The sequence below is a fragment of the Candidatus Abawacabacteria bacterium genome (genome assembly GCA_016207805.1).
In the GTDB taxonomy this organism is placed as follows: domain Bacteria; phylum Patescibacteriota; class Gracilibacteria; order RBG-16-42-10; family RBG-16-42-10; genus JACQZO01.
The window spans coordinates 1-56,626 of sequence record JACQZO010000013.1; the positions used below are offsets into that span (position 1 = coordinate 1).

64 protein-coding genes, 1 tRNA gene and 1 pseudogene (1 of these 66 cut by a window edge) are annotated in these 56,626 nt (G+C 39.5%); 36 read left to right on the forward strand and 30 right to left on the reverse strand.

The genetic code is table 11. The features are described 5' to 3' along the window. Positions 1-381 precede the first annotated feature (381 nt). Complete coding sequence (locus HY817_03430) at positions 382-1,794, forward strand: hypothetical protein (protein ID MBI4836288.1); 1,413 nt, start codon at positions 382-384, stop codon at positions 1,792-1,794. Here HY817_03430 and HY817_03435 read toward each other — a convergent pair. Next, positions 1,758-2,093 carry a hypothetical protein gene (locus tag HY817_03435; GenBank protein ID MBI4836289.1) on the reverse strand — a complete coding sequence of 112 codons (336 nt, stop codon included), beginning with the start codon at positions 2,091-2,093 and terminating at the stop codon, positions 1,758-1,760. The two genes, HY817_03430 and HY817_03435, sit on opposite strands and share 37 nt — an antisense overlap. 55 nt (positions 2,094-2,148) lie before the next feature. Here HY817_03435 and HY817_03440 point away from each other — a divergent pair, with 55 nt between their 5' ends. From HY817_03440 to HY817_03480, 9 genes are all read left to right on the forward strand, one after another. Further along, a complete protein-coding gene (locus HY817_03440; GenBank protein MBI4836290.1) occupies positions 2,149-3,087 on the forward strand; it encodes a PLP-dependent lyase/thiolase in 939 nt (312 codons plus the stop codon). A gap of 1 nt (position 3,088) precedes the next feature. Next, positions 3,089-4,384 (forward strand): ATP-grasp domain-containing protein, encoded by a 1,296-nt coding sequence (locus tag HY817_03445; protein MBI4836291.1) that lies wholly within the window; start codon positions 3,089-3,091, stop codon positions 4,382-4,384. Between the two features lie 79 nt (positions 4,385-4,463). Further along, entirely contained in the window at positions 4,464-5,108 is a 645-nt protein-coding gene (locus HY817_03450; GenBank protein MBI4836292.1) for a hypothetical protein, read from the forward strand. 80 nt (positions 5,109-5,188) lie between these two features. Beyond that, the gene (locus tag HY817_03455) at positions 5,189-5,716 is read left to right on the forward strand and encodes an adenylyltransferase/cytidyltransferase family protein (protein MBI4836293.1); all 528 of its coding nucleotides are present in this window, start codon (positions 5,189-5,191) and stop codon (positions 5,714-5,716) included. Between the two features lie 20 nt (positions 5,717-5,736). Continuing rightward, positions 5,737-6,558 carry a hypothetical protein gene (locus HY817_03460; GenBank protein ID MBI4836294.1) on the forward strand — a complete coding sequence of 274 codons (822 nt, stop codon included), beginning with the start codon at positions 5,737-5,739 and terminating at the stop codon, positions 6,556-6,558. 11 nt (positions 6,559-6,569) lie between these two features. Then, positions 6,570-7,019 (forward strand): hypothetical protein, encoded by a 450-nt coding sequence (locus HY817_03465; protein ID MBI4836295.1) that lies wholly within the window; start codon positions 6,570-6,572, stop codon positions 7,017-7,019. Between the two features lie 51 nt (positions 7,020-7,070). Beyond that, positions 7,071-7,997 (forward strand): pyridoxal phosphate-dependent aminotransferase, encoded by a 927-nt coding sequence (locus HY817_03470; protein ID MBI4836296.1) that lies wholly within the window; start codon positions 7,071-7,073, stop codon positions 7,995-7,997. Between the two features lie 53 nt (positions 7,998-8,050). Beyond that, positions 8,051-8,512, forward strand: a complete 462-nt coding sequence (locus HY817_03475) for an HIT domain-containing protein (GenBank protein ID MBI4836297.1) — start codon at positions 8,051-8,053, stop codon at positions 8,510-8,512. A 55-nt stretch (positions 8,513-8,567) separates the two neighbouring features. Beyond that, the gene (locus HY817_03480) at positions 8,568-10,016 is read left to right on the forward strand and encodes a DUF4346 domain-containing protein (protein ID MBI4836298.1); all 1,449 of its coding nucleotides are present in this window, start codon (positions 8,568-8,570) and stop codon (positions 10,014-10,016) included. 69 nt (positions 10,017-10,085) lie between these two features. On the opposite strand, the gene HY817_03485 is transcribed toward HY817_03480, so the two are convergent. Genes HY817_03485 through HY817_03500 form a run of 4 tightly spaced genes read right to left on the reverse strand, consistent with a single transcriptional unit; the run spans position 10,086 to position 12,812 of the window. Beyond that, on the reverse strand, positions 10,086-10,673 hold the full coding sequence (locus HY817_03485; GenBank protein ID MBI4836299.1) for a GerMN domain-containing protein: 588 nt from the start codon (positions 10,671-10,673) through the stop codon (positions 10,086-10,088). A 59-nt stretch (positions 10,674-10,732) separates the two neighbouring features. Then, positions 10,733-11,356: a hypothetical protein gene (locus HY817_03490; protein ID MBI4836300.1), complete on the reverse strand. Its 624-nt coding sequence runs from the start codon at positions 11,354-11,356 to the stop codon at positions 10,733-10,735. 16 nt (positions 11,357-11,372) lie between these two features. Then, entirely contained in the window at positions 11,373-12,056 is a 684-nt protein-coding gene (locus HY817_03495; protein ID MBI4836301.1) for a hypothetical protein, read from the reverse strand. A 57-nt stretch (positions 12,057-12,113) separates the two neighbouring features. After that, positions 12,114-12,812 carry an HAD family hydrolase gene (locus tag HY817_03500; protein ID MBI4836302.1) on the reverse strand — a complete coding sequence of 233 codons (699 nt, stop codon included), beginning with the start codon at positions 12,810-12,812 and terminating at the stop codon, positions 12,114-12,116. Between the two features lie 118 nt (positions 12,813-12,930). Here HY817_03500 and HY817_03505 point away from each other — a divergent pair, with 118 nt between their 5' ends. Genes HY817_03505 through HY817_03515 form a run of 3 tightly spaced genes read left to right on the forward strand, consistent with a single transcriptional unit; the run spans position 12,931 to position 14,988 of the window. After that, the gene (locus HY817_03505) at positions 12,931-13,362 is read left to right on the forward strand and encodes a DUF3592 domain-containing protein (protein MBI4836303.1); all 432 of its coding nucleotides are present in this window, start codon (positions 12,931-12,933) and stop codon (positions 13,360-13,362) included. A gap of 60 nt (positions 13,363-13,422) precedes the next feature. Then, positions 13,423-14,319 (forward strand): transglutaminase domain-containing protein, encoded by an 897-nt coding sequence (locus HY817_03510; protein ID MBI4836304.1) that lies wholly within the window; start codon positions 13,423-13,425, stop codon positions 14,317-14,319. Positions 14,320-14,373: 54 nt separating this feature from the next. Further along, positions 14,374-14,988: a hypothetical protein gene (locus HY817_03515; GenBank protein ID MBI4836305.1), complete on the forward strand. Its 615-nt coding sequence runs from the start codon at positions 14,374-14,376 to the stop codon at positions 14,986-14,988. Between the two features lie 34 nt (positions 14,989-15,022). Here HY817_03515 and HY817_03520 read toward each other — a convergent pair whose 3' ends face one another. Beyond that, entirely contained in the window at positions 15,023-16,825 is a 1,803-nt protein-coding gene (locus HY817_03520; GenBank protein ID MBI4836306.1) for an ABC transporter ATP-binding protein, read from the reverse strand. Positions 16,826-16,868: 43 nt separating this feature from the next. Beyond that, on the reverse strand, positions 16,869-17,207 hold the full coding sequence (locus tag HY817_03525; GenBank protein ID MBI4836307.1) for an SET domain-containing protein-lysine N-methyltransferase: 339 nt from the start codon (positions 17,205-17,207) through the stop codon (positions 16,869-16,871). A gap of 479 nt (positions 17,208-17,686) precedes the next feature. Between HY817_03525 and HY817_03530 the strand changes: the two genes are divergently transcribed. From HY817_03530 to HY817_03540, 3 genes are all read left to right on the forward strand, one after another. After that, entirely contained in the window at positions 17,687-17,830 is a 144-nt protein-coding gene (locus HY817_03530) for a hypothetical protein (protein ID MBI4836308.1), read from the forward strand. A gap of 290 nt (positions 17,831-18,120) precedes the next feature. Next, on the forward strand, positions 18,121-19,194 hold the full coding sequence (locus HY817_03535) for an S-layer homology domain-containing protein (protein ID MBI4836309.1): 1,074 nt from the start codon (positions 18,121-18,123) through the stop codon (positions 19,192-19,194). Between the two features lie 119 nt (positions 19,195-19,313). Continuing rightward, positions 19,314-20,612: a hypothetical protein gene (locus HY817_03540; protein MBI4836310.1), complete on the forward strand. Its 1,299-nt coding sequence runs from the start codon at positions 19,314-19,316 to the stop codon at positions 20,610-20,612. A 248-nt stretch (positions 20,613-20,860) separates the two neighbouring features. Here HY817_03540 and HY817_03545 read toward each other — a convergent pair whose 3' ends face one another. From HY817_03545 to HY817_03580, 8 genes are all read right to left on the reverse strand, one after another. Next, a complete protein-coding gene (locus HY817_03545) occupies positions 20,861-21,454 on the reverse strand; it encodes an alpha/beta hydrolase (protein ID MBI4836311.1) in 594 nt (197 codons plus the stop codon). 9 nt (positions 21,455-21,463) lie between these two features. Then, positions 21,464-21,961 (reverse strand): hypothetical protein, encoded by a 498-nt coding sequence (locus HY817_03550; GenBank protein MBI4836312.1) that lies wholly within the window; start codon positions 21,959-21,961, stop codon positions 21,464-21,466. After that, positions 21,948-22,415 (reverse strand): hypothetical protein, encoded by a 468-nt coding sequence (locus tag HY817_03555; protein ID MBI4836313.1) that lies wholly within the window; start codon positions 22,413-22,415, stop codon positions 21,948-21,950. The genes HY817_03550 and HY817_03555 overlap by 14 nt, the downstream gene beginning before the upstream one ends. Positions 22,416-22,707: 292 nt before the next feature. Further along, positions 22,708-24,225 carry a hypothetical protein gene (locus HY817_03560; GenBank protein MBI4836314.1) on the reverse strand — a complete coding sequence of 506 codons (1,518 nt, stop codon included), beginning with the start codon at positions 24,223-24,225 and terminating at the stop codon, positions 22,708-22,710. A 236-nt stretch (positions 24,226-24,461) separates the two neighbouring features. After that, on the reverse strand, positions 24,462-24,926 hold the full coding sequence (locus HY817_03565; GenBank protein ID MBI4836315.1) for an HIT family protein: 465 nt from the start codon (positions 24,924-24,926) through the stop codon (positions 24,462-24,464). A 10-nt stretch (positions 24,927-24,936) separates the two neighbouring features. After that, positions 24,937-25,467: an NUDIX hydrolase gene (locus HY817_03570; GenBank protein ID MBI4836316.1), complete on the reverse strand. Its 531-nt coding sequence runs from the start codon at positions 25,465-25,467 to the stop codon at positions 24,937-24,939. Positions 25,468-25,640: 173 nt separating this feature from the next. Then, the gene (locus tag HY817_03575) at positions 25,641-27,122 is read right to left on the reverse strand and encodes a restriction endonuclease (protein ID MBI4836317.1); all 1,482 of its coding nucleotides are present in this window, start codon (positions 27,120-27,122) and stop codon (positions 25,641-25,643) included. Positions 27,123-27,236: 114 nt separating this feature from the next. Next, on the reverse strand, positions 27,237-28,349 hold the full coding sequence (locus HY817_03580; GenBank protein ID MBI4836318.1) for a pyridoxal-phosphate dependent enzyme: 1,113 nt from the start codon (positions 28,347-28,349) through the stop codon (positions 27,237-27,239). A 124-nt stretch (positions 28,350-28,473) separates the two neighbouring features. Between HY817_03580 and HY817_03585 the strand changes: the two genes are divergently transcribed. The 6 genes and pseudogenes from HY817_03585 (at position 28,474) to HY817_03610 (ending at position 31,605) form a co-directional block, all read left to right on the forward strand. After that, entirely contained in the window at positions 28,474-29,325 is an 852-nt protein-coding gene (locus HY817_03585; protein ID MBI4836319.1) for a hypothetical protein, read from the forward strand. 74 nt (positions 29,326-29,399) lie between these two features. After that, on the forward strand, positions 29,400-29,615 hold the full coding sequence (locus HY817_03590) for a helix-turn-helix transcriptional regulator (GenBank protein MBI4836320.1): 216 nt from the start codon (positions 29,400-29,402) through the stop codon (positions 29,613-29,615). A gap of 114 nt (positions 29,616-29,729) precedes the next feature. Next, on the forward strand, positions 29,730-30,014 hold the full coding sequence (locus HY817_03595) for a hypothetical protein (protein MBI4836321.1): 285 nt from the start codon (positions 29,730-29,732) through the stop codon (positions 30,012-30,014). Between the two features lie 49 nt (positions 30,015-30,063). Continuing rightward, positions 30,064-30,252, forward strand: a complete 189-nt coding sequence (locus HY817_03600; protein MBI4836322.1) for a hypothetical protein — start codon at positions 30,064-30,066, stop codon at positions 30,250-30,252. A gap of 131 nt (positions 30,253-30,383) precedes the next feature. Continuing rightward, positions 30,384-30,596, forward strand: coding sequence for a hypothetical protein (locus HY817_03605; GenBank protein ID MBI4836323.1), 213 nt, complete (start codon positions 30,384-30,386; stop codon positions 30,594-30,596). Positions 30,597-31,098: 502 nt separating this feature from the next. Continuing rightward, positions 31,099-31,605: pseudogene (locus tag HY817_03610) on the forward strand (recombinase family protein). Positions 31,606-32,363: 758 nt separating this feature from the next. Here HY817_03610 and HY817_03615 read toward each other — a convergent pair. The 3 genes from HY817_03615 to HY817_03625 all read right to left on the reverse strand — a co-directional run bounded on the left by HY817_03615 (position 32,364) and on the right by HY817_03625 (position 34,606). Then, a tRNA-Leu gene (locus HY817_03615) sits at positions 32,364-32,447 on the reverse strand. A 65-nt stretch (positions 32,448-32,512) separates the two neighbouring features. Continuing rightward, positions 32,513-33,766: a S41 family peptidase gene (locus HY817_03620; protein ID MBI4836324.1), complete on the reverse strand. Its 1,254-nt coding sequence runs from the start codon at positions 33,764-33,766 to the stop codon at positions 32,513-32,515. 36 nt (positions 33,767-33,802) lie between these two features. Then, entirely contained in the window at positions 33,803-34,606 is an 804-nt protein-coding gene (locus HY817_03625) for a YmdB family metallophosphoesterase (GenBank protein MBI4836325.1), read from the reverse strand. Between the two features lie 31 nt (positions 34,607-34,637). On the opposite strand from HY817_03625, the gene HY817_03630 reads away from it, so the two are divergent. After that, positions 34,638-35,450 (forward strand): prolipoprotein diacylglyceryl transferase, encoded by an 813-nt coding sequence (locus tag HY817_03630; GenBank protein ID MBI4836326.1) that lies wholly within the window; start codon positions 34,638-34,640, stop codon positions 35,448-35,450. Here the strand turns inward: HY817_03630 and HY817_03635 are convergent. Next, positions 35,447-36,316: a hypothetical protein gene (locus tag HY817_03635; protein MBI4836327.1), complete on the reverse strand. Its 870-nt coding sequence runs from the start codon at positions 36,314-36,316 to the stop codon at positions 35,447-35,449. The two genes, HY817_03630 and HY817_03635, sit on opposite strands and share 4 nt — an antisense overlap. 218 nt (positions 36,317-36,534) lie before the next feature. On the opposite strand from HY817_03635, the gene rpsF reads away from it, so the two are divergent. From rpsF to HY817_03665, 6 genes are all read left to right on the forward strand, one after another. Then, the gene (gene rpsF, locus HY817_03640) at positions 36,535-37,122 is read left to right on the forward strand and encodes a 30S ribosomal protein S6 (protein MBI4836328.1); all 588 of its coding nucleotides are present in this window, start codon (positions 36,535-36,537) and stop codon (positions 37,120-37,122) included. A 17-nt stretch (positions 37,123-37,139) separates the two neighbouring features. After that, positions 37,140-37,592 carry a single-stranded DNA-binding protein gene (ssb, locus tag HY817_03645; GenBank protein MBI4836329.1) on the forward strand — a complete coding sequence of 151 codons (453 nt, stop codon included), beginning with the start codon at positions 37,140-37,142 and terminating at the stop codon, positions 37,590-37,592. Positions 37,593-37,601: 9 nt separating this feature from the next. Continuing rightward, positions 37,602-37,892 (forward strand): 30S ribosomal protein S18, encoded by a 291-nt coding sequence (locus tag HY817_03650; protein ID MBI4836330.1) that lies wholly within the window; start codon positions 37,602-37,604, stop codon positions 37,890-37,892. A gap of 145 nt (positions 37,893-38,037) precedes the next feature. Then, positions 38,038-38,721, forward strand: coding sequence for a tRNA (guanosine(37)-N1)-methyltransferase TrmD (gene trmD / locus HY817_03655; GenBank protein ID MBI4836331.1), 684 nt, complete (start codon positions 38,038-38,040; stop codon positions 38,719-38,721). Positions 38,722-38,970: 249 nt separating this feature from the next. After that, entirely contained in the window at positions 38,971-40,251 is a 1,281-nt protein-coding gene (locus HY817_03660) for a glycosyltransferase family 4 protein (GenBank protein MBI4836332.1), read from the forward strand. Between the two features lie 2 nt (positions 40,252-40,253). Next, positions 40,254-40,580: a DUF721 domain-containing protein gene (locus HY817_03665; protein ID MBI4836333.1), complete on the forward strand. Its 327-nt coding sequence runs from the start codon at positions 40,254-40,256 to the stop codon at positions 40,578-40,580. Here the strand turns inward: HY817_03665 and ruvB are convergent. Together ruvB and ruvA are read right to left on the reverse strand one after the other, a co-directional pair. Then, positions 40,516-41,544, reverse strand: coding sequence for a Holliday junction branch migration DNA helicase RuvB (gene ruvB / locus HY817_03670; GenBank protein ID MBI4836334.1), 1,029 nt, complete (start codon positions 41,542-41,544; stop codon positions 40,516-40,518). The two genes, HY817_03665 and ruvB, sit on opposite strands and share 65 nt — an antisense overlap. Next, complete coding sequence (gene ruvA / locus HY817_03675) at positions 41,522-42,085, reverse strand: Holliday junction branch migration protein RuvA (GenBank protein MBI4836335.1); 564 nt, start codon at positions 42,083-42,085, stop codon at positions 41,522-41,524. Before ruvA ends, ruvB begins: the two co-directional genes overlap by 23 nt. A gap of 89 nt (positions 42,086-42,174) precedes the next feature. Here ruvA and HY817_03680 point away from each other — a divergent pair, with 89 nt between their 5' ends. Then, positions 42,175-42,585 (forward strand): hypothetical protein, encoded by a 411-nt coding sequence (locus HY817_03680; GenBank protein MBI4836336.1) that lies wholly within the window; start codon positions 42,175-42,177, stop codon positions 42,583-42,585. 160 nt (positions 42,586-42,745) lie between these two features. Here HY817_03680 and HY817_03685 read toward each other — a convergent pair whose 3' ends face one another. Then, positions 42,746-43,192 carry a GatB/YqeY domain-containing protein gene (locus tag HY817_03685; protein ID MBI4836337.1) on the reverse strand — a complete coding sequence of 149 codons (447 nt, stop codon included), beginning with the start codon at positions 43,190-43,192 and terminating at the stop codon, positions 42,746-42,748. Positions 43,193-43,358: 166 nt separating this feature from the next. On the opposite strand from HY817_03685, the gene HY817_03690 reads away from it, so the two are divergent. Together HY817_03690 and HY817_03695 are read left to right on the forward strand one after the other, a co-directional pair. Then, positions 43,359-44,420: a hypothetical protein gene (locus tag HY817_03690; protein ID MBI4836338.1), complete on the forward strand. Its 1,062-nt coding sequence runs from the start codon at positions 43,359-43,361 to the stop codon at positions 44,418-44,420. A gap of 101 nt (positions 44,421-44,521) precedes the next feature. Then, complete coding sequence (locus tag HY817_03695; GenBank protein MBI4836339.1) at positions 44,522-46,483, forward strand: S8 family serine peptidase; 1,962 nt, start codon at positions 44,522-44,524, stop codon at positions 46,481-46,483. 13 nt (positions 46,484-46,496) lie between these two features. Here HY817_03695 and ligA read toward each other — a convergent pair whose 3' ends face one another. From ligA to HY817_03730, 7 genes are all read right to left on the reverse strand, one after another. Continuing rightward, the gene (gene ligA, locus HY817_03700; protein MBI4836340.1) at positions 46,497-48,593 is read right to left on the reverse strand and encodes an NAD-dependent DNA ligase LigA; all 2,097 of its coding nucleotides are present in this window, start codon (positions 48,591-48,593) and stop codon (positions 46,497-46,499) included. After that, positions 48,571-49,362 (reverse strand): polysaccharide deacetylase family protein, encoded by a 792-nt coding sequence (locus tag HY817_03705; GenBank protein ID MBI4836341.1) that lies wholly within the window; start codon positions 49,360-49,362, stop codon positions 48,571-48,573. The genes ligA and HY817_03705 overlap by 23 nt, the downstream gene beginning before the upstream one ends. 9 nt (positions 49,363-49,371) lie before the next feature. Beyond that, positions 49,372-50,205, reverse strand: coding sequence for a zinc metalloprotease HtpX (locus HY817_03710; protein MBI4836342.1), 834 nt, complete (start codon positions 50,203-50,205; stop codon positions 49,372-49,374). Positions 50,206-50,440: 235 nt separating this feature from the next. Then, positions 50,441-51,001 (reverse strand): LemA family protein, encoded by a 561-nt coding sequence (locus tag HY817_03715; protein ID MBI4836343.1) that lies wholly within the window; start codon positions 50,999-51,001, stop codon positions 50,441-50,443. A 9-nt stretch (positions 51,002-51,010) separates the two neighbouring features. Continuing rightward, complete coding sequence (locus HY817_03720; protein ID MBI4836344.1) at positions 51,011-51,604, reverse strand: PH domain-containing protein; 594 nt, start codon at positions 51,602-51,604, stop codon at positions 51,011-51,013. Then, positions 51,601-51,810 (reverse strand): hypothetical protein, encoded by a 210-nt coding sequence (locus tag HY817_03725; protein MBI4836345.1) that lies wholly within the window; start codon positions 51,808-51,810, stop codon positions 51,601-51,603. The genes HY817_03720 and HY817_03725 overlap by 4 nt, the downstream gene beginning before the upstream one ends. Positions 51,811-51,864: 54 nt before the next feature. Further along, positions 51,865-52,116: a hypothetical protein gene (locus HY817_03730; protein MBI4836346.1), complete on the reverse strand. Its 252-nt coding sequence runs from the start codon at positions 52,114-52,116 to the stop codon at positions 51,865-51,867. Between the two features lie 105 nt (positions 52,117-52,221). Here HY817_03730 and HY817_03735 point away from each other — a divergent pair, with 105 nt between their 5' ends. Together HY817_03735 and HY817_03740 are read left to right on the forward strand one after the other, a co-directional pair. After that, positions 52,222-52,773: a hypothetical protein gene (locus HY817_03735; GenBank protein ID MBI4836347.1), complete on the forward strand. Its 552-nt coding sequence runs from the start codon at positions 52,222-52,224 to the stop codon at positions 52,771-52,773. Between the two features lie 41 nt (positions 52,774-52,814). Beyond that, positions 52,815-53,681 (forward strand): alpha/beta hydrolase, encoded by an 867-nt coding sequence (locus tag HY817_03740; GenBank protein ID MBI4836348.1) that lies wholly within the window; start codon positions 52,815-52,817, stop codon positions 53,679-53,681. 7 nt (positions 53,682-53,688) lie between these two features. Here the strand turns inward: HY817_03740 and HY817_03745 are convergent, their stop codons facing one another. After that, positions 53,689-54,762, reverse strand: coding sequence for a DUF3829 domain-containing protein (locus tag HY817_03745; protein MBI4836349.1), 1,074 nt, complete (start codon positions 54,760-54,762; stop codon positions 53,689-53,691). Between the two features lie 248 nt (positions 54,763-55,010). Between HY817_03745 and HY817_03750 the strand changes: the two genes are divergently transcribed. Together HY817_03750 and HY817_03755 are read left to right on the forward strand one after the other, a co-directional pair. Continuing rightward, on the forward strand, positions 55,011-56,375 hold the full coding sequence (locus HY817_03750) for a hypothetical protein (protein MBI4836350.1): 1,365 nt from the start codon (positions 55,011-55,013) through the stop codon (positions 56,373-56,375). A gap of 219 nt (positions 56,376-56,594) precedes the next feature. Further along, positions 56,595-56,626 carry the 5' end (the start) of a hypothetical protein gene (locus HY817_03755; protein MBI4836351.1) on the forward strand. It continues 835 nt past the right edge of the window, so the window shows 32 of its 867 coding nt (coding positions 1-32); its start codon is at positions 56,595-56,597; its stop codon lies off the right edge, out of view.

The following is a 56,626-nucleotide window of genomic DNA, read 5'->3' on the forward strand; positions in this document are numbered from 1 at the left end:
ATTGGAGAAGGAGAAGGTTGTATGCATACCGAGAGGATCTTTGTCCTATGACAACAAGCTTCTCCTCTCCTTCCCCAATCTTACTTTCTCACCAACAAGATGTCATTTCTTCTTGGCTCTTCCTGTATATGACAATGGAGGAAGAGGTTCTGACCTGGCTACTTTGTCATGCATGGTCACCCAGCAAAAACACTCAATACCTGTGTTAATGCCAGCCAATGTGTCTCCGCTAACAGCCTTGTCCTAGCTGATTTTTTGCCTTTACCTTGTTTTGCTCTTTTGAGCCCCAATGCAAATTCTAGATTTTAGCTTCTAGATTTTCTCTGCGATTTTGCATCTTAAGCTTTCGTTGTACACTGCCATCGGGCTAATTTCTTTTTCATGAAAATTTCCTTAGCTACATTTCATAATTCTTCGGCTAATATTCATATAATAGGCGCAGTGGCGGTGGAAGGATCGGTGATTGCGCGCTTTTTATTTTCCCTGGGAGCCAAAAATGTTACCCTGCATGACTTTTGTGAAAAGAAAGAATTTCCTAAACGCTTTCGTACTTTTCATACTGGTGTGCAAGATAGCATCGACTTATGGCAAAAAATGCGATCATTGCCTTACCCGATACACTTTAAAGATTCTTATCTAGAGGGGATTGAGCAGGCAGAATTATTATTTATCAATCAGGCTTGGTATCGATATGCATTTAATTTTCCCAAATTGGGTGACATTGTAAATGCTGGTGCTATACCCGTTTCCAGTATGATTGATCTGTATTTACAACTTTTCCCGGGGAAAACTATTGGTATTACTGGTACCCATGGCAAGACAACAGTTACTCGTTTGATGGCCCATGTATTAAAAACAGCTAATAAAAAAGTGTATACCTCTGGCAATGATAGACATAGCGAACAAATACTAGAAAAGATTACTCAAGGTACGATTGGGGCAGAAGATATTTTAGTCTTAGAAATTAGTAACCGTCAGCTAAAGCAATCATTAGAAAAAAGCCCTACTATTGCAGTGATAACTAATGTCTATCCTAATCATTTAGATGAGCATGCTGATTTCGCCGACTATCGTGCTACTAAAATGCGTATTGCCGAAAAGCAGACCAAGCAGGATTTGTTAATCGTGGGTAATAATGATGCTGTGTTAGCTGATTGGGCCCAGGAAAAACAGGCTTTAGTAATCACAACAGAAAAGATTGATTATATTAAAAGTACATTTACTTTGCCCGATACTTTGGTAGGCGAGCATAACCTCACCAATGTGGCGATAGTTTATCAAATTGCGAAATCACTGGAGATTAATGATAGTGTATTTCAAAATGCCTTAACTTTATTTCCTGGAGTAGAGAAACGTCAAGAGAGTATATTTAAAACTGAACAAGTGAAGGTAATTAACGACAGCATTGCTACTACTCCCACTGCCACTACGATGGCCGTGCGCACCTTTGCTAAAGAGCCACTTTTTCTCATTATGGGGGGAGATGATAAAAATATCCCGCAAACAAGTTGGGATGAGCTAGTAAAAACTATTCAGGCACTAACAAATATTCAAGTAGCTATTTTACCAGGCACCATTAGAGCAAAATTAGCCCATCTGTCAGCGCAATTGGTGCCTACCTTAGAAGATGCGTTAGCAGCGGCACAAACATTTCTTAGTCAACAAAAAAGCCCCACCACAATCCTCGTATCTCCAGGTGGTGAGGCTTTTTATACCAAATTCTTAGCAGGTAAATCGTTAGAGAAACTAGCCCAAGATTATTTTTCGTCCTCCACCACTTTAAATTTAGGATGATTCTCTTTATCAAAACCAGAAATCTCTAGCTCTACCATACAACCCGCATCGGAGTCGCAAATAATCCGTGCGCCCTCAAATAATTCGTCTTTCGCTACGGTGAGTTCTTCACCACACATGGGACAAGTGATAATATCCTCATTGTCACCATCCTCTTCCTCTTCATCACCGACACGAGCTTTCTTGGCCGTTTTCTTGGGTTCTTGTTCTTCTACATCAACCTCTTCATCATCAAAGCCAATATCATCATCGTCATCGTTGCCGAGGACTACACGGTAATTAGCATCAAAGAAAGACATAAGCAAAAGGTTACCAAATCGTACCCCACTTTACCCATTTTTAGATAAAATGCAAATGCTGTTTTCTGGTATTAATAAGCGACGCTTTGACATATGGCGCTATCAGGCACTTTATCCTCACCATCTATCTGATGATGCGCTACTAATTAGTGATCAGAGAAAAGAGTTTACAGCTCTAGAACAACGCTATGATACATTGTGGATTAAACATGAAGATGAACATCCCTTGGGCTCACATAAAGGGAGAAGTTTGGCCTACCAATTAAGTGTGTTAACAGCTGCTGGTCACCAACGTTTTGTGCTCTCTTCATCAGGAAATGCTGCCATTGCTTTTCTATCGCTTACTCCCAGCCTGCAAAGTTTCGCCATAGTTTCAAGTCATATCGATGCTGCAAAGTTACACTATCTGCAGAATCTTTCTACCGTGGGACATGTAATTATGTCGTCGGTGGCACCAAATTTGACTCGTGCTTTGGTAAAGCAAAAAGAATTCATAGATTTGCGACCATCGCAAAGTGAAGACGCCATTATTGGTCTTAGTTCTCTGGGATTTGAACTGTTTGAGCAAATGCCTGATTTGTCAGATCAATACGCAATTGTTTCGGTCACCACTAGTGGGGGTAATGTCTTGGGCATGCATAGAGCCTTTAGTTTATTGCAACAACAAGGCTTAATAAAATCTTTACCGCGCCTTTATCCAGTACTTTTAGAAAACTATCCAGCTGGTCATTTGAGTCCAGAGCGCAGGCGCCAATTGGTAACTGTTGTTGCCGAATCTAAGAGCGAAATATTGGTATCGTCTCCAGTATACAATGGGCAACAGCTCACATCATTTGAAGGTAATACTGCATACCAAGTATATGAGCAAAATAAGCAAAAACTAGGCAAGACGATAGTGCTATTTACCGGCAGAATATGGCCAGTCTCGGGGGAAACGGCTACTATGCCGATGTATCAATCTTTGGCAGCTTTAGTAAAGAATTACTCTTTATAATATGGTCTTCTACATAGTGCCTGAAATCCGTTATGCAATTGGTTTGGCGGATATTGTTTCCGAACCGATGATGATTATCACCGGACATGAGCATCCAGCTATTGCTCTATTACGTAAGCAGGGGATTGAAGTGTGGTGTGCTGAAGAAGAGGGCAAAAAAACTTCTTACAATGCTCCGGGTTTACTTCGTTTATCAGCAGTGCAAAAGCTAGTCTTGGAGGTTCCTGTCAAGAAAAGAAAGCTACTTACTTTCAAAATTTCCCCCCCATTTACGCTCTTGGCTGAGAAGCTAGAAGCACAAGTACTGATGCCTTCTTATAAACTCAATCGATTTTGGGAAGATAAAAGTCGTTCGGCGGCAGCCTTAGCGAAAGAAAAAATTCCCGTCAAACAATCACGGACTGCTACGTTGAGGTCTTTATCTTATCGTGCCGTGGCCAAATTATTGGCAGCAAAAAACCTAGTAGTACAAAAGCCTCATGGTATGGCTGGGAATAGCACCTACTTTGTTAACAATGAAAAAGAATGGAAAAAGTTAACCAGCTCTATTGGAGTGAATCCCTTGGTGAAGGTCTCACCTTTTTTAGAGGGGACTGTCTATACAGTGAACTGCCTGCTCTCAACCAAAGGCAAGGCACTATGTAGCTATCCTATGCTGCAAATTACCGGTGATGAGCGTTTCACTCGTTATCCTGGGGGTACTTGCGGTTTGGATATGACTGGTGCCCAAAAGTTTAAAAAGCCTACGCTAACGAAAATAGAAAAAGTGATTCAATCGCTAGCAAAAGTCTTACATAAGGCCGGTTTCTGGGGATGGTTTGGTGTTGATTTTGTTGTATCTGTTCGTGATGCGGTGACGGTATTGGAAATAAATCCTAGATTCACGGCCTCTATTAGCATATTTACGCAAGCACAAAATTTACAATTGAAGCATTCTTTTTGGCAGCAATTCCTAGATGAAAAAGAAAAGAAAGTGCAATGGATGCGACCATTGCTCTACACTTCATTACTGCTACGCAATATCACTGAGGACAATCAAATAATTAGCAAAAAGTTCACTCCAGGTATATATACATGCCAAAAAGATACTTTGTTATTAAAACAAGAAAGTGTTTTGCTCAAGGACTTGAAAGCAGACAATGAATACTTAATTATCGCTAAAGGAAAAGACAGTGTGATTCATCCCGATGGCGAATTCGCTACTATTGTCACTCATCGTAGCGCCACGCAAAAAGGATCGGTAGATAAAGAGCTAGCAAAAATAGCTGATTTAGTTAAAATGGCCCTGCTTAATTAGCAATTTGCGATAAACAATGGAATAGAACCACTTCAACCTTTTCCATTCGTAATTCGTAATTCGTAATTCGTAATTGTTTATGGCAGATATCGAAAATCCTATTGGCTTAGAGAAAGGCCATGATGTCCAAGGACAAAAACCTTCAGAAGCGGGAGCGATTCCTCCCGGTGTCATGGAAAAGGCTAGTGAATATGGTGTGCAACCAAGCCAATGGCAACAATATGGCCAACATATTCAAGATGAATATAACCGCATCATGAATGTAATTATGCATGAGTATAAACTCTTGGATGAAGTGGAGCAGACGAGAATATTGAAGGCTTTAGAGTCTGGCGATGATCATGCTCTTGATGATGTTTTGCTATTGGTAGAAGCTCATTTACAAGGACAAAACCGTGAATTGCCACATGTATTGGGCAATCTCAAAAAAGTGGCGGCCAAAAAGATTATTGATTTAGCAGCAGAAGGAAAACTGGAAACAGCCATACCCACGAAGCAGGCCCAATATCAAGACGATGCTCTGGCACCAGTAGTAGAAATAATTGTCACTTTTTTTCAGACCGCTAATGTGGCTGAGCAGCAAGCAATAAAGTTGGCTTTGGTAGCGGGCACTCCACAAGCATTGGATGCTCTCGTTCAAAAACTTACAGCCTTTGGTTATAAGTTAGAAGAGCTCAATATTGATGAGCTGAAGAGGAGAGCGGCAGAAAAGATATTGCGTTAATTCAATAATACAAATTACATGGTGGTTTTGATTTTTAAATGCCTAATGCTAAGCTGCTCAGGAATTTCTTAGTAATTTTTATGGCAGCGAATAAAATCATTTTAGATCTTGATCAGCTACGAGAGCTTATTGAGGTGCACAAAATTCAGAAAAAGCGAATTGTTTGCACTATTGGTTCCTGGGATATGCTGCATATTGGGCATTTGCGTTATTTAAATAGAGCTCGCAGCTGTGGAGATCTTTTGGTTGTGGGAGCTGATTCTGATCGTGGTATCAAAATTTATAAAAATCCTTTACGTCCTATTATCCCTCAAGAAGAACGATTGGAAATGCTTTCTTATCAAGATTGTGTAGATTATGCGACCTTGATTGACGATATTGATGATCAAGGAAAATGGCAGTATGAACTCATTAAAACTATTCAACCTGATGTGTTCGTCTGTATTACGGAGAGTTATCCCGAACAGCAAAGAAAAGAAATCAAACAATATGTAACTGAGCTGGTAGAGCTTCCTCGTCAGGCAGAAAATACTTCTACTACTAAGATCATTGAAAAAGCGATCAAAACTCATTTGGCTGAATTGAAGGCAATGGTCGAAGGGAAATAGATTCTAATTATCAGTTAATTATGTTAATACTTGGAGCCTTTAGTATCTTACACAAGGGGTATCTCACAATTATTAATAAATACCCCGAAGCTAGTATCGCCATTTTGGATGATGACTTGGCAAATGAGTTATATATATTAGAGACTGACCTTAGAAAGATGCCTGCAGAGCAAATGAAGCTTCTTCTCGCCACGCTTGGTCGCCCTGTTTCTATTATTGGCAAAGCTAATGTCGCTGAAGTACAAGATGCGGACAAAGTGGTTTTAATTAGTGATGATACTATCGATGAATTTAAAAAGAGGTATTTAGCTGAGCACAAAGATGTGATATCAGAAACAGGCTTTTTCTATCACGAAACCAAAAATGTTTTTTCTGCAGATGATGCTCAGGTAGAGGCTACCAAAGTTTACACTGAAGAAGATATGCAGTTTATGAAAATGGCTTCTGCAGAAACAGCTCATAGCGGTTGCTTTTGGCGCCAAGTCGGTTCAGTTTTGGTGAAAGATGGTAAAGTGGCTTTTTCTAGTTGTAATCAAATGTTGCCTAATAAAGATGAGTGTTATCGTATTGGTTGTATTCGTGATCAATTAAAACCAGGCGAGAAGCCAGAAATATGTTCTGCAATACATTCTGAAGCGTATGTAATAGCCCAAGCTGCTCGTGATGGTGTTGGATTAGCAGGAACATCTATTTATGTAACTGTTTTCCCTTGTCCACCATGCGCCAAATTAATTGCAGCATCAGGAATAAAGAAATGTTTTTATAGTGGTGGTTGGTCAAACTTTGATGGTGAACGAGTTATGAAATCTCAAGGTGTGGAATTGATTAAAGTGCCTCTTTAAACGAATAGTTTATGGCAAAAAATAAAGCTGGTATTGATACCCGTTATGCCAAAACCGGCGATTACAAAGATACGTTAGAAAGCATCATTAAAACTGACAAGTGTCCTTTTTGTCCTGATAATTTTAAGTATCATAAGAAGCCTATTTTGCGGCGCTACAAGGGCTGGTGTGTAACTGAAAACTCTTGGCCCTATGCGAATACCAAGCATCATTTTATTTTTATTTCAAAAGCACATAAAGAAAATTTCGCTGAAATTAATGATGCAGATTTTCATGCAGTTCGAATACTAGCTAATTGGCTCACCAAAAAATATAAGATTAAGGGTGGAGGATTGACGTTCCGTTTTGGTGATTCTTCCTACACAGGAGCTACTGTTAGACACTTACACATGCATTTTATTGTGCCAATACTTGATTCCAAGAAACAACAGGCCGTTCCTGTATACTTCCCGATTGGTTAGTTTGACACTGATCATAAGAAAGATTAGATTCGCGCAAGCCTTGCTAGTTTTATGACTATTGATTTACGCACAGAAAATACTTATGTCAAATATACTAATTTGATGCAAGAAGGGAGAAATGTATTTGCTGCTTATTTTGATGTGCCCGAACCGCAAATTATTATCACTTGCGGAGCAACTGGGGCTTTACATGCTGTATTTTCTCACTTTTCCAAATACACTTTAGCTATCATGCCGTTTGAGTACTTCGATATCTTTAACTTTGCTGATTTGCATCAATGTCAACTCGTGATTGCTGCCACCAAGAATGATCAGCAAAATGATATAAATGCATTTTGTGAAATCATTAGAAATAGAAGGCCTCAACTTGTATATATTTCACTTCCTAATAATCCTTTAGGCCAAAGTTACAGTGAACATGAAGTAATAGATATTCTGACCGCTTTAACTTCTGAGCAAGTATGTGTGTTTGATCAAACATTACTGACAGATAAACCTTTTTCTAATATTTTTTTTAGAAAATATGGTGCTGATAAACGCATTATTGTAATCGGCTCATTTTCAAAGTCACATAATTTAGTTAATGAAAGAATCGGTTATATGTTTATGCCTTGTGTGATGGTGCCTTTTCATCCCTATGCTCATGCGCCTTCAGCGCATTCGTTAAAAAAAGTGATGCGAGTAATTAGTTCTCGTGACTATGCTCAAAAGACAATAAAGCTTATTGAAGCAAACAATAAATTGATTAAAGGTTGGGCGGATAAGCATGATGAATTCTGTTGGTTTGATTCCAATACTAATTTTGGCGCTCTACATGTACGAAAAGTTCCTATAGTTGATTTTGCTCGAAAACTTGCTCGAGCAGACATCCTAGTCAAAACTAATTACGACTTGAAGTGCCCCGGTAATTTTCTCCGAGTACATTTAGGTGAACCGCTGAGCAAAATTAAGAAGTTTCTGAAAGTGCTTTCAGAATAAATTGTGAAGCATCCTAATCAGTGCAATATAATTCTTTAATACTTTTAATTTCTATGATGCGAGAAGGTAACGTTGGTACTCTAGTTGATCCAAGATATGCTGATACTGAATATGCTGCTTCCCTAAAAGAATATGAGGAAGAAGGAATCTGTCCCTTTTGTCCTGCCGGTCTAGAAAGAGATAAAAGGGTTATACTCAATCATGCCTGCGGCTGGTTTGTCACTGATTCGATACGTCCATATAAAGATAGATTAGACACTATTGTGCCTGTACATGCTTTGCTCATTCCTGATAGGCATATAGTGAGTCCACTGGAATTAGAAGTTGACGATATGATGGCTATAAGAGAATTGCTTCGTTGGGTTATGACTAATAAGGGCATTGATAGTGGTGCTATGAACATGCGTTTTGGGATTAACGCTGGGTCTACAGTGCGTCATATACATGTACATATAATATCGCCCAATTTAGATCAGACGGGCAGTTCTGTACCAGTAGATTTTCCTATTGGCTAAAATTTCCATTTGGATAGTGTTTTGCTACACTGCAGCCAATTGTTAACTTTTCTCTATGGATTGGCCAATATATTTCAAAGATAAGCTAATTATTGGTGACGAAAAATCTGAAGTTGGGATTGTCACTTTGTGGACTCCGGTCAGTAGAATTGTGGATCCAATAGATAAATCGCTCTTTTCCTTGGCTGGACAGTTGTATTCTAAAGAAGGAATCAATTTTATTCTGCGTAATGTTTTAGCTAATCCTAATATTCGCTACTTGATCGTGTGCGGTGAAGAACGAAATGGTAGTGGTGCAGCATTGGTCAAGTTTTTGGAAAAGGGCATAGATGCAGAAAATAATGTGCTGGAAACTGAATATGCCCAGATTCATAAAGAAATTCCTTTAGATGCTATCGAAACTTTTCGCAAAAATGTGAAAGTGTGCAATATGATCGGTAATTATAACCCCGAAGATGTTGTCACTGCTCTGAAAGCATACCAAGCATCGCAAAGTGGTTTGTGGGGAGAATCTCAAGTATTCCCTGAGCCCAAAATTGAATTTGATGGGGTGATGCCGAGCGATCAATCTATTTTCAAAATACGCCGTAAATTTATCGGTATGGCTTGGCTTGAAGTGCTCAAGCTAATTATGAAATTTGGCACAGTGCGAGAATCTTTTTACGGGAATAATTGTAAAGAGTTGTTTAATATTGCTTCAGTAATTACTGATGAAGATCCTGATAACTTTAAAATGTTCCCATATTATCAAATTACCCAAGAAGATATTGCGGAGTACCTACCCAAGTTTATGACTGGAGAAAAGGGGACTGCAGACTATACCTATGGTGAACGTCTCTGGAATTTTCCTCATCTAGGCATTGATGGTCAAATTACTAATCAGGTGGATGATGTAATTGTGGACTATTTAACTCGCTATCCCACAGACCGTGCAGCTTGCGCTACTATTTTCAATATTGCTGATCATAAAGCAAAAACGGCTCCCTGTATGACCTTTGTACAGGCAACAAATGTTGAGGGCAAATTAGATCTTACCGCTTATTTCCGTTCGCATGATATTTTCGGTGGCTGGTTGCTCAATGCTTTTGGTTTAAGAACATTACAAAAATATATTGCGGGTAAATTAGGTTGGGAACTAGGAAATCTGACCATTCTTTCAAACTGTGCCCATATTTATGATAATAATTGGAAATTAGTCCAAGAACTTATAGACAAATATGGTCAAGGCCTAGATTGTTCATCTGACCCTCGTGGGCATGTGGTAATCAGCACTGAAGGTGAAGAAATTGTAGCTAAGCATCTTTCACCCAATGGTAAGCCAATCCAAGAGTTTCGTCATAATGGTAAAGATGAAAGTGCCACTATGAAGCTCTACAATAAACTAGTGTTGTCAGAAGTTGTGTCGCAAGTCTCACATGGACTCTATATCGGTTCTGAGTTGCAAAAAGCAGAGATAGCGATTAAGGAAGGTAAAGGCTATATCCAAGATCGCTACTTACAATAATTGGCAATAAGCAAAGTATCGAGCAAAAGCGCTGTTATTTAAACAGTTCATTTTGCTCTTTGCTCTTGCTCAACAGCTAGTACTGGCATCAAACAAACAGTCCCAGTTATGTTTCGTACCATTGAGCCAAATCTCATAAGTACTTACTGAGGGGAATTGCTTGATAGTTTTATCCATTTGTTCTTTGACGCGAGGGACGTCACAGGTGCCGCCAAAAGTTAAGCTACCACTGAGTTCTACTTTTGCCATGGTGCCAATCATAGTGACATTGCTTACCGTTAGGCTATTTGTGGCTAGTGCAGTAATGAGTCCAGACATGCCATAGTTATAAGTGTTCACACTCAAAAGTTCTTCTATCGCTGTCTTTAATGGAGTTGTGGTACTGACCGTACGATTGACCATTACGATACTGTCTCCACAGCCGAAAGAACTTGGACCGGTAGCAGTGCCAGATGCATCAACTAAAGCAATTTGCACGGTGGTTACAGGAGTAATGGTGGGAGCTGGAGATACCATTGGTTTACAACCTGCCATTATCGGTGTGCCAGGCGTAGCAGTATCACATGATGCTATCGGAGTTGCAGTGGGCGACATCATAGGAGCTATGCTGCAACTACTTAATAATACTACTAAGGCAAGAAGACTAAACTTTTTCATATTATAAAGATCAAGGCTTATTTATTGTGCCAGTGAGAGAGCAAAATGCAAAGTAGTAACTAAGTAAGTAGTTGGACAGTCGTCGGAGTTGTGGTTGGGGGAAAAACTCTTCTTAGCCATGCGCGTTTTTCAGAAACTTCCGTAAGTAATGCATCCTTCATTTGTGGTAGCCGTGCTATATCAGCGAGCTTCACACAAATTTCATGAGGAGTGTAGCGTTGAGTTACTGCAGCTGATAGACCCCATTGAGGCAAAACTTCTAGCAGTTCCTGGACATCAATTCCCTGTTTTTTAGTTTGCAGGTTATCTACTGGTAGCCAATGCGGAGCACGTGCTTTGCTTAGTAAATAGAGCAATATCTCTACCGGAATGATTTCGTCTCTTTCACCTAAAAGATCTTTTTTCAATAAAACCGCATTGACTTTTTGTCGCCATACTTCTTGCTTGGCAGCATCCAGGCTTTGTAAATATTTAAAAGTATTCCTAGGAAACCTACCTTTATCTATGTCTGCAAGTGTTCTAGACCAAAGCGCAGCAGTATCTGTGGTTGCCAGGATAGTCAATGAGCTGCTTGCTATCATGCTGTCCAAATAACCTCTTGCTTGTCGGCGACTAAATAAATGATGGCTATAAGCATGAGCTGTATCTTCAACTGCCAACCAACTTTTAGAATTTTTTTTCATAACAATAAAACAAGAATTAATTTTGAGCAGTTTTCAGTGTTTGTAATGCTGCCCGATGAGCACGAATAATGCTTTCGCGTCTTTCACGCAGGTGCTTATCATATAAAGCTTTCAACTGTGGCGTCCGCAAAATGGTAGTTAAATCTAAGCAAGTACTATAGGCACTGCAACTAAATGCCATATCACTGCGAGTCTGCCAATGAGCATACATACTTATTGTTTCTGCAATTTGTTCTCGATGCAGGGGACTATTTACTAAAGCAGGAGGAAATACTCTAAAAGCAAGTGCTCTGTGAAGCATTTCCATTACTACTTCTATTGGTAATATATCTAGTTCTTTGCCTCGATAAGAAGGATGTAGTATATCCTGGATGTCAGCACGGATCGCGTCTCTTTTGTGGCTAGCTAAAGATTCAATAACATTATATGCATCTGCTGGGAAGCCTGGTGACTTTCTATTTTCTAACGCTTCTGCTCTATTGTCGGTCTCATCCTCATTTTCTTCGGCCTGGTCTGTCTGTTCTTGAGTGCTATCTAAATTATCTGACACAATAAATGTTTCTAAAAAATGGCCTTGTTGTTCGGTGCTAAAATCCCAATGTGGCGGCGTGATGATTTGCCCTGGAGCAAAAGTTTTGCCGAGCCAGACTTTCAAAGGTTGTCGCCAGTCTAAATAATCAATGCCACCTGGACCATCCACAAAATAAATTTAGTACCCCACTGTAACCGTTGTTTTGTGACCAAGCAAGTGATTTGCCTAAGCGCTAAGATGCTGCAAATCTTCTTGGCCATGAGAAGATAGCCAAGCTTTAATAGTGGTGCTAGTGATTAGTTTAGGATTCTGATACGTGGAACGCCACACGGCAAATGCTCTAGAACTATCTTGAAATGGCGCCTTAACAGTTTTCCAAGGACTGAGCCTTCGCTTATCTCGAGCAATTGCCTTAACTAAAACAAAACCGCCTAATACTCTGGCACCACCACCATCAGTATTGGGATTGTCTCCTACCATCCAGGTTCGTTCAGGTACAAATCCCATGATTCTACAAGCATCCAAGAATCCTCGTGGATCAGGCTTAGATATGGTGCCCTTATATACAGGAATATGGCGTACTGCTTCGAGGGGAGCCAAGCGTGCTCCTGATAAATGATTAGAATATACCCCGAAATGAATGCCGCGAGATCGTAAGTTATCGACCCAGGCCAAACTGCTAGCCAAAATATCTCCCTCAGGAACAGCCAAACAGCCATCTACATCGAGCAAAAGATTATCTACCGGCTTACCTGTTAAAGCAGTCAAAGCTCTAGGATCAATATCTACTACGCTATCAACATAGGCACTGATATGATCGCGAAGCACGCCACGAACCATCACTCGCAAGCCAAAACCAAACTTTTCCGGATTCATCCCTTCACGATCTTGTTCTCGAACAACCATTTTGCCACTGTGTTCCATGGGGACGCCCGTTAATTTGCCCCAATATAGCACAGGAAAATCATTACTAGCCAAACGACCCAAAAATAATTTGCTTTGGTATTGCGGTAGCTTTAATCTGACTCTGTAATTTCATAGTATGAAAACTTGGTGGCTGAAAGCGCTAATTATCTTAGGTAGTATTGGGATACTGATAAGCATAGGCTGCTATGTCCATACGCAGCTCTTTCTCTTGGGAGCAGTGCATACAGAAGGAAAAGTCGTAGCTGTGGATTTACAATTTGATGGTTCGGGTGATCCTACCTATGTGCCTACGGTACAATTTCAAGACGCTTTGGGTGTGACCAGAACATTTCAGCCCTTTACTAGTTATGATGCTTCAGAATATGAAACCAACGATATAGTAAAAGTGGCTTACGATTTGTCTTATCCTGAAAAAGCAGTTTTGCTCAGTTGGGGAGAGCTATACCTGATTCCTTTTCTGCTAGCTATGGTCTCAGTGATGTGTGTCGGTTTTTCTTTGCTTTTTAGCTTTTTTCTAAAACAGGAAAGTTCACGCAAAAATCATTGATTACTCACCTTGTGAATAAAATTTTATTAACTTAGCCTTTGGTTAGTAAGCAACTTTTTTATGCAACAAGCTGTATGGGATCATTATCGTTCTTTTGGTTTGTTTACTTTTCCAGGCAAATACCAGGAAGATTTACAAAAGAATTTGCCCGATGATATTCGAGAAATTGGTAAATTAGTGCGTGGCAGCTTAGTTCATCGTACTTCCTTGATTGAAGGTAATCAGCTTGAAAATACTGATCTGCGCTTTGGTGATATGACTAGAATGCCTTGGTATCGTCAGCCTGAAGATGATGTACTTACCACAGCTAGTGCCATGCTTGCCGAGCTCTATCGCCGAGATCCCAGAGGAATTGTGGCTGATAGAGCGGTAGAAAATAAATTAGTGGTAACTTGTCGATATGTAGCCATTTTAATGGCTAGTATTTTGAAAGCGAAAGGAATTCCAGCCAGAGTCAGAGCCGGGCATGCCCCTTATTTTTCCTTTTGTCACCAAATGAATATTAGTTGTGACCATTGGCTCAATGAGTATTGGCATGAAAAAGAAAAACGGTGGGTAATTATTGATGTCGATGGCAGCCTCAGTTTGGCAGAAGACTTTGATCCCTATGATATGCCTGCTGGTAAGTTTGATTTTCCCGCACCCGCTTGGTTGGGACTACGCAAACAAACTATTGATCCACTGCGCTTTTGGAATGCGAAGCCAGAACGGGGTGCCTTGGTTCTGCTGTGGTCATTCTTTTACGATTTTCATTGTTTAATGAATCAAGAAATTCTTTATATTCATGGGCCATTATTTGGCAGCTCAGTACAATTAGCTAATCTTTTGCCAGAAAAGTTAAAAAAGATTGATGATTTAGCAATTTTACTGTGTGAACCAGAGAAAAATTTCGCCGCCTTAAAAGATATCTGGGAGAATGATAAAGAATTTAGAATTCTATACGGTGGTCTGCTTTAGTAATTTTTGTCCCTACTTATATTAGTGCTATGCTCAAAGCAATTACTTTTTTATATGGCGAAAGTTGAAATTGAAGTGCGTGGGCCCCTGACTAAAGAGAAGTTCCAAAAGCTAAATAATTTCTTTCATACCAACGCTATCTTCAAAGGGAAAAGTCGTCGTTTATCAGTTTGTTACACGATTTTGCGCTCTGAAGATAAAGATATGGCGTCAGACCTGGATATCCGTGCGCGCATCACGGATGGTGAGCCAGAACTGGTAATTAAAGTTGGTAAATGGCGAGGCAGCGATATTCGTAAAGAAGTTGCTGTGCAAATAAAAAGGGGTGAATTTTCTAACTTGATCGCCGTCTGTGCCACCCTTGGTTATACCGAGGCGATTGTGAGTGAAAGTATTACCTCAAAGTATGAATATAAAGGAGTAGAGTTTTCTTTGGTCGATAAAGCGGGCCATAGTTATTTCTTTGAAGCAGAAATTTTGGCTGATGAAGGCGGGGACAAAGAAACGGTACAAAAGTCGATACAAAATTTATGCCAAGAACTTAACTTATCACTTTTCAGTGATGAGCAATTTTTTGATTATATTAAATTACTCAATAAAGAAGCTAATATCCATTTTGATTGGCATCAAGATGGTGAAAACTTCTTTCGGGATAAATACGGATTTTAAGTAAATGTAGTCAGATAACAAATTAGCAGTTCTTTTAATTATACATTTTTGCTTGTAATGAAAACAGTTCATGATAACGCCCCTTTTGCTTCAGCAATTGATCATGAGAGCCGGATTCAATAATTTTTCCCGACTCCATAACTAATATTTTTTGGGCTCTTCGTAGGGTAGAAAAACGATGCGATATGAATAGAAGGCCTGCATTGCCCACTGCGTCTGGCAAGGCGGCAAAAAAGTTCTCTTCTTTTTCAGCATCCACAGCTGAAGTGGGTTCATCAAATATATAGAAACGAGCTTTTCGATACAAAGCACGGGCAATAGCTAACATTTGTCTCTGTCCACCCGAAAGCTCTACCCCCTGGTCTTCGGGCATGGAATATTCTTTGCCAATATGTGTTTCAGCACCTCTAGGTAAATCGGTAACAAATGAAGAGGCACCACTTACTTTCAGTACTTTTGTAAAACGCTTTTCATCAAATTCAGTGCCCAGTGAACCATAATGTACCTGCTCTTTAATAGTATCATCATAGCTAGATACTTGTTGAAACATTACCGATAGCATACTCCGCCATTGCTGAAGAGAAATAGTCTGCAATGGTATATTGTTGATCAAAATGTGCCCACTAGTCGGTTCATATAAGCCTAACAATAATTTTACTAAAGTCGACTTACCAGCACCATTGCTCCCAACCAAAGCTAATTTCTCGCCTTCGACAAAATGAAAGTTAAGTCCATGTAAAGCATCCTGCTCACTATTGGGATAACGAAAACAAACATCCTCAAAGGTGATGGTAAGTGGCTTCCTCATTAGTACCGATGAGTTTACTGATTTTTCAGTGACTTCAGGTATTGCTTGAAAATTACGGAAAACAAAAAGCATAGGGGCACATTCCAAAAACCATAAGCAGTCGCCAAAAAATCTGCTCCCGACAGATTGGAAGCGTTGATAACTGACTATAAAGGGCATAATGCTGACTACGATTAATGCCTGTCCAGAAGATAAAATCAAATAACAGCCAAGTAATAGGCCAATGATTTGAATAGCGTCACCAATACTAAGGGCGATACCCGAATGCCATGTCACCCGCATGCGCTCTTTTAATAAAGCATCGATATGTTTATTCCATCTGCTAGAAAAAGTTTTGGCAAAACCAAATAATCGGGCTTCCATCGCTGTTGGAACATGATTGAAAATATCTGAATAATATAATGCGCGTAGTCCTCTGCGTGACTGAACATTCATTAAAGTCCAGCTACTGACACCTACCTGTGAGCCTAAAGAAAACTTAATTACTAATGAAAGTATTACTACCACCATTACCTGCCAAGGAAATACCCATATTCCCACCAAAATACCCAACACTTCTAGGCCTTCGTAGACAATACCGGTAAAGGCCATAATTAAGTCCATCATCCACTTTTTATATTGCTGATAAAGATGTGCCAAAGATTGAAATTGAGCATTCTCCAAGGTAGATAAACTTACTTTCATCATCTTGTTCATATTGAGCTGATTCAACGCTACCTCTATTTTGTGCCGAAAAACGTCACGAATAACTAAACTAATAGAATTCAATAAAGCTAAAATGCCACTAATAATAACTGCTAAGAAAGTCCATAGATAAACTTGGTTCAATGAAATTGGTTGTTGTAATACTTGAGCCAATGAGTTGAGCGCCATCACCAGTCCCCAGGAAAGCAAACCTCTAATCGCACCATCAATGAACATGGCCCAAAAGCGCCATTTGTCGACACTTTTCAAAAACTGCAAAAATATTGGCAGCGCCCGCAGAATTTCCCAAAAACTGGGCGAGGTATTGGGCAAACTAATTTCCATAATAAGCAGCTATTTTAGTGTTCAGAAATAATCACTTGTGATACTAGGCCCTAGGCAACTTCACTCGTAAATAAGGTGAATAATATTGACCATACTTTTCTTGCAGAGCAGGGATTTGCCAATCAGTGCTAGTGATCACTTTTCGACAATTGCTTGAGCCACAATGACACTCAAAGGAAGAAAAGAAAGTCTCTGAGATGGCATAATCAAAAGCTAATTCTTCTCCTGGTGCAATGTCGCGCATTGCCACTATCACAATAGAGCCTGAAAGCCCGGTATTAGGTGAACATGAATGGTTAAAAGTACCTTGTATGAGAAGCTCATCTCTAGTGGTAGGCACAATAAAAAATTGATCATCAATTTGGATACCGATATGCCCCATTTTTTGTCGGTAATTGAGAATTTCAGCAATATGAACAATAACTCCACCCAGCACTCCCACCACTTCATCTTTCTCTATTTTTTCGGTAGCGATAATACCTATTCCTTGTATTGGCGAATTAAAAGCTTTTGCTTTCGGGGTAAGCCAACGATGGGACCAATGTCTGTGGAGATCTTCCATAGATTAAATAAACATTGCCACTACTATAGTATTCCAAGACTGATAAGCAAAATTATTTGCGTCTCTTACTCAATATGATGAGGGGAAGCCCAGCAATATTTTGTCGAGTAATGAGGCTATCTAACTGATTAAATGAACATGAAGGACTAACTAGCAAGAAATCAAGAATAGATAAAGTTTGTATTTTGAGTATTAAGTATAGTGTAAGTTTGCAATAAAAATTGCTCACCATGCAGAGCTATGTATAATTTTTTTGATCTCTGCGAAAGAGTTTCAAAATAATTTTTAATTTTCTCTTTATGGCTGCTTCAGCTAAAAAGACAGGTGCTAAAGGTAAGTCCTCAGCAAAAAAATCAAAGGTTGCTAAAAAGCCAGCAAAAAAGGTAGCTAAGAAAAAGGCACCTGCTAAAAAAGCTAAGAAGGTTAAGGCGAAAAAAAGATAAGCGTGAATGGATCAATAGATTCTTCATTGAAAAAGCAGAGAAATTCTTCTCTGCTTTTTTTTGTCTGAAAAGGAATCTTTTTCCCAACGTCTTTTTATATGGAAAAACCAATACTTTTGTGTGGTAAAATATGGAGCACTGTGAGGCGAAAAGTAATCACTCATGCAGAGGTATATAGGCCATTCTATATTGTAGTTAGACTCATGAGAAAAAGTGGATAATGAAACTTACACATTTTTAGCTGCCTTCAACTTTTGTGTTAACATCGAAGCTGAATAACTGTGTTAATTATGAAGAAGCTAATATCTCTCATAGGCATAATAATTTCGTTTTTTTGGGTGACTCCAAATAGTTTTGCCATTTTTTCAGATATCTCTGCAACGGACCCTGATATTGAAGCCTATAATTTTGTTCAAGTAGAAAATATTATGACGGGTAGTGAGGATGGTAACTTTCATCCGGAGCTTACCCTTACTCGATGTGAGTTAATAAAAATTGCTCTGATAGCCTCAGAGGTTTCAGTTGGTTCTCAGGTGAGCAGTGCTTTTCCTGATATCCCAGCTAGTCATTGGTGTAATCCCTATGCCAAAGTAGCTCGTGATCAAGGAGTCATTAATGGATATGGTGATGGGACATTCCAACCTAATCGCAAGGTAACTCAAATCGAAGCTCTAAAGATTTTGATCAATAGTGCTATGGTTACATTACCGAATGTCACTAGCCCAAAATATGCTGATGTCAGAATAACTGATTGGTGGGCTCCCTATATTCACTACGCTCAAGATACTTTATATAGTGATAATCCTATTTATCTGCGCGAGGCAAATACTTATGGTGTGAACTCAGAAATGCTAAGAGCGGAAACTGCTTATCTGGTATGGAAATTATTTAGTTCCCCACAAAGTCCCATGGTAAGTTATCCCCAAATTATTGGTGATACAGATTGTAACAATCAAAGTAGGCTGGCTTTGGATTTATTGAGGACATTATCACCCTCACACTTTAGTTTTGTGAGAAGATATATAGGAATTATTGAATGTGTTCCAACTGGATCTGGTATGTATGTAGAAGAAAGTCCGCCGAGATATCAGGCTGGTCAGGCGACTAGAGATGCTGGGACCATTTGGTATGCAAGTACCATGGTCCATGATGCTTGCCATTCACAACAGTATCAATCTTATTTACAGGCTCATCCGTCATCTACAGTTCCCCGAGAAGTGCACTTTGGCAGAGAGCCAGAAATTGAATGCAACACCATTCAAATAGCTGCTCTACGAAATCTAAGAGCAAGTACAGAAACGATAAATTACGTACAAAATAATATTGATTCCGAATATTGGAATAACTCAGAGAGAAATTGGTAGCGTTAGATAGCTTGATCGTATTGGCTTTCGAAAGGTATTTGAAATGCTAAGAAATGAATTGTTTTACTGGTATTTGGTTCTACCCATTGCTACCATAGCAATGATTTGTATAAGTATTTATGAACTATTTCCCTTTAGTAAGATGGAGTGTATTGACTGGTATAATTTTGGTGATGACTGCCTGTGGCCAAAGTACGACAGTAGATCCTATAGCTTCGCCAATAGCATATAATTCCTCCACGTCATCTCGAGCTGTTCTGAGTACGCCGTCGAGTTTAATATTGCCAGCAGGGAGTGATAATGCACTATCTCAAACTGCAGCGAGCACACCAATTGTCCCTACTATCGTCACAGGTGCAAGCAGTATTGTTGTGAATAATGCTACTCAATATCCAACTAATACTCCCATACCGAATGTGGTGGGCGGTCTTAAACAGTTCAATCAACAAGGTTTGCCATTTTCCTTTTCTTATCCCCAAGATTGGGAAGTGGAGCAGGAAAGTAGTAATCGCGTAAATTTTCGTAGTCCAGAAAGTGCCAAAATTTGTCGTAATACTGATCCCAATGTAGATAGAGTCAATTACGATTGTGTTCCAGATATGAGTATTCGTACTTATACAAGTGAAAAGGATTATTTAAAGCCGTATTATGTTGAGAGCATAGGGATTACTACATTAAAAGATTTTCTGAGTAAATATCCCAATATCCGTGTTGTTAGTACCAGTAAACTGGACGGTTTCTTGATAGCCGATATAGCTGTACACAACTCAGAATCTGATACTTTTGTTCGTGTCATTCACAAGGGCAATATGGTATACGAAATTAGGTTTGCCCGTGATGGTATTTCTCATGGCAATCGTCTTCATGAATTGAATGAGCAACAGTCTACTATTTTAAATTCAATACATTTTGCCTCCAGTCTCGTAAATAATACTAATATGCAGTTCTATTCTGTGAGCTCAGCACCATTTTCCTTTCAATATCCAAAAGGATGGCAAGTAGAAGAAAGTGACAATGCGGTATTTTTATCTAATGAGCAAACTTTAACTTTTAGAAAACAACCAATACCAATGCAGCGCACAGAAGGTGACAGTATTGTACGACAGCCTAATATGAGCATATATTATCTTCCTGATATGGCAGCTCAAATTGGTCCACATTTCAATCATCCTGGCATCAAAAATCTGTCAGAATTGTTAGCCGCAGAAAAGGAGTTTATCCAAATATTGGGTATTGCAAAAGTTGATGGCAAAACAGCGATCAAGGTATCAGAGGCTGGAGACATGCCTCCTCATCAAGTTTGGTATATAGAAAGTGGGAAGGGATTATACGTACTGACATTCAGACAAATGCAAGGCGATGAGCCACTGACATTCGATGAGCAAAAGATTGTCGATTCATTGAAGCTCTTGAAATGATTCAAAGTATTCTAGTGGTATCTTTGTCTTCCGTAAGCCATTGCTTTAAAATAGTAAAAAAGCCGATAGAGGTTATCACTCTTACATTTTACCTTTTACCGTAGGGAAACGAGTGTTTTTACATGGAAAAACGTGGCGACCATTATGGCGGAGGGAGAGCATTGTAAACGAAGTATGAGCCTTCTCATTCTCTTCAATAGCTTATTAGACGGGAACAGGAGGTAGAACTATTTTTTAGAATAATTGCTCTACAGTGTAGCCTTTAATGATTCTCTCCTGCACAGCTCTGGGAATACCTCTGTTCCCATATCTGTTAACGTATAATGTCCTTTTCCTACTAAATTAATAACTTCTCCTCCTAATATTTGATGAAACATAGTAAGCCCTTTCTTTCCATCTTCTGCTTCGTTGTCAGCTGTGAACATAATAATATTCGTCACTCTACTAGAAATGCTTTGATCAATGGGATGAGTATAAAAGGCTATTTCAAGGGGATCACTTTCTGGACGAATTTTCCATGGAGCAACAAGAATAAGCTTTTTAATAGATCTTTTTGTTTCTCCCAGCCAACGAACTAAAAAAGTACAACCACAACTGTGGCCTATAAGGATTGTGTTTTCTGAAATAGATATTTGTTCAAAGACTTTTTTGAATTCATCATAATCAGGGCTCCAAGGGTTAGGCATCAATGGCGTCTCTGTTGGAATGCCAAGAGCCGTGAGTTGCCGTTTAGTCCATGGAATCCAATGTTTATCGTAGGTTCTAGTTTCAGGATTCATAGCCTTTTCTTTATCAGAAGGACAGCCATGAATAATAATGCAATTATAGGAATTTACTTGCATACATTATCTTTAAGGAAATAGTTTTTCTTGTAACTTCTGAAAATACATGTATTGAGTGGGATCTGTTTTAAGATCAATCTCCATGCCTTTCCAGACAGCTTCTCCATGAGAAACAGTAAAGTGACTTTTCTCCTCAATCTTATCTGAAACATCATGTCCTGCTCGTAATATTTTATAGGAGCCTTCCCTGCTTTCTTCAGGATCAACCTCAAGACAAACTCTTTTTAAATCAGCACACCACAAGATAGCTTTAAGTAAACTTTGTGGAATCTTTGGATTGAAACTATCTGAAAGAAGATAATTCAGTAATGATGTTGATTGATAAATAGCATGCTTCACAATCTCTGCTAACCCCCAAGATGATTGATCATGGCGCAGTGTTTCTAAGAAGCGCATATCAACAATAACTTCATTTGGCTCATAAAAACTTTTATAAGCATGCTTTTCAAACTTACTTACTTCAACTCTGTTTGCTCGGACCTTACCGCCTAGACTACTGTCCGACATAGAGATGGGGGTGGTGGGAACATAAATGAGATCTGTATTCAATTTTTCTGCTAAGTAACCTACTACATTCAGTAGTAATGCCACCGCCAATGCCTATAATACGGGGCTTCTTTTGGATCTTTGCCAAAAGGCTATTCAGAAAATGAATTTCTTTAGTTTTTGTTTCATCAGCTGCGAGCGGAATGATATTTTGTGGAGAAGATAATACGCTTTGAAGCCAAGGAATAGCTAGGAGATATTCATCAATGATAATAAGATCGTTTACTGTAAAGTCAGTGGCTTGTATAGAACGACAGCAAAGAAGATATGATTGGCAAGATTTAAATCTAATGTGGTCTCTAGGAATAGGATAGTGAATTGAGAAATTCTCAGGGCAACCTGCTGTGATACCTTCCCAAAAGGTATCTACAGATTTTGATTGTTCACGAATTTTTTGTAGTTGACCATTTTTCATACTGATGCTTATCAACACAACTATAGTAAATAGTTTCTGATAAAAGAATAGTGGGCAGCACTAAGATGCCGATTCTTTATTATTCCTAAGCCATACTCAAAAATGGTGAAGAAGCCGGTAGTGGTTACACTTCGTTTGTTTTACCTTTTACTGTAGCTAAACGAGTGTTTTTACATGGGAAAACGTGGAGACCTTTGTGGAGGAGGGAGAGTGTGGTGAAAGAAGTGTGAGCCTTCTTCAATAATGTAATTGTGTATTAGATAAAAGCAGGAGGTAGAACTTAGTTGATTTCCTAGAATAGTTGAGGTTGTATATATCCTTTAACTATTCTTTCTCTCAATTCTGCTGGAAGACCTTGTAATTGTGGATGATTCGGCACATATACTTCAAACGCTATTCGCAATCCCATTTCAACACCAACGCGGTTTGCATCTTCAATAGCATTTCTTAAGTGCGGCTGCGCAAGCATGCTTCTGGTTTTAGCAAGATTACGAACAGGTGATAGCAAGTCAGTGCTATCAATGAAATCATGCAAGACATTTTTTCTAGCGCATAGCATATCTGTTTCAGCTATTTTATTACCAGGCAGATTTTCTGTAGGTTTTTTGCCAAATCTTAGATGTATTTGCTGTGTAGTTAGTTTTAACTTTCCACGAGGCACTTTGGGATCTAGAGTTTTGTGGCAACCAAAGGGACTAAATGCCATCGCATTAAACCCTCCAGTCTGCCATAACTCTCTTGAATGAGAAAAGTTGGTATTATCGAGAACACTCATGTCGTCAGCTGGTTCTAGAATGGTAGTATGTTCAGTTATACATGTTTCATGACTATTTAAACCTGCATCTTTTGCGAAAGCTCCTAAACGGTAGCGAGTCATTTCCAGCATCACATTCATTAAAGTAAGGTGAGCTTGTTCCACCGCAGCTAGCATGAATGGCAGAGGAACTCGGCCATCTTGCACAAGCCTTGGAAGAATCATGTGTGATAATGCTATACTCTGTGGTCGTAATGCCATGAAGAAAACGTTGGCATGTGGTGAAAAACCAAGTGATTGGGTAATCACTACTTGTTCTGCTCCTGTTCTCTTTGCCGCCTCAAAGACATCGTCCATTTCACCAAAAGCCATGCTAGATATAGTGTTCTTTAACGTAAATGAGAGTTTCCGTCCTTTCCAGGGCGCTAAACAATCTGCAATAAGCTCTGGGTCAGGCATCATCGCCAAGTAAGGAACATTTGGCACTTCTCTCTTTGCTTCGTGAGTTGTTACAGGTAATAGATCGTGACAGACAAGTTGTGCGCCTTTGGTTCTTGCTAGTTCATCTAATAATTTGATGCGATTCCAATCAGTGCCTGCTCCTGTTTCAAATACCACACCGTCATCAGGAACGAGCATGTCACTAATAGAACTCACATGAGCATTCTCATGAACCGCCATCCCTTTAGCTCTATCAGAGAGGGGGGCATATACTTCAGCCGAAGAAAGCATTTGTGCGAAGCTTGTATCATTAGTTCTGGCTTGATACAGAACACTACCAGCAGAATTAAGAACGTAGAAGTTATCTTTAGGACCTACACGCTTTCGTCCTTGAGCATATAAAGCACTACCAACAGTATCTATGCAATTCGCAATACTCTCTCTTGTCACAGCAGTCGCAGCGAGAGCCTTTGCCCAAGTTTGTTTATAGATTCTTTCCGCATCAGGTCCAACATGGGTAGGTAAAGAGGCTGCAGCTGGTATCCCAACACCCGATTCAACTGTTATCGGTTTTCCCCAATGTGTTTTTAATTTCTCAAAGCGTGATGCGGCCATTTCAAAGCAAATTTAAAAGAACATAATAAGTCATTATTATGTATTGTCAAGGATGGTGAAGAAGCCGGTAGTGGTTACATTTCGTTTGTTTTATCTTTTACTGTAGGCAAACGGGTGTTTTTGCATGCGAAAACGTGGAGGCCGTTATGGCACAGGGAGAGTGTCGTTGAGGAAGTGTCAGCCTGTCTCCACTAGCAATTCTCTTATTAGAAGAAAGCGGGAGGTAGAACTACTTTCTATTTTATTGCTTCTATAGCTGACTGAAAGTCTTGAATTAACTTTTGATATTCAGCATCAGAAAGTAATACTTCATTTTTGGTCTGAATGGGAGCATGAGGGTCGTCCTCAAATCTACGAGGGGAAACATGACAATGTAGGTGAGGACATAGATTACCAAAGATAGCGTAATTTATCTTTACTGGTTTGAAAATTTGATTTACTGCAGTGGCTGCTATCGTTACTTCTTTCCAAAACCCATTTAGTTCTTCAGTTGATAATTCAAATAATTCAGTTGCATGTTTTTTGAGCGCTACAAAAATCCAACCCTTACAAAATTGGTTACGAGGTAAGCGTATAAAAGTATGCTCTAATTCTATAATTTTGAAACTGAAAGGATTTTCATCTAAGTGAATGTCAGCACACAAAGGGCATGCTTCGCCACTCTTCATTTTCGCCCACTTTTCTTTATCTTTCCACGACATAATTATGAGATTATTTTTTTGATGCTTGATAAAGGCTCCAGCAAGCTAGGGTGTGAATATTGATAATCTCACTTCTTGCTATCATGTTTTGAATCTCTTCCTCCGATAGCCAAACGTGTTCAATATCTTCTTCGGCATCAGCCTTAAGCTTTTCTTCAATAATATCGCTAGCAAGGAATAGATAGCATCTTTTAGCAGACTTGCGATTATCAAAAAGGTAGTTACCTAGAAGTTGAAGCTTATTTGCTTTAAAGCCAGCCTCTTCCATGAGTTCTCGGTTTGCTCCTTGTTCTGGTGTTTCATTCGGAGCTACTCCACCACCAGGTAACTGGAAGAGTATTTCATTAATGGGGTAAGAATATTCCTTTTGAAAAAGAATCTTTCCGTCAGCTCTTTTGTAAATAATTGTCACTACTGCACTACCATCATCTTTGTAGCGCAAATATTTCGTTTGATGACCATTGGGAAGTAGTACATCATCTTCAATCAAGGTGAGCCGAGGATGACTAAATATCTCTTTAGATGTTAATTGTTTCCACATACAAGGTCTTAAAGCTAAACAGATTTTAGTCTTATTACTTTAAACCACCAAATACAGGCTTTCTTGTATTCCTTAAGCCACATTCAAGGATGGTGGAGAAGCCTGACTATAAGAATTAGCTTGTTACAAGAGGACAAGAGATAAAATTATATTACAGGGCCTCTTAATATTCTTTACTGTTTCTTTCTAAATTGATTTTTGTAGAAACGCTTAAATTCATAGATAACTATCTCTTTATCTACATCAAAGTCCTTTCCTAGTTGCTCTTTAATATTTTGTTGAGTCCTGTGAGATTCTCTAGATAATTTAATATACTTTGCTGCTTCTATTTTACACTTGTGGGTGATTTGAATAGAGCTTTCACTTGTGTGATCAGTAGAAGCTTTTACTGAAATGACATCCTTTGGCTTTAAAAAAGTATAGGGATCTTTCTCATAAAAAAGCGTATCTATTTTATAATCTAAGAATAGTTTTTGTATATTATCTTTTAATTCTATATGCTTTTTATTATGTATTTTACCTATTTTGGGTGGAGTAAACTTGAGCGGAAACTTGCTGACTCTTTTTAGATCGCTTATAAAATGATTCTCTTTGTGAAGATATGTTCTGTCAGATGTTTGTATGAAGCTTTTCAATTTTGAAAAAGGACCAAATTGTGGACTAAACGAAACATATAGATGTGGGAAATTATGTACAGAATCACCTTCTTTATCGATAAGAGCTATCTCTGAGTAAGGGATAAGACCAAAAACGAGTATGTGTGCTTGATTAAAATATGGAAAGCACTCCCAAACATTTTCTACTAAATCACGACTGTCCGTTTTTTCATACCTGTCATCCATTATACGTGAGAGCAGATCTACTTCTTCAGTGAAGTCGTATTCCTTTTTTTCTAGATCTACATAAGCAAAATATTTATGTACTATACAAACTAGATTCCGGCCCTGATATGTATATGCCTCGTATTGTCTCCATTTGGGTGATTCATCAAAATCCTTGTATGCATCTTCATCAGGGTAATATTCGTCATTCAAATCAATTACTAAGATAGGTTGGTTATTTAGTGAGTCACGGCCCAATATGTTATACAGTTTGTTTTTTGTGGTTATAACCGAACGTATCTCATTAGTATGAGTGTTTCTTTGGCTGATTGGAGAAATACCAAAGTAGGTAAATAGTATTCTGTCATTTTTGGCTTGCCATAGTTGATCTTCTAATTCGGGCTTGCCCCACAAGTGAAATTCCATGACACCCTTACTTCGTAGTTCTGTTCTAAATGTGTCATACGCTTTTTTAGAAAAATTTGTGGATGCCACTAAGATATAGCCATATGGAGGATTATCTTTGTCAATTTCTGCGAGAATTGATGTGAGTTTTTTTGGACCAATGGATTGTTCTCTTTTACACTGAATCATCCATAAATTACCATTCATTGGTAGATGAAACTCTTCATCATCCTGAAGCTCTCGGGCAATTATTTTTTCATAGGCACGAATATCAAATCCATCATCAGATCCGCCTTTACCTGTCGCTTCAACGCTTTGCCAGCTTTTAAAGTCATAAATTAACTGTCTCACTAGGTCTTCAAAACGATGAGGCTCAAGATCTTCAAAATGTATAGGTGAATAAGTTCTTGTAACTTTTGCTTTGGCCATAGGATGTTACTTGTAGATTGCTCTACCAATATAAAGGTTGCATGTCGCACTTTTATTTGCAAATACTGGGCTACCGGGCTACTCCTAGTATTATTAGGTCACTTTGCGTTCAGTCTAATACCTATCTGCTCTATCATACACCACGGTCACAAAAGTCTTTCCTTCTACCTTTTCTGCCACTTGTTCTGCAATCCATCGCGCGACAATCGAAGTGTGCCCCTGTCGTAATTCAATTGGTAATTCTGAGTTATAACGCTCGCTACACGCTGCTAGAATAGTCCGTTCATCTACTGCAGAAATTTCGTCCAATACTCTCTGACCAACAGACTCTTGAATAAAGGGGAAGCTGAGGTTCCCAAATCCTCCGGTACCTGGTAGATCATGCATTCCATAACCAGCTGGTAACTCATCGATAGTGAGAGAAGGTGCAAGAGCGCCCTTTAGTTGAGGATTAGCTCGTAATGTAGGACATGCTCTTGCTGGTTCAAATCCAATCACTCTGCAGTCGGGATAAAGTTCTTTTAGGCGACCACCAATACCCATCAGAGTTGTACCATTTCCAATACCACCAATGAAATAATCAATTGGTTGGGCATGTTGACTAGCAGCTTCAGTTGCAACCTCAGCAAATGCTAAGGGAGATCTTTTATCCTGGGAGTGATTAGGTAGCCACAGTTTTTGCCCAGTAGCTTTTATTAGAGCTTTGTGAGCAGCGCGATAGGCCATCATATCATCTACGCAAGCAGCAACATATCTATCACGATCACTACTGAGATGTACCTCAGCCAACGCTTGTGCAAACTCAATGCGAGGTTTCGGAATAAAGTCTGGCATAAACAGTACTGGCCGATAGCCAAGCTTCTTACACATCCACGCAAATGATATTCCAGCACTGCCCGAGCTAACCTCCAGTAAAGTGTCACCAGGGCTAATAGTCCCGTCTTGTTCTAAAGCTTGCAGCAGTCGCAGATAGCACCGATCATAGTGTGATTCTGCTGGTCCTGCAGTTTCATCTTTTTGTATGAGAGTGTTTTCATTGGCAAGCGATATAATCCTCACAGGCGTTCTACCTATGCCAGCTTGTAGTCTCCTATAGAGTTCAGCACGATTACCGGATAAAACTATTACCTCAGCATCGGTTAGGCCTAATGTAAGCTCTCTATCTGCTAGCCTTTCTAAGAATGGTTTGTGTTCTCCAGGAGTCTCAATATTTCGTAAATGATCCATTATACATTAAAAATTATTAAAATTTTATGATTTTTTAATCTAAAACTCTATAGGAAAAAAACTTTAGCAGGATTATTTTAGAGATGCAGCTTCGAAGCGCAAATCATAATTAACCACTCATCTCATGTCAACAACACGTTTGCTCTCGGAGATAGGGAAAAAAGATATTAGTGAAGTAGGCGTCAATGCTGCTCTGCTAGGAGAACTCTCTTGCAATAATTTTGTAATTTCTGATGGCTTTGTTATACCTTCCAGAGTTGCGGCTAAATTTATTGAGGGTTGCGGGTATATAGAGCAAATACATAATGCTATTGCACACTACGAGGCAGCACTAAAACAAACTACTTTTACTCCATCAGAAAAAACTTCAGAAAGTATACTGACAACAAACACTTTTCTACATGATATTCTCACGAGTGCTCTTTCATTAAATAGTAAATTCTTGCGAGTTAGTCTGAGTCTGGTTGCTCAGCAGATGGATGCACACTCTGCTTTATCAGTGTTTAATAGTTATCAAGTACAGGTGCCAGATATTTTCGGCGCGATACAAGAACGTGTAAAGACCTTCAGAAAGTTACGAACAGAGTTAGAAGCTACGAACACTAATCCCTATATGAACGAGTCAATTGAACTAGCTTTGATTGTACAGAGATACCAGCCAGCGCCATCTGTAATTAGTTATACCTATGACCAAGAAGAAAAGAGCGTGTATATGGAATACGGAGATTCTTTAGAATCTATTCGAATGGGTAATGTTGAGGTTAAACACATAGTGATGGATCAAGAAAACTTAGATTTGTCATCTCTCCTCATTCCGAAGAAGTATCAAGCATCTTTGAGCAAAATATTGCATCTCCACAATCAAATATCTGAATTGATTGGACTCCCATTAGAAATATGTTGGGATTTGTGCGAACCATTACAAATCACAGGGATTCGTGTTGTGAAAGAAAGTGTAAAGGAATTTGCTCCTTAGATAAAACAAGATAATGTATGTGCGGGTAATGCTTTCTCTCGGAAGGCGTGCCCGCACTTTCTACACTTATAACTATGATAAAAAGAGGCATTGCTCTTAATAACGCTCAAAAAGATTTAGTCCTGAAAAGACTAGGATCTTTATATGCTTTGGCGAAAAAGACTGGTATTTCTTATCAAGCTATTCATGCTGCATTTAATGGCAAAAGCAACGCTTCATTTGAGAGTATTTACAAAATTGCAGTAGCAATCGAAATGGACTTTGAAAAGTTTAAATCTATGTCATCATAATGTATGGCATCTTGATAAGGAAAAGTGGGTAATAATGGTGGGTGAATTATGAAAAAAATCTTTTTGGATATATCAAGTCGCTTGATATAATAAAGATGCTTTTACCACATCTTTATGCCACACACTTTATTAGCGGACAGCGATTATCTTTCTCCATTCGAGCGTCAGGACTATTTAGCTAGATTACACGAGTACATTTCACAGGTATTTGAGGGCAGCTTGGCATTAGAAGATGTTCCTCATCAGTATCTAGATGATGTGATTACGACAGGCTTCTATGAGTACAGTGGTCACAAGACGACCATTGAGCAGTATATGCGTATAGTATTTTTTCGTTCTTATCTCCGCTCTCGCCATACTCATGAGAGTGAGAAAGTGGTGGAGCCTTCTTCTCCCTGAGGGGGCAGAGCTCTTTAGTGGTATAATAGAGCTTGCTTATGACACTTCTATGCGTTCCAGATATTCATTCTTTGTGATTATCATTGTGTATGTGATTGTATTTACAATTGGTCTTTATTTGATATTGGGTGACAAGGATTGGCGGGGATATGTGGCTCTTCTTAGCACCCCATTTTTACACACTCTTATTAAGGCAATCGATAAACAACTCAATAACACGATTGGTTCACGAAAGTAAGTTTCGGTCAATCAGAGTTTAGTATAGTATCTTTCATCCTGAATAAAGATATCCTACGATCCACTCTGTAAACTTTGAATTAGTTGAGGGATCGCTTTATCTAAACGCAACCTAACTATGTTCTTTCGAGTATGAGGCCTAAGCCTCTTCCAACTCTTGGTCACGATGACCATCAGAGAAGGAAAGGTCAGGCTCAAGTTTCTGAAATACTCGAAATGGGGCGTACTGGTATATCAGTCTTTACAGCGGAGTTTATTGAACCCGAAGATAACCCACATGATGCCTTGGATAATCTTTTAGCTGTGCTTGCTTATACGGGCCTATTTGATAAGCATACTGAATAAATGCTGAGGCTGAATTATTTAAAAGACATTAATTTTTAGTATTAATTTAATTGTTGCAATTTTAGTACGGGATTATAGTAGCTATTAGGTTTCTTAAAGTAACAATTAATCACTAATATCTATGTTTTCTCCTTTGCCTGACCAAAAGCGTCGAATCGCTATTTATGTGCGGGTTTCCACTGCTGAGCAACAAACAGATGGCTATGGGTTAGAGGCTCAGCGACATATATTGCTTGACTATGTAAAGAGTAGGGCGACACTGGGGGACATTACTAAGCCTGAGTGGATTTTCACTGATACACATACTGGAAGTGATCTGAATCGTCCCGGGTTAACTCTCTTGCGACAAGCAATAAGAGATAATCTATTTGATGCTGTATTAGTTTTGAAAATTGATCGTTTGTCTCGGAGCTTACAGCACCTACTGACAATTTTTGATGAGATGGAAAAGAATAATGTATGCTTCGTTTCCTTTCATGAGAATTTGGATTTTCGTGGCATTATGGGCCGATTAGTTTTTCAAATGCTTGGAGCAATAGCTCAATTTGAACGTGAGTTGATTAAAGATCGTACAAAAATGGGACGCATTGCTTCAGCGCAATTAGGTAATTTTACCGGTGCACATGTGCCTTTTGGATATAAGGCAAAACCAAATGAAGGCGGCAAGGGAAAAAAGGTAGAAACTTTAGAAGAAGAGGAAAAATGGGTGAAGCAAATTTATCAATGGTATGTGTTTGAGGGATTTGGTTCAGGTCAAATAGCTAAAAAGCTTAATGAGTTAAAAGTTTCTCGTGGTAAGTACACACGAGAAAGATATCGAGTTCAGAAATGGACTGATGATGTGGTTAGCGCGATCCTGACTAATCCTATTTATCGTGGCACATTTATTGCCAATCAAACTGACGAACGTGGACGATTATTACCCGAGGATAAATGGACTCTAGTACAAGTACCTGCTTGTGTCCCTGAGCTTTTATTTTTGCAAGCACAGATGAGACGTAAAGAAAATAAAGGAGGCAATGCGTACGCTATATATTTACTTAGTGGTAAAGTCTGGGACATGACTTTAGAAAAGCCACGCTCTTTTGTTGGAGTGCCTAGAACTAAAGGTGGTTTCAGTTACCGACGTAAACCCTTTGAAAAGGATGGTAAAAAGTATGGCAGCTTTGAAATTCCAGGAAAGATGCTGGAAGAGTTTGTTTGGCAAAAGTTACTTACTGCTATTAAAGACCCAGAAAGCTTTTTAAAAAGCTATTTGAAGAAGAATAAAATTGACCAGAAGCGTATTACTGAAGTGGAGGGTACTATCAATCATCTTCGCAGTCAGTTGCTCAACATTGATTTAGTTATTGGTCGCATTGAATCAGCTTTAGAGCAAGGAATTTACAGCAATGAAAAAGCAAATGAAAAGCTTATTCTTCAGCATCAGGAAAGGATCAGAGTTGAGGAGGAGATATTGAAGTTGGAACAAGAGCTGAACCAATGGAGTTCAGTGGATATACAGCTTAAACAGCTCAAATCTGTATCAGAACAATTAAAATATCACATTAATAAATACGACAGAAAAAATCGTAAGTTGGTCTGCCAGTTGTTAGTGCAACGGGTAGAGATGTATCGAGAACGTGAAGGCAAGGGATGGCATACTCACGCTAAAGTACATCTTGAGTTCAACCTCCTCAAGCTAAGCCTTAGTGCTCTAGGGGGTAGAACCCTCACGGATCTTCCTAAAGCCACTAATAGCAAAAAAAATCTAGATTCCCGTCTAGATGGTGCCGAAGGAGGGAGTCGAACCCTCATACCTTTCGATACACGATTTTGAGTCGTGCGCGTCTGCCATTCCGCCACTTCGGCTAAGTGAGCTTTACCAATATAATCAAGATCGCTGATTAATCAAGTCACTCTTTTCCTTTGCCTATTCAGTTGTCATCTCTTGCTCCTATCTGAGTCAGAACTTTTTTCATTTCTTCTACGGCTTTATCCTTCTGATTATCCCTTCCTTTGGTAAAAGCCTCTTGATCTAGTTTTATCTCTATCTCAGGAGTAATGCCTTTGTGATCTATATCTTCTCCTGATGGTGGAAACCATTTTCCTACGGTGATCTTGAGACTGGCTCCGTTAGGAAGCGTATGCATTTCTTGTATTGTACCTTTGCCAAAAGTTTTCTCACCTATCAGCTTGGCACGATTATTATCTCGTAATGCTCCTGCGACAATTTCTGATGCCGATGCGCTACTGCTATTAACTAATATTACTAAGGGAATGTCACCAAACATAGCATTACCATCCACACTCATACTAGTGTGATCAGTGCGCATAATTTTCTTCACGGCCACGCCCTTTTTGAGGAAAAAGCTCACTACATCTACTGCTGATTCCAAAAACCCTCCTGGATTCCAGCGGAGATCTAAAATAATACCTTTGGGCTTTTTTGCTACCAATTCCTGTCCCAGTTTGGTTAATTCCTTTCTTGTGTCTTCAGCGAACTGATTGATTCGAATAAACGCAATGTCATCAGGGAGCATCTCTAAATCAATTTCTTTGATGTTGATAATGTCACGAGTAATAGTAATTTTGCTGGTGGTCTTTTGACCATCATGGCTAATTGTCAAAGAAACTTCTGATCCTCTAGGGCCACGAATCTTTGACACCGCTTCACCCAAACTCAAACTGGCAGTGCTTTCATCATTGATACTGTAAATAATATCTTTCGCTTTCAGTCCCGCTTTGAATGCCGGCGAATCTTTGATGACACCAGTGACCGTCAAGGCGCCATCAAACATGCCCAGCTCAGCACCAATACCTTCTAAACTGCCATCAAGTGAATCACGAAAACGTGTTGACTCTTCTGGGCTAAAGAAAACAGTGTAAGGATCATTAAGTGAATCAATTAAACCATAAGAAGCACCATAGACGGCTTCTTGAGCATCGATTTTATCTTTGAAGTAAAAATTATTCTTGATTTTGTTCCAAGATTGATTGAGCAAAGTGAAATTAAGCTCTTGTGAAGTGCTGGGATTATTGGTGGGTGAGGAAATTTCTGAAGGTAAAAGAGTAGCCTTACCATGTTGAGCCAATGGGGACCAAATATTTCCGACAATAAAGCCAATTGCTAAACTGGCAATAATGCCGCCAATAAATACGGTTTTTTGAGTAGTGCGTAAAAGATACATAATGTTTAGACTAAGACTAATAGTAGAGCTGAGAGACTAGGGCGTGTAGGAGAGAGAAAGTGGTTGTATGGCGAGAGCTTTTCCTGTGCTCTCATCGATATCCACAATACATCCACGCAAAAGGTAGGGGGCTTTTTCTTCTACTTCAGATCGATGAGGCATTTGCGTGATATGATTTTGAATAGATGGCTCCACTTCGAAGCCGATAATAGAGTTCTCAGCGATACAGGCACCAACGTCAGAAATGTAAGACGTTCCTTGGTTGGATATTTGGGCATCATTGGTCGGTACATGGGTATGGGTACCAAACATGTGGCTAATGCGACCATTGAAATAATGAAAAAGGGCATACTTTTCTCCTGATGATTCACCATGAATGTCTATGATTTTGATACTTGCTTCTTGAACCTCGGGTTTTTTCAATACTTCATCTCCAGTCAGGAATGGACAAAAGACATTGTGCCGCATCATCAAACGAGTTTGTAAATTAATAATCGCCACGGTGATTTCAGTGCCGGGAATTTTCATTACGCGCCAACCTCTACCAGGGTTTGCCCTAGGAAAATTTTCCGGACGAAGAATAATGGGGTCTTCTTTCTCTAGTTCGGTAATAATGTCCTGATGTCGCCACATATGATTACCTGAAGTCAAAATATCTACGCCATCTTTGATCAACTCTTTGGCATGTTCTTGATTTATTCCTGTTCCGGATGTCACATTGTCACTATTGGCGATGACAAAATCAACTTTCTCTTCCTTGCGCAACTTAGGCACCATATGTTTTACTACCTTCCGACCAGGTTTGCCGACAATGTCCCCAATGCAAAGTATACGCGTCATAAGACTTTCGAATTTCAATCCTTAGCATTCTATGTATCCTATCTTAGTAAGTCTAGGCCCTATTCAATTCTATAGTTTCGGTACTTTATTTGTCCTTGGCCTGTTACTTTCATGGGTACTTATTCGTTATTTGATCTATTTTTATCGTTTGCAGCCTACGCAATTTTATTATGCTTTGCCTTGGGCAATCGTAGGGGGATTGGTGGCTGCTAGATTGGGTTTTGTCTTTACTTATACTGATCGTTGGCGTGGGGGATTGTGGGCGGCACTATTTCCTGCTCATTGGTGGTCGGAATGGGCAATTTGGGCCGGTATATGGGGAGCTTTGGCAGCATTAGTAATATTCTGGCTCAAACATAATGAACCTGTTTTTTTGTGGCTTGATGTTTTGAGTATTGGTATTCAGCCACTATTTCTCTTTTGTAGCTTGGGACTATTTCTGAGTCCAGTTGGTTTAACCGCTGATGCTTTGGGACGTCCCACCACTTTACCCTGGGGTATTATTGTCGATGCCGTTGATTTACCATTTGCTAATGTACCAGTACATCCCTTACTGCTTTATAATGTGTTTTTTACTTTAATCACTTTTGCGGTTACTTGGCTTGCCCGGGGCTGGGCCCGGACTTATGTTGGTCGGCTGTTTGTCATGGCTGCTACCGCTTATGGATTTCTTTGGTTATGGCTGGGGGTGGTGCGTTGGTATTCGCCACGAGCCTTTTTGGGCATGGATGTATTTTGGCTTAATGGCTTTTTGTACTTGCTTATTGCCATTTTCTGTTTGATTTATATTGTGCGCAAACATGCAATTACTCAAAAGAAGAAACAGATGAAGGCAGGTCTTTAAAAAAGCGCATCAGGCACATCAAAACGTTTACTTAAACGATGAAATTCTAATTCGATGCAAAGTTGATGCATCGCCTTATTGTGAGCGCCGTTGTAAAGTAAGTCGCCAAAAGACAATGCTACGGGAACATCGCGATTAATTGTTGCCAATTCTTTGGTAAATAGAGCCTGCTTGCTGAATTGATTGAGTTTTTCTCTTTGAGCAGGCGGGAGCTCATCAAGGTGAAGGTAGATATTCTCTAAGGAGTGCCAATGTATCAGCAATTGCTTTGCTGTTTTTTCACCAATGCCGGGTACTCCGGGTAAATTATCTGATGGATCTCCTCTGAGCGCTTTGTAATCCAACCATTGCTCAGGTGTCAGTCCATGTTTCTCTTTTACTTTTTCTGGCGTAAATCGTTCTGCTTTTTTTAATCCTTTAGCGGTACAATAAAAGTTAGTTAAAGGCGATACCAACTGGATAAAGTCATTATCCGAAGAGACAATGAGACTGGCAATACCATGACTTTCCGCTTGTTTGCTAAAAGTACCAATAAGGTCATCTGACTCATAACCTGGTATGGCGATTGAAGTTATGCCTAATGCTTGCAGTACACTGAGTAGGCGAGGCAATTGTTCATAGAGTCCTGGTGGTGGCACCATTCTAGTAGCTTTATATGCTTCATAGCTTTGATGACGAAAAGTTTTTTCAGGGCTATCAAAGGTACATACAATATGCGTGGGCTTGAATTGATCCATGAGGCTAAGCGTAGCATTGAGGAAGCCAAAGATGGCATTAACCAATTCACCATTGCTAGTGCGCATGGTTTGCGGAAGAGCATGAAAATAGCGATGAAGAAGGGCATTGCCGTCGATGAGCAGAAGCATGGAAAATTACAAATTATAGATTACAAATTCTAAATTACAAATAAAGGAAACAAGAAACAAGCTATGGTGAAATTTTCTAACGTAATCTCCTACACTAGTGGAACTTCCTGGCTCATTTGTAACTCGTAATTTGTAATTTTGAATTATTATGCTATATTTGCGCCGCTTTTCTTTCCGCTCATTTTAGTGCGGATTTATAACCATAAGAAAGTAATTATATGCCAATTAAGAAAAAGAAAGCCGTTTATTCAGAGAAACGTCTCTATGAACTGGTTGCCCTCTTTCCTGGGGAGCAAACAAAAAGAGATGAAGCCAAATTTGTTGCTACTATCAAGAAACATCTTGAGGATGTAGGGGCAGAAATCCAGCGTTTAGAAAGCTGGGGAGAGCGTTTACTAACGTATCACATCAAAGGGCATGGTAATGCCTGCTTTGTGTTTAGCCATTTCGTGCTTGATTCTGAGCAAATTGCTCCTCTTACTAAGGACTTGCGTCTTAGTCCAGAGGTAATCCGCAGTTTAATTACTGTGGTTCCAGCAGACTATAAATTGCCGGAGACAGCTGAATTAGCAAAAGAATTCTTGGGATTGAATCGTCAGCCATTGGATCCTGAAGAGGCCGAAGTGGTTCGTGAATCTAATGAAAAGAGATCAAATCGTCGTCGTTCCGATAATAATCAACCACAATCAGCTCCTGCTGCACCACAGACTAGTAGTCCTGCTGTGGCAAAACCTGCTGCACCTAAAAAACCTGGTGCTGGTTTAGAGCAGCTCGACAAAAAGCTAGACGAAATATTATCTAAGTAATAACCTAATATTATTTTATGAGAAGTGTGAATATTGTTATTCTTATGGGTCATCTCACTCGTGATCCTGAATTGCGTAGAACCGCTAATGGACAACCAGTAGCTACATTTTCTATTGCCACCAATAGAGTGTGGACCACTTCTGCCGGTCAAAGACAAGAGGCAACTGACTTCCATGACTTGGTAGCCTGGGGCCGACTTGCAGAAATTTGTTCCCAACAGCTGACTAAAGGTTGCGCTATCCATGTAGTTGGTCGTCTTCATCAGAGAAGTTGGACCACACCAGAAGGAGTGAAGAAGCACAAGACAGAAATTGTCATCAATGAGCTTAATATTGTTTTCCGCAAAAATGGTGCTCCTAATGGTGATGCGGAATTGGAAGGTGTGACTATGTCTACTGAAAATTATGAATCTAGCGAAATAGATTTGGATTCAGTAGAATTGCCAGGCAGTGAAGATCAAAAAGTGTAATTATATTCTATGCAACAGAAACGTCCTCAATACAACAACAATCAACGTCCTAAGAATAAGTCCAAAAAACGCTGTTACTTTACAGCGCAACATGCCACCTATATTGACTATAAAAATATCCGTATTTTAAGCCGTTATATCACCATGTTTGCTCGTATCATGCCTCGTCGTTACACCGGAGTGCATGTGAAGTACCAAGGAATGCTTGCCCAAGCAATTAAGCGTGCTCGTTTACTTGGCTTGTTGCCTTATACCATGCAGCATCGTCAGTATCCTAAGCATGTAGAGACACAAGAGTAATTCTGAATGCTGAGTGCTGAATTCAGAATTAACGTTTTGACTGCGGTTTCTTAATTGGACTGTTATGTATTTCTTCTTTTCTAAGAGAAAATGGCGCAGCCAGCTACTGTCATTCTGCATTCAGAATTCTTAATTCAGAATTCATATGGTCTTTCATATCATCTCATTGTTTCCCCAAATGCTTGCTTCGACGCTCGAGGCGAGCATTTTGGGTAGAGCACGGAAAAAGGGCTTAGTAAGTTTTCAGTTTTATAATCTCCGTGATTATGGCAAAGGAAAGTATCATCAAGTTGATGATGTTCCTTATGGTGGAGGAGCTGGTATGGTAATGATGCCTGAACCGCTAGCTGCAGCAATTCAAGAAGTAAAAAGTAAAATTCACAATGCAATTCAGCATTCAGAATTCAGCATTCAGAATTCTCCTCGCGTTCTTTACCTATCGGCCCAAGGCAAGCGATTTACTCAAAGTAAGGCGGAAAAATTAAGCAAGTTGAGCGATATTGTGTTGATTTGTGGTCATTATGAAGGCATCGATCAACGAATTATTGATCTCTATGTGGATGAAGAAATTAGTATTGGCGACTATGTGCTAACAGGAGGAGAGTTGCCGGCATTGGTTTTGATCGATGCTGTTAGTCGTTTGTTACCAGGTGTCCTGGGATCAGATGAATCTTCTGCTGAAGAGTCCTTTAGCAAGAAGTTAAAACGCAAAAAAGAATATCCTCATTATACTAGACCAGAGACTTTTGAGGGCTTGCCAGTACCACCTGTTTTATTGTCCGGTCATCATGCAAAGATTGCTCAGTGGAGAAAAGAAAACTGTAAGTGAATTCTGAATGCTGAGTGCTGAATTAGGAATCGATTAGCTGAAGCTTGGCTATGCCGGGGGCGGTGCCGGTCTTTTAATCTGAGCTCTTTTGCTCAACGCTAGTTGGCTCCTCAGTGTTTATTCCGAATTCTGAATTACGCATTCAGAATTCGTGAAGATTCATTGACAGATTGAGTCTATAGGCTAAAAGCCCCTTTACAGCCATACGCATTTTCATGCTACAATATATAGTGATGTTGATATTTTCTCATGCGTATCGGTATTGATGCTCGATTATATTCCTCTCGTTTTGGTGGCGTTGGTAGATATACTCAAGAGCTTATAGATCACTTGGCTAGGATAGATCAGGAAAATGAATATATTCTGTTCTTCAATGAAGAAGATTATTCACAGTATCTTGCGCCCAATGCGCGCTTTAGTAAGCGCCGAGTTACTGCTAAAAAAGATACCTTCCAGGAACAAACCTCTTTTGTAAAAGACTTACATCGTGAGCAGCTTGATGTAATGCATTTTACCAACCTCGATGTTCCTGTTTTCTACAAAAAACCTTCTATTGTTACTATTCATAATCTCAGTGCTGTTAAATTTCCTGATCCCAAAAAACAAGGATTTTTTCAGAAAATCCAACAAGGCCAGATGATTAGTAATGTCATTACCAATGCCAGACGAATCATTACTGTCTCTCAAGTAGTAAAAGAAGATGCGATTAAAATGATTGGTGCTCCGGTAGATCGTATTCGTATTATTCCTAAAGCAATCAGTGAACATTTCCAAAGTGAGGTATATGATCAAAAGTTAGCAGAAGCTTTGAAAATTAAGCTTGGAATTAAACAGAAATACATTCTTCATGTTGGCTTTTGGCGCAATTACAGTAATTTGATCAATTTAATTAAAGCCTACAATCTTTTTCGTAATCGTTATAATAATGACAATCAACTGGTGATAGTAGGAAAGCCCAACGATGATGAAGATGCGGTACGCCAAGTGGTTACTGAGTTGGGACTTGGTGATCATGTGATTTTGGCCGGCTTTGTCGACGATAGAGATTTGCCCTTACTGTATCGTGAAGCGCATATGTATGTGCACGCGGTACTAGAAGACGGTTTCGGTACCTCCGTGCTTGAAGCTATGGCCAGCAAAGTACCAGTAGCTTGTGCTATGAGTGGCGCTTTGAGTGAGACCATTGGCCCAGAAAATGCGGTATATTTTGAAGCACAAGATATCACTAATTTAGCCGAGGCTCTTCATTTGGTATTTGATGATGAAGCCACTCGTAAGAAACTGCAGCAAAGAGGGGTGGAGCAAGTACAAAAATACAGCTGGACAGACACTGCTGAGAAAACTATGGCGGTATATCGGGAAGTCGCTCAAGAGCTTGGTATTGTTAGTAACAGTATGGCTCCAGTTGGTTTGACTGGTATGGCTACATCAGCTTTAGGCTCTATGACTAAAATGGTTCAAGATAAGGCGCAGGCTTTGGGTGACCAGGGTAAAAACATGGTTAAGAATGTAGGCGAAAAGTTGAAGTAAGTATGCTGAGACGTTTAGTAGACTTATTACCCAAGAAGCTAGCAAAGCATGGGCTTACTCGGCCAGTTTTGGCTGCCCAGATAGTAGAATCTTGGGATACTATTGTTGAAAATGTCTGTCCAAAAGCAAAAGGGAAGTGTCAAGCTATCAGTTTTAATAGCAAAAATACTCTGATTGTTCGTTGTGAGCACTCTGCATTAGCTCATGAATTAGCCCTTTGTGAACAATCTATTTTAGCTCATTACCAAAAGTTATTTCCTGCTACTACTTTGCAGCTTCGTTTTCAGTCGGGAACGGTAAACCGAGCAGCTCATATGCCTTCGCCGTAGGTTTTCGACCTTGAGGAGTTCTTTCGATGAAGGCTTCTTGAATTAAATATGGTTCATACACATTCAAGATGGTTTCTTCAGTCTCATGACAGGCTGATGCTAGAGTTTTGACCCCAATCGGCCGACCATAAAACTTTTCTATCATTACGGTAAGCAACATCACATCATTATGGTCGAGCCCCTGAGCATTGATACCTAATTTGCTGAGACAAGAACTGACAAAGGTTAGATCAATATCAGAACGATCGGCCATATTGGCAAAATCGCGCACTCGTTTTAGCAGCCGATTAGCTATTCTAGGTGTGCCTCGAGCACTTTGAGCCAAAACTTTTGCTGCCTCAGGCACAATAGTTATTTGTAGCAAAGAAGCGGTTCTCTGCACAATTTGAGTAAGTTCAGGAATAGTATAAAACTGTAAACGAAAGGTTTCACCAAAACGGTGGCGAAGGGGAGCGGAAAGATCGCCATTGCGAGTAGTGGCACCAATTAAGGTGAAAGGAGGCAAAGGGAATGAGACAGCTTCACTGGCCTGGCCCTTACCCACCATGATATCTAAACGAAAATCCTCCATGGCAGTATAGAGCATTTCTTCCAAGGGTAGTTTGAGACGGTGAATTTCATCAATAAAAATCACACTATAGGGCTTGATGGTACTCAGCAGACTAATAATATCAGATGGTTTTTGTAGGGCTGTTCCTGCACTGGTAACAATATCGACATCTAATTCTCGAGCAATCACCATGGCTAAAGTTGTCTTTCCCAATCCCGGTGGGCCAAAAAGCAAGAGATGATCTAAAGCTTCTTTTCTTTTTTTTGAAGCTTGAATAAATACGGAGAGATTTTCTTTGATGGCACTTTGACCAATATATTCTTGTAAATATTGAGGACGCAAAGTCAGTTCCCAAGATTCCTCAGGGGCAACGGCATCATTCTGTAATTGTTTAGCGGCTGTTTTTTTGCGCATGAGATTTGAGAGCTAGTGAAACTAATTGTCCTGCAGTCGCATTTTTAGGCGGATCAGCTAATAAATTCCGAATGTAATCTTCTTTAAATCCTAACTCAATCAAGGTTTGTACTGCTTCTTGAAAAGGTGTTGCTGGTCGTAGACTAGTGGGGACAAAAGGTTTCTCTACTAACTCAATCAAAAGTTTAAGGGCCGTTTTTTTGCCTATGCCAGAAACACTTTCAAAGAATTCTTTATTTTGATCGACAATCGCTTTTTCTAAAGCGTGGATGTCTTTACTAATAATTTGCAAACCTGTTTTGGGACCGATGCCAGAAATACTAATTAATTTCATGAACCACTGTTTTTCTACTCTGGTCTGAAAACCAAAAAGTTGGTAATGATCCTGGGTGAGGTGAGGATAGACAAAAAGCGTAATTGATTGTTCTGCTAAATAGCTATAATTATGTGGTACTGCTATCTCATAGCCCACAGTATTGGCTACTACTAAATAGGTATTCTGCTGGATATCGACAATAGTGCCGGAAATATAATGAATCATAGTGGCAAGTTCTGTGTTACTATACCATCTTGCGGAGGGAGAGAAAATGTTGTAATTCTAGCGGTGTCCTTGCCCAATAACCTGTTTTTATGAATTTTTCTCAATTTTTTTCGTTAAGCTACTGGTTTGAAACTACCCCGATCGGTGATTTTCGCTATCTTGATTTACTAACTTGGGTATTAATTGCTCTTTTTGTTCTGGCAATTGTGATTCAGTTAGGGAGTCGTTTTGTTGCTATGCATCCAGTACTTCGTCGCTTTATTCGCCGCTTGCCCGGAGGTCTTTATATTACCAGTATTATCGGCGGCTTTTTAGTATTTGCTCGTTTTCAGCGAGCTCCCTATATCGGCATGCGCATTTGGATGCTCCTAACTTTTGTCATTTTTGCCGCTTGGCTGATCACATTGCTGGTCAAATTTACTATGAATTATCAAAGAGAAATGGGCGCTTTTGCTAAGAGAAAGGAAAACAAGAAGAAAAAGCGCAAACTAAAAAGTTAAACTTGAAATTAAGTCAGAAGGCAGAGGTCAGGAGGCAGAAGTAGCCGCTCAGGGAGCTATAGAAAGGGTATAGAGGTGCGTACACTTACTATATAGTTTTAACTTACGTCCCAAGCTCTAGTGTTCCTAAATTCTGACTTCTGCCATCTGCCATCTGCCTTCATGCTAAAATAGATTCCACCGCCTGTTTAACAGTATTGCCATCAGCATCACTACCGACTGCCTTCATCGCAATACCCATAGCTCGGCCGAAGTCTTTTTTTTCTGTGATATTTTGTTCTGCTAAAGCTAATTTTACCTTTTCTACTACTTGCTCAAGAGACATTTGTGCTGGTAAATAGCTTTGAATAATAGCAATTTCTTTGGCTTCAATTGCTGCCAAATCTTGTCGGCCAGCACCGGTGTATTGAGCGTGGGAATCTTGACGTTTTTTCAATTCTTTTCGCAGTATGGCAGTTACGTCACTGTCAGCCAATTCTTTGCCGCTATCTACCTCTACTTGCTTGATGCTAGCGGTGAGTAATCGTAGGGCATTTACCTTTTCACTTTCGCCCGCTTTCATAGCAGTGATAATTGCATCTTGAAGACTTTTTTTGAGTTGAGACATATGAAATTAGCTTATTAACAAAAGTAGAGTACCGGAAGTAGCTCAAAGAGCAAAGTACACATCTTTGCTCTCTACTCTTTGCTCTTTTCACTTTCATTGACACCCCCTACTTCTCTAAGTATAGTTCGAGACGAGAATCGTTATTGACTTTTAATCGTCATATATTATGGCTACTTCCCCCGTTTACTCTTCATGGCAAAAGTTGGCTTTGAATGATATTTTGGAGGAAATGTTTATGGTGTTGACTGACAAAGAAAAAGAAGTTTTGATCAGACGTTACAGTTTGCACAATCAACCTAAAGAGACTCTCGAAAAAATTGGTGCCGGTTTTGCTGTCACTCGTGAAAGAGTGCGTCAAATTGAGAATGCTGCACTCAAAAAGCTTCGTCGGACATTAGATAATACTAAATTAAAAGAAGTCACCCGTGTGGCTTTTTCTATTTTGGATGAACATGATGGTTTACTCTTGGAATCGAAATTGATTCAAAAGGTGATTCAATCTATGCCGGATGTATCTATTGATAGTAACATAGCGAAGTTAGCCTTGAGTATTGAGGAAGACATTGTAAAAGTGAAGAAAAATAGTTTATTTAAACCAGCTTGGCGTCTTGATGAAGTACAAGAAAGAATTGTGCGCGATGTGATTGAAGCTGCTGACGACATTCTCAAAAAAACAGGCGATACTTTGTCACTGAATGGCTTAGTGGAATCCTTACAGAAAAGATATCCTCTGAAAGCCTCCAATAAATTTGTTAATTCTTGTTTAGAAATTAGTAAATTATTCAAACGTGTAGATGAGGGCTGGGGCCTGATGGAATGGCGCCATATTAATCCTAAAAGTATTCGTGATAAGGCTTATATCGTACTCAAACAAGCACAGCGTCCTTTGCATTTTATGGACATTGCCAGCAAGATTATTGAAGCCGAATTTGATCATAAAATTGTCACCGTACAAGCGGTACACAATGAATTAATTCGTGGTGATCACTTTGTCTTAGTCGGTCGTGGGCTTTATGCTCTGAAAGAGTGGGGATATGTAGAAGGAACTGTCAGTGATGTAATTGAACGTATTTTAAAAAAGGCGCAAAAACCATTGCCTAAATCGGAAATAGTAAAACGCGTCTTAGCTGTACGCCAAGTAAAAATTGGTACCATTGCCCTGAATCTCCAAAAAAATCCTAAATTTGCTCGTGTTGGTCGTGCTGTATATGAATATCGAGGAGCATAGGAAATAGCTTCAGCCAGAAAAATTGTTTGATAAAACAGCCGAAAAAGCGGGTTGTCAATGTTTTTGTTCACTGTTATAATGTTAAAGTAAAACAAAAACATATGTTGTCAAAAAGACTGTTCGTGTCACTTGCTTTAGCGCTGCTCATGGGGGGCTTGATTGTACAGCCAGGTAGTGAGCTTTTTCAGGCTCGACTCCAGGATGCTTATGCCGCCTTGCAAGGAGCAACCAGCGACACCTTTTTGCTTACTGCTCGTAATGGCGATACTGCTGCCTTGGAGGCTAGTCTTGCTAGGATTCGTAAAAACTATGCTGTTACCTCGGTAGAACGCCTTTCGAAGGATAGCAATACAGTTATTGTTACTTTTGAACCGGATGAAGATATAGTGATGGCTATGGCCTCAGGAGATGACAATGTAAAAATCGAGCCGGACTATATATTGAAAGCAGTGGGTATTCCTTCAGATGCTCAGTATGCTGAACAATGGTACTTACGGAATACAGCACAGACATACCACACCTCGGCTAGTGCTACTACGAAGGGTATTGCTGGCAATGATGTCAATTGGCAACCGATGTATGAGAATAGTGGCTATCGGGGAGCGCCGATTACTGTTGCCGTAATTGATAGTGGGGTAACGGCCACTCATCCTGATCTGAGTGATCGGCTATGGGTAAATAGTAAAGAAAGTAATGACAGTATTGATAATGATCAAAATGGTTTATTGAATGATATCAATGGCTGGAATTTCGTAGATGATAACAATAATCTCACTGATAAATTTGGCCATGGTACGCAAGTAGCTGGTATTATTGCTGCTCGCAACGATAGTGTTGGCTTGGTTGGTATTGCTCCAGCAAGCAAGATCATGCCTTTGCGAGTTTTGGGTGATAATGGTTACGGAAGCACATCAGATGTTATTCAAGCAATCAATTATGCTATTGAAAAGAAAGCTCATGTTATCAATATGAGCTTAGGAGCAGCTTATGCCGATAGTGCAGCACTTATTAATGCTTGTAACAACGCTGTTGCCAATGGCATTGTAGTAGTTGCGGCGGCTGGGAATAGTAATCAAGATATTACCACTTACCATTTTGCCCCTGCTAATATTAGTAGTGTCATTGCTGTTGGTAGTATTACCAGTTCAGGCACTAAGGCTTCATTCTCAAATACTGGTAATGCGCTTTCTTTAGTGACACCGGGACTGAGTATTGTTTCGACTAGAGCAGGTAGTACTGGTAGCTCTAACCAAGTATTACCAGATGGCAGTAAAAGTTACATCATTGCCTCAGGAACAAGTTTTTCTAGCCCGATGGTAGCTGCAGCTGCGGCTTTAGTTTTAGAAAAGAATCCTGGTTTCAGTGTCAGCCAAGTGCGTAATCAACTACAAAACACCGCTACGGATTTGGGCTCTGCTGGCAAAGACACACAATTTGGTTATGGATTATTAAATGTAACTTCAGCTTTAAGTGTCTCTCCAGTAACAAAGCAAGTTGCTAATCGAGCGCCAAAAATAGCCAATGCTAGCTGGAGTCCTAGTAATTTTAACAATGAAAAAACAGACAGTGTGACATTGACTGTGAAGGCATCGGATCCTAATAATGATACCCTGACCGTCACCGCTGACCTAAGTGTATTGGGTCTCTCATTACAAACTCTGACTGCTAGTGGTAATAATCAATATCGTTCTGCTGCCGTGACTCCTACCGTGGCTACGGGCACTTATACTATTCCGGTAGAGGTAAGCGATGGTAATACTACAGTGAGTAAAAGCGCGAAACTGAAAGTGACTCAAGTGGCACCGAGCATTAGTATTACCAAACCAACATCTCGAGCAACATATACTACGACAAAAAGTAGCATAGTCTTAAGTGGTGTGGCACGAGGCCCAATTAATCAGATTAAAATTAATGGCGCAGTGTTGAGTAGTTTTGTTCCCAGACAAACACGCTGGTCTCAAACAATTAGTCTGCCCCAGGGAACTACTACCTATACAGTAGTAGGGTATAATGCGAATAATGAAATCGTTGATACAAAAAGTATTGCTATTACTCGTAATTAATCAAAGCGCGTTACTAACTATTGAGCTTTTTGTTGGTCTCAGCAGATAATTTTTCGGTAAATTGGTTTTCAGCCAAAATAGTTACTCCTAATGTTTGCGCTTTCTTAAGTTTGCTACCGGCCTCTTCACCACAGATAAGATAATTAGTACTTCTGCTCACTGCGCTTTGGACATGACCGCCACTTTTCAAGATCAGTTCTTTTGCCTGATCTCTACTCATGGATGCTAGCGTGCCCGTAATGACAAAGCTTTTGCCAGTAAAAAAAGTTTGTTTGCCATTTTCATACAATACTAAAGCCTGAGGTTTAACACCCACATGGGCCAGCTTTTTGAGCAAGGTATGACTCTCTTTGGCTGCAAACCATTCTACTATGCTGCTAGTAACCTCAGGGCCGAAACCATTCACTACTAATAGTTCTTCTGCACTGACGGTCATGAGATATTCAAGTAATGGGTGCAATGTATCTTGAGGATACACAGCTTCAAATTCTGCTACAATTTCTCTGGCTACTTTTTGCGCAGCAAACTTAGCTAGATCTCTAGCTGTTTCTTCACCGATATGGCGAATGCCTAAAGCAAATAGCAGGCGAGGGAAAGAAATGTTTTTTGCTATTTCAATCGCCTTGATTAAGTTTTTTACTTTTTTTTCTTTGAATAAAGGAATTTGAGCCAAATCTTTTTCAGTCAATAAAAAAACATCACCAATATCACCACAAAGATCTAAGGCGATCAGTTCATCAATTACTGATTCTCCCATACCATCTATATCAAAAGCTTTCTTAGCAGTAGCATGAATCATTTGTTCTCGATGCTGAGCAAAGCATTGTTTATTGCTGCAACGTACTACGGTGCCCTCATTTTCTTCTATGGTGATTGAATGACAAATTGGGCAGATAGTTGGAAATACAAAAACTTTTTCTCTGCCAGTTCTGAGTTCAGGCAATACATGTAAAATTTCCGGAATTACATCACCAGCTTTATGAATGATAACAGTGTCCCCAATCCGAATATCTTTACGTTCAATTTCTTTTTTATTATGCAAAGTGGCTCTCTTTACCGTACTGCCAGCTAGATCGACAGCACGTAGTTCGGCAACTGGCGTGAGTGCTCCTGTGCGACCAATTTGAATAGTAATACCTTCTATCACGGTAGATGCTTCAGTAGCAGGAAATTTGTAGGCGACTTGAGCTCTCGGTGTCTTGGCGGTAAACCCTGCTTGTTCTTGTAGAGTTTTATCATTCACTTTTACTACAATGCCATCTATATCAAATGCTAAGTTGTCTCGAATCGCTTCCACCTTTTTATAAAACTGTTGAACTTCTGCTAAATTGTCTGCTAAAGCAATATGAGGACTAATCATAAAACCAAGGCTTGCCAAAAACGCCAAGCTTTCCTCTTGGGTCTCTGGTGCATTAGCCAAATCGTTCTGGCCAAGGGTATAGACAAACATACCCAAGTCACGTTCTGCCGCAATAGCAGGATCAAGTTGTCTGACAGAACCGGCTGCTGCACTACGGGGATTAGCAAAAAGCTCTTTGCCTTCTCTGGTTAGGCGAGCATTGAGTTTTTCGAGACTCTTTCTGGGCATATATACTTCACCCGATACTTCTATTGTTAAGGGTTTATTTAAAACTAGCGGCACCCCATAAATGGTTTTGATACTATGGGTAATATCTTCTCCAATAATCCCATTACCGCGGGTGAGTCCTCGTGTTAATTTGCCGCCTTCGTAATGAAGACTGATATTCAAACCATCGATTTTTAATTCACAAAGGTATTGCCATGTTTTGCCTGGCAATAACTTTTGTAAACGTTCTTCCCAATCTTGTAATTCTTCAAAGCTAAAAATGTCACTGAGACTCCACTTTCTGCTTAGGTGTGGCAATTTGGGCAATCTGCCACTTAATATACTGCCAATCTTTTGGCTAGGTGAGTCGGGAGTAATCAGATCAGGGTAGGAGTTCTCTAGGATAATAAGTTCTTGTTTCAAATCGTCTCGGGCTGCCTCAGAAAAAATAACTTCATCCTTAGTGAAATAATGATAATTCCATTTATTGATGAGTTCCTTTAACTTTTCAATGCGCGCTTTAGCTTCTACGTAGGAGAGCATCGTCTTGATTTAATAATTCACTAACGGTGACTAAAATAAATCCTTTGGCCCTAAGCTCATCAATGATAGCTGCCAAAACTTTCCCAGTTTCTTTCTTGCCCAGGTGTAATAAAATTATTGAGCCATTGTGAGCTTTAGATAGCACTTCATTTTTGACATATTTGCCATCTTGTAGCCAATCCAAGCTATCAATGTCCCATAGTATTGAAGTATAGCCAGATTCATTCACTACCTGCAATATTTGTGGTGTCCTGGCTCCATAGGGAAAACGGAAATAGGGTTTAAGAGAATAATTATGATCGGCTAGGGTTAAAGTTTCAGGACTGTCTATCTCTTCTTTAATCTGGGCTAAAGATAGTTGAGGAAATTTGGGATGATTGTAGCTATGATTGCCTAATTCATGTCCCGCAGCGATAATTTCGGCTACCAGACCTTTTTCTTCTTTCATCCACCAACCTTTAAGGAAAAAAGTAGCCAATACCTGTTTTTCAGCGAGAATTTTTAATTGATTTCTAGCTTCTTCAGGATCAAACCCATCATCAAAGGTAAGAGCAATGAAGGGCTTAGTTTCATCTCCGTGACGAATCTCTTTTACTGATTTAAGTTTTTCCTTGAGCAAATCTCTATCATTACTAATGATAATGCGCTCTGCATTAGCTAATGCCACATGAGGCAAATGGATGCTACTTAACAAAGAAAGGGAATGATCAACCAGGATGAACTTGGTGTGCTGCCAAATGAAACTAAACAGAGTAATAAATAAGTCCATGCACGATGATTAAATGTTCATTTGGCGCAATACTTTGATTCTTTCCTCAATTGGTGGGTGAGTAGCAAAAAGTTTATTAATGCTGTCAGCTTTTAAAGGATTCGCAATATACATATGAGCTGTTGCTTTATTCGCATTGCGTAGTGGTTGGCTGGCAGCTTTGATTTTTTCCAATGCACTAGCGAGTCCTTCTGGGTAACGGGTGAGAAGAGCGCCTGAGGCATCAGCCAAAAATTCTCTCTTTCGGGAAATGGAAAGTTGAATAATTGTGGCAATGATAGGGGATAAAATAATTAGCACAATACCTAATATCATAAAAATCGGATTGATATTTCGGCCATCTCTATCATCTCTTCTACCACCTAAGAAACTAAAGCGAAAAAACCAATCTGCAAGCATTGTGATCGTGCCGACAAAAACACTAACCAGAGTCATAAAAAGAACATCATAGTTACTAATATGACTCAATTCATGAGCAAGCACTCCTTCTAATTCACTCTTAGTCATGATTTGGCGCAGACCGGTAGTGACTGCCATGGCTGCATGTTTAGGATTTCTGCCAGTAGCAAAGGCATTAGGGGCAGGATCATTAACGATATAAATTCTCGGCATGGGGATACCTGCTGTCAGGGCCAAACTTTCTACTACATGAAAAAGTTCAGGATCATCATTCTCGCTAATTTGCTTGGCACCATTCACAGCTAAAGCAATTTTATCACTAAAAAAATAACCAATGAAGCTAGAAAAAAGAGCGAACAAAAAGGCAAATAGTACACTATCAGAGCCATAACCATAGACAGTGCCGTAAATGTGACCAATAAGTACAATAAACCCCATGAACATGAGGACAAGCAAAATAGAACGAAGTTTATTTTTGGCAACGTAGGTATAAGTAGTCATAGAAGGGAAGTCAGAAGGCAGAAGCCTGCCCTGAGTGGCATCGAAGGGTCAGATGGCAGAAGTAATTATGAATTAAGAATTAAGAATTGGGAATAGCAATGCTTAGAAATAGATTCATATTTCATGATTCTCTATTTCCCAATCACTTCTGCCCCCTGCCTTCTGACTCCTGACTTCGTTAAAAGCTTACTTTCACATTCTCTCGTTCACTAGCATCAGCGATTTCAAAAAACTCTTTTTTCTGAAAGCCAAACATACCGGCAATGATGCTGCTAGGAAATACTTCAATTTTAGTATTCAAATCTCTCACATTAGCATTGTAGAAGCGGCGAGATGCTTGGATTTTATCTTCAGTGCTAGCTAATTCTTCTTGTAATTTGAGGAAGTTTTGATCAGCTTTGAGCTCAGGATAGTTCTCACTAACGGCAAATACACTTTTCAATGCTTGGCTAAGCATATTCTCAGACTGGGCTTGTTGGCTAGGGCTGCCTGATTGGGCATTGATTGCTTGGGTACGGGCTTCAGTAACTTTTTGGAATACGTCACTTTCATGTTTAGCATATCCTTTTACGGTTTCAATGAGATTAGGAATAAGGTCATGACGACGTTTCAATTGCACATCAATATCAGACCAGGCTTCATTGGCTCGGACTCTCAGTGTGACTAAACCATTGTAAATGGCTACTAATGCGACCACTATTACGATAAGTATGATTATGACTAATAAACCGGTATCCATAAAATAGAATTAGTTAGTTGGTGTAGGATTCTGCTTAATCTTTTCATTGCGGGTATAAGTATCGCGCAATTCAATAATAGTACTGGCTACTAAATTTGGCCAATGAATATAATTCATTTCAAAGACATTACCATCTGGTCCAGCAGTCTGAATATTGAGTGTGCCATAATGCAATATCGTTCCCCAGAAGCCCTTTACTTGGCTGGATACATCTTGAATCTGAGCTAGATTGGCTTCGGAGACTTTGCGATCAAAAAGTCTTGTTTGGTTGATATCCACCATACGTCTATCGGTGAAAATAATCAGGTCAAAGCGATGATCAATCCATTTTACGTAATACCAAAAGAGCGCAAATATTGTGTACAAATGGAGAAATACAATGGCAATTTCGAGATATATTGAAGAAGGAATTGGCCACAATACATTGATCAAGGCATAAATAATAAATGGCCAAAACACGGCAAAAAAAGTACTAATCAGAATTCCCACATCGACAATCCAATGTTTCCTAATCATCAGTGCCACTGTTTCATTTTGACTCTGACCGGGAAAAGCTTTGATGGTATTATTTTCTGGTCGGTAACAACTTAAATGATCACTCATGTGAATAGTCGAGTTAAATCCAGACTCATCAATATCCGTAAGCCGTTGATCGCCAAAAATATGCTGATCACAATATAAATAATGGTCAAATTACGTGACAGCCGATCAGTCTGATAAGCATTTTGATATACTTGGCGAATTGCTATCGAAGATAACACTGCCCAGATGATCAAGATAAGCAAATACGCAATGATGAATGGCAACATGAACTATAAGTGCTAAGCCACTAGCACTTTATTGAAAAAACTACTTTTATGCAATTAGGCCTGTGGAGGTGTGTTACCCATTTTTGCAAATGCCTCACTAGCACGTCTCCGTACCTCCTCAGCTACATCAAATGCTTCCAATTGTGTTTGCTTAGCTACATCGCCTCTATCTGCTAAAATACTAGTTCGTTCCGCACGCAGGGTATCCTGTGTGGCCGCCCCGCTCATCCCAAAGATACTAGCCAAAACAAGCGCTAATATATTACCTCTTTTCCCCTCAACTTTTGCTAATTTTGCTGGACTCATAGAAATAAACAACTGTTACTTTATAAACCTTTTACTGGCTCTTGTCAATGGTTTTCGTCTGCACTTTTCTATAGTACTATCGTCACTGATATCTCACCAACAGCTATGTCTCTCGCCCCAACATGGAATCTCTTTATTCTTATCCTTTTCACGGTCATTGTAGCATATAGTTTGATTATCGGAGCGGGGAGAACGGCAAAAATAATTATTTGTTCTTATATTGCGATCTTAGCTGCTGACGGCTTAGGAAACTTATTATACATGTTTTTGACCAATCCTAATCGAGTATTTTCTTTGGTAGCAGTACAGTCCGCAAGTCAGTCATTGGTGGGCTTTAAAATTTTACTTTTTATTGGCTTAATTATCCTCTTTGCTTTACGAGGAGGCTTTGATGCCACGATAGAACCTAAAGGCTCGTCGATCTGGGTATTTCTCATCAACTCGGTGCTGGGCATATTAAGTGCTGGTTTGATAGTAAGTGCTATTTTAGTCTATTTCTCTGGTGGCTCGTTTTTGCCGAGCATTGGTTTTACACCAACCGAATTAGCCAAAAATATTTACGAGCAATCGCCGTTGGCTAGACTGATGATAGACCAAAATAGTCTGTGGTTTTCTCTGCCGGGCCTGGCTTTACTGTTGAGATCGCTAATTGGCTGACAGAGACAAAAGCCAGCTACTAATTTTTAGATTGCTAAGTTATGACTGGTGAAATTGTCCAAGTTCGCACTCAAGATGATTTAATTCTTAGTGGATTATATAGTTATGGTGAAAAGGGAAAGCCATTGATCATTCATATTCATGGCTATAGTGGTACTTTTTATACCAATAAATTTATTCATGTAATTGCTGAGCAATTAGCGCAGCGCGGCATGGGATTTTTGACAGTTGAGACTCGCGGTTCATATGAGAAGCATGATTTGCCAGCATATGGTAAAGGATATTCTGAATATGGTGGTTTTCTAGAACTATTAGAAGAGGCCTATCAAGATATTGATGCTTGGATTAGTTTCGCTCTGAAGCAAGGTTGCCAAAATATTGTATTACAGGGACATTCTTTAGGTACATATAAAATCATTCGTTACCTTTTTGAGGGGAAAAAAGCGGGAAATGTGAAAAAGTTAATTTTACTTTGCCCATTCGATAAACAAGGAATAATAGAAAAAGCTTCTCAAGGTAAATGGCCTGAATATTTACACCAAGCAAAAGAGAACATGGCTCAAGGTAATGGTCAAGACATGATCCCTACTACCTGGGGAAGTGTTCCCTTAAGCTATCAGACTTTTGTTTCTTGGTATCAAGAAAATGAATTGAACAAAATCTTTGATCTCTATCAGCCGAATTATCATTCTTCGGTATTAGCTCAAGTAACATTACCAGTGAAGCTGATTGTGGGAGATAAGGATGAGATTTTGTTTGCTGGTGATCCCAATCCTGCCTTTACTCTAGAACGAATTAGAAGTCAATTTCCCCATGGAGAAGCACAATTAATTGCTGGTGCTCGCCATTCTTTTCGTGATTGTGAGCAAGAAGTTGCTGCTAGTGTTACTCAGTTTGTGAATACTTGAAAAGAAATTACCGATTCAAAATTGCCTGGGTCTTGAGCCAAGTGTCATGAATTTTGATTGCTGCCTCATAGTGGCTGAAAAATAAAGAAATTTGTTGCTTAATATTGAAGATGGAGCCGTCATTATGCTGGGGAATAGGCTTGCCATCTCGTAATAATCGTTGGGTAGCTTTGGCAGCTACTAGCGTGTTTTCAGCAGCATTAGCAGTGCTTTGCCACAAACTTGAGCTAAATGCAGTCTGCGTATCGAGTTGGGGAATGACAATAGTTACCAGTTTCTTTTGAGCTTGAGCTAGCTGCGGGATAATTATGGTCACTTGCTCTATGTCTAATGGTTCACTACTAATAACATGTTCTAACGCCTTCATCTGGTAACGCAAATCACGGGTAATATAGGCGTATGAACTTTTGTCTGTGATTATCTTTAATTTGTCTTCATCTAATCTCTGATCGGTGGTGAACCAAAGATTATGTAATTTGCTTTCTTTAGCTAAATATTCATGAAAGGCTAGGGTGAGAGTAGGATCCGTTTCCTTACCTTTAACGAATTTGTCATCTAGAAAATCTTTCTGTTTATAATAAGGAGTAATCTCACTAAGCAAACGGGTTACTTGATCACCAGCTGTGATATAAGCACGGATAATTTCACTAGTAGCATCGCCATTCGAGCTGATGACTTTATTCAATTCTTTTTGACAATCTCGCCAATCAGCTTCATTTGCATAGCCTTGAAAATGTGTTTGCTCCGGCGAAGCAAATTTTACTTGCGTAGAATAAGCTTTGATTGTTGCTGATATCTGTCTGCCACCTTTACGCAAGCATTGTTCTATAGATTTTAACGTATTCTCTAAAGCGGTGCTGGTATTAGTAACTGCACTGGATGAAGAACTACTTGTCGGTTGAGCTGTAGCGGCTGGTCGAGATGATTCCATGGGGACTATAGCCATTCCATTAGTAGCAATAAAATTAATTAATAGGGGATACAAATAAACCCCTATACCTAAGAGGATGATAAACAGAATGAATTTAACCGGTACCGGTGATCGGGGATTGTTGTTCGCTGAAAGATAATTATTGTCCATAGAAAGTGAATGACCTTTTTTAGCATAGTTCTTGGCAGATAAGGTAGCAAATTAATATTGATTCTGCATAATTTATTCTTTATTACTAGTTTATTTTTTATCAGTGATCTTTCATTTTTTGGCTCCCACTCTTGGTTTCCTTGCGAACTTGGAAAGACGCCTCAGAACATACTAAGTACTTCGTTAAAATGATCCATCTATCTAACTAAATTAGGTGATGCTATAATTAAAGGAAATAATAATTTCCAATGGGAGTACGATTGCCCGACAATCCACCAGAGCATACGGCAAGCCCAGAAAAGCCATCAAGAAGACGATTTTTACATGCGATATTTGCTGGGGCTGCAGTTGTCTCAGACAGTGCTATCCGAAGACATATAGGAACATTAACTGAAGAGAAAGAAGCAAAAAGAGAGCGCTTACCATTAGTTCCTGGTAAATCTTTGATTGAGCAATTAAGGTCTAAAGACATTTTTCCAGTAGCTCATGAATGGTCAGTTGCTGCAAGCGCTGAAGCTTTCGTAGATATTGGCCAGTCATTCTTAACGATACCCGCTGCTAGAGACCTAAGGAAACAAGAAGTAATTAAAATACTTTGCCCAGCTTCTGGCTATCTTATTTCTCCGTTAGAAATTGCTTTTACAATTGCTCAAGAAGCTCCGGATGTGAAGTGCTTTGAATACACTATGACTGAGATTGGATCCAAATATTTTGAAAGTATTGATGAACATATTAGGAGATTAGTAGAGCACGGTACAAACTTTTCAGATCTACATATAACAATCGAACAACATCCTGAAGTTGCTACTGGTGCTAAAAGAAAACTTATTACTTTTGAATGTCATCTACCGCCTCAAAGAAAAGTTCTAATCAAAATAAATTTTGAGCTCAACATGAGTGGAGAAACTTATTACCGGCATGAAGCTGCTAGGGAAAGCGATATCTGGGTGTTTCATGATTTAGGTGAAGTACAGGCTCCTTCAGGAGTTTTGAGCCGAAGTAATGAAGCAAAGGGAGAAGTATATATTATGGTAGATCATGCATCTCGAGGATCCTTAACAAACAAAAGACATTTTTGGGTTAATCAATTAACACCATCCCCTAACGACCCAGCGCCTTTGGGCTCATACCTTAGACGTAATCCAATAAATTATCAGGGCGTTGCAGCTATCCGAGCCCGTTCTGACAAGCATCCATATGGATGTGGGCATAATCACTTTGATTCCCCAGGTCGTAGAGCAAGAGCATCTTACTGGGCTTCAAGCTCAACAGTAGGGATTTTAGAAGTTGATACACGCTTATTACAGATTGTAAATAATTGTGGCGGTGAATATATGTTACAAATATATGCAATGTTATTACAGTCTGAAAGATTTGATGAATATTTCCCATATGAGACTTTTGAGCAAAATAGTCTTCCCCTAATTGACCAATTCATTACCAAACTTAGCTTCATCTCAGATCATGAAGCTCAAGACACATTATTCTCTGTAGCTCAAAGTTACCTCCTTGCAATGCGCAATGAAGTAATGAGAGCCAAAGGTGAAGAAAAGGCACGTTTAGTTGACCAAAGAATAAGTGCCTTAAGAACGTGGCGTAACAGTAACTATTAAAAAACACCCTTATTTTTAAGTGTAAGGATGAGAATAAGACGAATCCCGGCGGATTCGTGGCTCCCCTTACTGTTCAGCTTGCGAACTTTTGGCGTGATGTCCTTAAAAAAATAGTAGAAGAGGTTGTGCGTTTCCAATCATGTTTTAAACTGGTTACTGCTAGAGATTAGTTAGCGGCATGTGTTAAAAAGTGCTACACTCCTACCTCTGTTTTAATGTATGAGATTACCTTCTTCTCCATCGAAAGTATC

Bases quoted from the DNA above. Each gene is read 5' to 3' on its own strand.
- HY817_03460 (MBI4836294.1), top strand. From the start codon at position 5,737: ATGTTAATACTTGGAGCCTTTAGTATCTTACACAAGGGGTATCTCACA.
- HY817_03605 (MBI4836323.1), top strand. From the start codon at position 30,384: ATGAGGCCTAAGCCTCTTCCAACTCTTGGTCACGATGACCATCAGAGA.
- HY817_03730 (MBI4836346.1), bottom strand. From the start codon at position 52,116: ATGAGTCCAGCAAAATTAGCAAAAGTTGAGGGGAAAAGAGGTAATATA.
- HY817_03510 (MBI4836304.1), top strand. From the start codon at position 13,423: ATGCAACAAGCTGTATGGGATCATTATCGTTCTTTTGGTTTGTTTACT.
- HY817_03630 (MBI4836326.1), top strand. From the start codon at position 34,638: ATGTATCCTATCTTAGTAAGTCTAGGCCCTATTCAATTCTATAGTTTC.
- HY817_03710 (MBI4836342.1), bottom strand. From the start codon at position 50,205: ATGTTCATGGGGTTTATTGTACTTATTGGTCACATTTACGGCACTGTC.
- HY817_03440 (MBI4836290.1), top strand. From the start codon at position 2,149: ATGCTGTTTTCTGGTATTAATAAGCGACGCTTTGACATATGGCGCTAT.
- HY817_03590 (MBI4836320.1), top strand. From the start codon at position 29,400: ATGATAAAAAGAGGCATTGCTCTTAATAACGCTCAAAAAGATTTAGTC.
- HY817_03505 (MBI4836303.1), top strand. From the start codon at position 12,931: ATGAAAACTTGGTGGCTGAAAGCGCTAATTATCTTAGGTAGTATTGGG.
- ssb (MBI4836329.1), top strand. From the start codon at position 37,140: ATGAGAAGTGTGAATATTGTTATTCTTATGGGTCATCTCACTCGTGAT.
- HY817_03485 (MBI4836299.1), bottom strand. From the start codon at position 10,673: ATGAAAAAGTTTAGTCTTCTTGCCTTAGTAGTATTATTAAGTAGTTGC.
- HY817_03520 (MBI4836306.1), bottom strand. From the start codon at position 16,825: ATGGAAATTAGTTTGCCCAATACCTCGCCCAGTTTTTGGGAAATTCTG.
- ruvB (MBI4836334.1), bottom strand. From the start codon at position 41,544: ATGCGCAAAAAAACAGCCGCTAAACAATTACAGAATGATGCCGTTGCC.
- HY817_03600 (MBI4836322.1), top strand. From the start codon at position 30,064: ATGCGTTCCAGATATTCATTCTTTGTGATTATCATTGTGTATGTGATT.
- HY817_03620 (MBI4836324.1), bottom strand. From the start codon at position 33,766: ATGTATCTTTTACGCACTACTCAAAAAACCGTATTTATTGGCGGCATT.
- HY817_03545 (MBI4836311.1), bottom strand. From the start codon at position 21,454: ATGCAAGTAAATTCCTATAATTGCATTATTATTCATGGCTGTCCTTCT.
- HY817_03685 (MBI4836337.1), bottom strand. From the start codon at position 43,192: ATGTCTCAACTCAAAAAAAGTCTTCAAGATGCAATTATCACTGCTATG.
- HY817_03480 (MBI4836298.1), top strand. From the start codon at position 8,568: ATGGATTGGCCAATATATTTCAAAGATAAGCTAATTATTGGTGACGAA.
- HY817_03570 (MBI4836316.1), bottom strand. From the start codon at position 25,467: ATGTGGAAACAATTAACATCTAAAGAGATATTTAGTCATCCTCGGCTC.
- HY817_03575 (MBI4836317.1), bottom strand. From the start codon at position 27,122: ATGGCCAAAGCAAAAGTTACAAGAACTTATTCACCTATACATTTTGAA.
- HY817_03580 (MBI4836318.1), bottom strand. From the start codon at position 28,349: ATGGATCATTTACGAAATATTGAGACTCCTGGAGAACACAAACCATTC.
- HY817_03470 (MBI4836296.1), top strand. From the start codon at position 7,071: ATGACTATTGATTTACGCACAGAAAATACTTATGTCAAATATACTAAT.
- HY817_03455 (MBI4836293.1), top strand. From the start codon at position 5,189: ATGGCAGCGAATAAAATCATTTTAGATCTTGATCAGCTACGAGAGCTT.
- HY817_03720 (MBI4836344.1), bottom strand. From the start codon at position 51,604: ATGAGTGATCATTTAAGTTGTTACCGACCAGAAAATAATACCATCAAA.
- HY817_03550 (MBI4836312.1), bottom strand. From the start codon at position 21,961: ATGTCGGACAGTAGTCTAGGCGGTAAGGTCCGAGCAAACAGAGTTGAA.
- HY817_03530 (MBI4836308.1), top strand. From the start codon at position 17,687: ATGGCTGCTTCAGCTAAAAAGACAGGTGCTAAAGGTAAGTCCTCAGCA.
- ligA (MBI4836340.1), bottom strand. From the start codon at position 48,593: ATGCTCTCCTACGTAGAAGCTAAAGCGCGCATTGAAAAGTTAAAGGAA.
- HY817_03540 (MBI4836310.1), top strand. From the start codon at position 19,314: ATGAACTATTTCCCTTTAGTAAGATGGAGTGTATTGACTGGTATAATT.
- HY817_03465 (MBI4836295.1), top strand. From the start codon at position 6,570: ATGGCAAAAAATAAAGCTGGTATTGATACCCGTTATGCCAAAACCGGC.
- HY817_03430 (MBI4836288.1), top strand. From the start codon at position 382: ATGAAAATTTCCTTAGCTACATTTCATAATTCTTCGGCTAATATTCAT.
- HY817_03650 (MBI4836330.1), top strand. From the start codon at position 37,602: ATGCAACAGAAACGTCCTCAATACAACAACAATCAACGTCCTAAGAAT.
- HY817_03490 (MBI4836300.1), bottom strand. From the start codon at position 11,356: ATGAAAAAAAATTCTAAAAGTTGGTTGGCAGTTGAAGATACAGCTCAT.
- HY817_03750 (MBI4836350.1), top strand. From the start codon at position 55,011: ATGGGAGTACGATTGCCCGACAATCCACCAGAGCATACGGCAAGCCCA.
- HY817_03515 (MBI4836305.1), top strand. From the start codon at position 14,374: ATGGCGAAAGTTGAAATTGAAGTGCGTGGGCCCCTGACTAAAGAGAAG.
- HY817_03435 (MBI4836289.1), bottom strand. From the start codon at position 2,093: ATGTCTTTCTTTGATGCTAATTACCGTGTAGTCCTCGGCAACGATGAC.
- HY817_03475 (MBI4836297.1), top strand. From the start codon at position 8,051: ATGATGCGAGAAGGTAACGTTGGTACTCTAGTTGATCCAAGATATGCT.
- HY817_03625 (MBI4836325.1), bottom strand. From the start codon at position 34,606: ATGACGCGTATACTTTGCATTGGGGACATTGTCGGCAAACCTGGTCGG.
- HY817_03740 (MBI4836348.1), top strand. From the start codon at position 52,815: ATGACTGGTGAAATTGTCCAAGTTCGCACTCAAGATGATTTAATTCTT.
- HY817_03705 (MBI4836341.1), bottom strand. From the start codon at position 49,362: ATGGACTTATTTATTACTCTGTTTAGTTTCATTTGGCAGCACACCAAG.
- HY817_03565 (MBI4836315.1), bottom strand. From the start codon at position 24,926: ATGTCGTGGAAAGATAAAGAAAAGTGGGCGAAAATGAAGAGTGGCGAA.
- ruvA (MBI4836335.1), bottom strand. From the start codon at position 42,085: ATGATTCATTATATTTCCGGCACTATTGTCGATATCCAGCAGAATACC.
- trmD (MBI4836331.1), top strand. From the start codon at position 38,038: ATGGTCTTTCATATCATCTCATTGTTTCCCCAAATGCTTGCTTCGACG.
- rpsF (MBI4836328.1), top strand. From the start codon at position 36,535: ATGCCAATTAAGAAAAAGAAAGCCGTTTATTCAGAGAAACGTCTCTAT.
- HY817_03585 (MBI4836319.1), top strand. From the start codon at position 28,474: ATGTCAACAACACGTTTGCTCTCGGAGATAGGGAAAAAAGATATTAGT.
- HY817_03535 (MBI4836309.1), top strand. From the start codon at position 18,121: ATGAAGAAGCTAATATCTCTCATAGGCATAATAATTTCGTTTTTTTGG.
- HY817_03560 (MBI4836314.1), bottom strand. From the start codon at position 24,225: ATGGCCGCATCACGCTTTGAGAAATTAAAAACACATTGGGGAAAACCG.
- HY817_03635 (MBI4836327.1), bottom strand. From the start codon at position 36,316: ATGCTTCTGCTCATCGACGGCAATGCCCTTCTTCATCGCTATTTTCAT.
- HY817_03715 (MBI4836343.1), bottom strand. From the start codon at position 51,001: ATGGATACCGGTTTATTAGTCATAATCATACTTATCGTAATAGTGGTC.
- HY817_03445 (MBI4836291.1), top strand. From the start codon at position 3,089: ATGGTCTTCTACATAGTGCCTGAAATCCGTTATGCAATTGGTTTGGCG.
- HY817_03555 (MBI4836313.1), bottom strand. From the start codon at position 22,415: ATGAAAAATGGTCAACTACAAAAAATTCGTGAACAATCAAAATCTGTA.
- HY817_03665 (MBI4836333.1), top strand. From the start codon at position 40,254: ATGCTGAGACGTTTAGTAGACTTATTACCCAAGAAGCTAGCAAAGCAT.
- HY817_03595 (MBI4836321.1), top strand. From the start codon at position 29,730: ATGCCACACACTTTATTAGCGGACAGCGATTATCTTTCTCCATTCGAG.
- HY817_03690 (MBI4836338.1), top strand. From the start codon at position 43,359: ATGGCTACTTCCCCCGTTTACTCTTCATGGCAAAAGTTGGCTTTGAAT.
- HY817_03735 (MBI4836347.1), top strand. From the start codon at position 52,222: ATGTCTCTCGCCCCAACATGGAATCTCTTTATTCTTATCCTTTTCACG.
- HY817_03695 (MBI4836339.1), top strand. From the start codon at position 44,522: ATGTTGTCAAAAAGACTGTTCGTGTCACTTGCTTTAGCGCTGCTCATG.
- HY817_03500 (MBI4836302.1), bottom strand. From the start codon at position 12,812: ATGGAACACAGTGGCAAAATGGTTGTTCGAGAACAAGATCGTGAAGGG.
- HY817_03680 (MBI4836336.1), top strand. From the start codon at position 42,175: ATGAATTTTTCTCAATTTTTTTCGTTAAGCTACTGGTTTGAAACTACC.
- HY817_03745 (MBI4836349.1), bottom strand. From the start codon at position 54,762: ATGGACAATAATTATCTTTCAGCGAACAACAATCCCCGATCACCGGTA.
- HY817_03450 (MBI4836292.1), top strand. From the start codon at position 4,464: ATGGCAGATATCGAAAATCCTATTGGCTTAGAGAAAGGCCATGATGTC.
- HY817_03660 (MBI4836332.1), top strand. From the start codon at position 38,971: ATGCGTATCGGTATTGATGCTCGATTATATTCCTCTCGTTTTGGTGGC.
- HY817_03725 (MBI4836345.1), bottom strand. From the start codon at position 51,810: ATGTTGCCATTCATCATTGCGTATTTGCTTATCTTGATCATCTGGGCA.
- HY817_03525 (MBI4836307.1), bottom strand. From the start codon at position 17,207: ATGGGGCATATCGGTATCCAAATTGATGATCAATTTTTTATTGTGCCT.